The following is a 56,907-nucleotide window of genomic DNA, read 5'->3' as shown; positions in this document are numbered from 1 at the left end:
TGATCTGCCGGACCTCGATGTCGTTATCGCCTTTGCCGGAGTAACGCACGTGCCGGAACGGTGACTTTCGAACTTGTCCGACGCTGGCCGGATGGCGCTGCCGTTCACGGGTCAAAACCAAGGAGGTTTCATGATGCTTCTGGAAAGGGCTGGCGATAAGTTCCCTGTACGATCACTTGTGCCATGCGGGTTTTACCCCTGCAGCGGAGCCGGGCGCAGTGAGGAAGAAAAGGTCGCGCTCAAGGCTGCGCGAGGCAAGGTCACCCGTCTCGCGTAATATCACCTAGGGCGACCAGCAAATGGCATCGAGAACGCTTGGCTGGTGACCGACATATACTGGTTTCGAAAGCCTAGCGATCGATATCAATCTCGCGTGTCGCCGTTGCAGCGTGCGACACGGCTTTCGACGAGCGATCTATGCCGTCGGGAGCAGTCCGAAGCATCACTATTGCGTCCTGAATTTCCCCGATCCGGGCGTGGGGATTGCGGCCGCGGTCCTGGCCGGCTGCAGCGTAGGCTGCCTCTTGTCCGACGACTGACCAGACCCGTCCCGTACAGCACCATCCGCCGAGACGTCTCCGACCAGCGACGCAAGTTCGGTCTCGTCGAGCGTCTCGGTCTCGAGCAGCCTGCGTGCCGCCCTTTCCAGCACGTCGCGCCGCTCGGTGAGGAGGCCGACGGTTCGTTCGAACGCGGCCGCCACAATGTCGCGTACTTCCGTGTCGATGGCGTCGGCGGCGGCTTCGCCGTAATCGTGCTCGCGCGGTCCGCCGGCGAGCGGGTTAGGGCTCAGGAAGGAGCGCGGGTCCTTTTCCAGCGCCACGTGCCCGAGTTTTGCCGACATGCCGTAACGCGTCACCATGGCGCGCGCTATGTCGGTTACCTTGGCAAGGTCATCGGCGGCTCCGGTGGACAAATGGCCGAATACGATCCATTCGGCCGCCCTGCCGCCGAGCAGCACCGCCATCTTGTTGTCCAGCTCCTCACGCGTCATCAGGAAGCGGTCCTCGGTCGGACGCTGGATAGTATAGCCGAGCGCGCCGACGCCGCGTGGTATGATCGACACCTTGTGCACCGGGTCGACGCCAGGCAGCGCCATGGCTACCAGCGCATGACCCATTTCATGATAGGCGACGATCTCGCGCTCCTTCGGGTTCAGGAGCCGATTGCGTTTCTCCAGTCCCGCGACGATGCGTTCCACCGCATTGTTGAAATCGTCCATCGTTACCGCATCCGCCTTGCGGCGCGTGGCGAGCAACGTCGCCTCGTTCACAAGATTGGCCAGGTCAGCACCGGTGAACCCGGGCGTCAGCGCCGCCACTTTTTCCGCATCGACATCCCTCGCCAGCTTGGCCTTGCTCATGTGAACCTGCAGGATCTTTATGCGACCCTTCTTGTCGGGCCGGTCGACCAATACCTGGCGGTCGAAACGGCCGGCGCGCAGAAGTGCCGGGTCAAGGATTTCAGGACGGTTCGTCGCGGCCAGCAGCACGACGCCGATCTGCGGATCAAAACCGTCGAGTTCGACCAGAAGCTGGTTGAGCGTCTGCTCCTTTTCGTCGTGGCCGCCGACCGCGGTCCCGCGGGCGCGGCCAAGAGCGTCGAGCTCGTCGATGAATATGATGGCGGGAGCCTTGGATCGCGCCTGTTCGAAAAGATCGCGCACGCGCGCGGCCCCGACCCCTACGAACATCTCGACGAACTCCGAACCGGAGATCGAGAAGAACGGCACCTTGGCCTCGCCCGCGACGGCCTTGGCGAGGAGAGTCTTGCCGGTGCCTGGCGGTCCGACCAGCAGCACGCCTTTGGGCATGCGTCCTCCGAGGCGGCCGTATTCGCCCGGGTTCTTCAGAAAATCCACAATCTCTTGCAACTCGGCCTTGGCCTCGTCGACCCCCGCCACATCGTCGAACGTCACGCCGGTATTGGCTTCGACATAGATTCTGGCCTTGCTCCTGCCAATTTGCATCAAACCGCCGACGCCGCCGTCCATGCGTCTTAGAAGCAGCATCCACAGGCCAAAGAAGACGAGCACCGGCACAACCCAGGAAAGCAGGTCGCTCAGGAAGGTGCTTTCGACCTGGCCAGTCACAGTGACACCGTGTTCCTGCAGGTCACGGGCGAGGTCCGGCTCGACGCGTGTAGTGATAAACAGCGGCCTGCCGTTTTGCGGCTCCTTGAAGCGGCCCTGGATAAAGCGGTCCGAAACCTGCACCTCAGCGATCTTGCCGGCATTCAGAAGGGTCTCGAACTGGCTGTACGGTATCTGGGCGACGTGTTGCGTCGTGGCATAGATGTACTGGACGACCATCACGCCCACGAACGCCGCAATCCAGTACCAGATATTGAACTGCGTCTTTCTGTTGCTCATGTCCATGGCGGCCTCCACAGGGGAACGGATATAGGTCGCCCAGTCCGCGCGGCATCGGTGTAGGCCAGGTCCGGGGCAAAAAAGTGGGAGGCCCCAGACCGGCCGGCGACAATGGGTCTGTCACTGTCCTTTCCTATGCGGCATGCCCAGCGCACCTGTCATGCCGTTTTCCTCCGCCGGATAGACCCCCTTCAAAACGTCGTTGAAATGATGGCTGACGGCCGCATTGCACTCGCAGGCAAGCGAGCGCAGCCCTTCTGGACTGCGTACAGCAAGCCGGGAGCGCCGGGTTTCGATGACGCCGCGCTGCCTCAGGTCTCGAATGACCCGGCTCAGATAGGAGCGGCCGACCCCCAGCATTGTAGCAAGCTGTTCCTGCGTCACCGCAAGGTTTTCGGCTCCCGTCCGTTCTGTCACGGCCAACAGCCATCTTGCCGCGCGCTGTTCGATCGAATGCGCTGCGCTGCAGGCGACGGATTGGAATACCTGCGCCATCAGGCAATCAGCGTAGCGGGCAAACAGGTGACGCAATGTCAAGGAACGCAATTTGGCTTCTTCGAGATGTTGCAGGTCGATCCTGAAGAATGAATCGCCAAGTTGAACTTCGGCCCGCGCATACGCTGGAAGTCTGCCTTGGCTGACGATGCCGCCGACCGCTCCTTCACGTCCGATGAGCGCAGTCTCGATCGCTCGCCCGTCGCTCAACACGACGCGGTAGGAGACCAGGGCCGATCCGCAAGGGAAATAGGCGTAACGGACTGCATCGCCTGGCTCGTGCAGCAAAGTCCCGGCAGGCGCCGACCATTGTTCGAGCCTCGGTTGCAGGATCTCCCAGTCGTCGGCTCTGAGGGCCCGAAGCAGGTTGTTTCCGATCGGGTCTGATCGCTTTCGAGGGTTCTCCATCGCACTCCTCCGTTTCAAATGGCGGCGTTTACAACGACCGGCGCGAAGAAATGTTCACAAGTGCGCAGACGCGGCGGGCGCGGCTATCTACAAATTGCACGGGGGCGCTGATCCAGGCCTCACCGAGCGCAAGCCGTGGTGCATCGGCTTCCAGGCAGACCGACGGCTGCTGAGGGAAGAACGGCGGCTGGATTCCGCGGCGTGGCGCCTCGTGCACGTCGAAAACTGCAACTCCCTGCGGCAAGGCGTGAACATGAGCGTCAGTCATCGGTCCAATCCAGAGGCCAACGGCCTGCTTCGCCTGTATGTCGCCGGCGATGGGCCGGGCGCCCGTCGGGCGCTGGCAAGCCGTCTGAGGATAGTGGAGGAGTTGGCCGGCGGTATCGAAATCCAGGTCGTCGACGTCGTCGCGGATCCTGACGAGGCGGAAAGGGCCGGCATTCTAGCGACGCCGACGCTCTCGGATGAGTCAACCATCCCTCCACGACGGCTGATTGGCGACATCAGCAACATCGCTCAGGTTCTCGACTATTTCGGTTATCGCAAGAAGGACAGTGGCTATGACCACAGCTGAAGAGATCCTCATCGATCCCGCGCTCGAACGCGTCAGGACCGGTATCGAGGCTTTCGACGATCTTGTGATGGGCGGCCTGCCGCGCGGGCGCACCACCATCGTCGGAGGCACGCCCGGCAGTGGCAAGACTGTATTTGCGACGCAGTTTCTGGCCCACGGCATCACCGTGCTCGACGAGCCCGGCGTCTTCGTCACGTTCGAGGAATCGCCGGTCGAGATCGAGGTCAACATGGCTAGCTTCGGCTGGGACATCCGTCGCTGGCGCGAGATGAACAAGCTGGTCTTCGTCGACGCCAGCCCGCGTGACCACGACCAGATGGTTGTCGGCAATTTCGATCTGTCAGGCTTGCTGACGCGTGTCCTGCACGCTGCGCGAAACGCCGCGGCGAAGCGCATCGTGCTGGATTCCGTCACCCAGCTCTTCGACCACTTCGTCGCGGAGCAGACATCGGTCCGTCGGGAACTCCTTCGCATTGCGACAGCGCTAAAGAGGGATGGTTTGACGGTGCTAATGACCGCCGAACGCAACAGCGAGTATGGCGAGATCTCCCGCCACCGGATCGAGGAGTTTGTTGCCGACAACGTCGTAATCCTGCGCAACGCGCTCGACCGCGAGCGACGCAGGCGTACGATCGAAGTTCTCAAGATGCGGGGCAGCCGCCACGTGGAGGGCGAGGTGCCGATCACGCTTGTGGTGAAGCAAGGCATAGTGGCAGTGCCACTGTCTTCACTGCGGCTCGAGCAGCAATCCAGCACCAAGCGGGTGACGAGCGGCAATCCGGAACTCGACAGGATGTGTGGCGGTGGATTTTTCCGCGACAGCATCACCCTCGTCAGCGGTGCGACGGGCACCGGAAAGACCCTGCTGGTGACAAACTTTCTGGCAGGCGGCGCGGCGGCTGGCGAACGTGCCTTGCTGGTCGGCTACGAAGAGAGCCGCGGCCAGATGTTCCGCAATGCGCGCGGCTGGGGCGTCGACTTCGAGGCCATGGAGGCGGATGGCCGGCTGAAGGTCGTTTGCATTTACCCGGAAGCGCAGAACTTGCCGGACCACCTGTTGATGATCCGCGAGCTCATTGAAGAGTTCAAGCCTGACCGGATCGCTATCGACAGCCTGTCGGCATTGGAACGGATCGCACCAGAGACCGGTTTCCGGGAATTCCTAATCAGCCTCACTTCCTTCATCAAGAAACACGAGATCGCTGGCCTTTGCACGGCCACCAACAAATCGCTCGTCGGCGGCCAGAGTGCTAGCGAACAGCATATTTCAACCCTCACGGACTCGATCATCCTATTGCGGTACATCCAGGAAGGGGATTTCATGCATCGGGGGATCATGGTGCTGAAAATGCGCGGCAGCGAGCATGACAAGCAGATTCGGCGCTTCACAATCGACGGCACCGGCATGCATCTCGGTCAGCCCTTCGACGGCGCACCCGACGTGTTCGGCGACTCCGCCGCGTCTTGGCGTGAGGAGCGTTGAGATGGCGTGCGGCGCAGCCGAAATCTCCGACCAACACGGCGACGCAAATCTGACGGGCATCAGCCAACTCGACTTTCGACGGCTGATCGAAACCACGGCCGACGGGGTTCTGGTTGTCGATCTGTCGGGAACGGTGCTTTATGCAAATCCGGCGGCCGCCGCGATCTTCGGTTATCCGGCTGCCGATCTCGTCCACATCCCCCTCGGCCGGCCGGTCATATCGGGTGAAACCACGGAAATCACCGTCCACAGACCCAATCAAGCACCAGCCGAAGTGGAAATACGGACGGTTGAACTTAGCTGGGACGGTAGGCCGGCGCTGCTTGCCAGTCTTCGCGACGTCTCCGCGCAACGCGCGCAGCAGGAGCGTCGACGTCAATCGCAAAAGCTCGAAGCGATCGGCCGGCTCGCTGCCGGCATCGTTCACGACATCAACAATCTGCTCGCGGTGTTCGAATCGGGGCTGCGACTGCTTCAGAAGCAGCTGCGCGAGGATCCTGCGAATCCGAACGCGGCGATGCTGATTGAAGAGTTGCTCAAACGAACGCAAAACGGCAGTGCGCTGACGCAGCAATTGCTCGCGTTCTCTCGCGCACAGTCGCTGTATCCGGAGACAATCGACCTGAATGGACGTATCGAAGCCGTCACGATGCTGCTGGAGCGGACGCTGGGGAACGGGATCAGCATCAGGCTTGAGCTGGATCCGGCACTTGGCCCCGTCGTTGTCGATGCCAATCAGCTAGACGTCGCCATCCTGAACCTGGCTGTGAATGCCAAGGACGCGATGGCCGGCCGGGGCACGCTGGCGATCGAGACCAGCGGTACTCCCGGCAACATCGAAGACGTGCCCGCTCCGGCTGCCTCTTTTGTTCGGGTCACGGTCAGCGATACGGGTTGCGGGATGAGCAAGGAGGTCCTGGCCCACGTGTTTGAGCCGTTCTTTACGACCAAGGCCGATGGCCGGGGAACCGGACTTGGGCTTAGCCAGGTTTACGGCTTCATCAAGCAGTCCGGGGGGCATGTTAGGATCGAGAGTGCGGTCGGCGAGGGAACAAGCGTTCATCTCTTTCTTCCCCGCGCGCCAAGCACAGGAAATGAGGAACTGCAAATGCAGGGCGAGATCAGGCTCAACACACGTCGGTGAAAAAAGCGGCCTGTGTTTCGGCTGCCGATGTACCTGGCCGCAACGCCTACAACGGCAGACCGCACCCGTAGCGGTTGAAAAAAGCGGGCCCGGAGATCCGGGCCCGCCAGAGATGCTGGTCAGGCCGTTGAAAGCGGACGGTCGCCGAAGAACCAGAGGCTTCCGGCAGCCAAGGCCGCTACGATCACTCCCACGACCACATGTACCCACATGGCCGTTGTCAGGGCCGAGAAACCGAGGGCCCAGGGCGAGATCAGCGTCCACAGCCCAACCACCAGGTTTGCCCATTCCTCATAGGCATGGAACGCAACCAGCGCACCCACGGCGATCAGGGCAATCACCGCACCGGCGATCCAGGCGTTCCAGGCCGCATAGGTTTCAGCCGCAAATCCAAAATACCAAGGCGACAGTACCAGCGCTATGCCGGCGATCACATTGACGATATCGATCGCCGGACGACTTTCAGTTTTCAGCCATTTCTCCATTGCTCATCCTCCTTTCCTGACATGGTGAGTGCGCCGCCCTCTGAGCGACGGCGGGTGCGGCAGCCAGGGATTGACCTTTGCCACCGCGAAGCTTTCTTCGTCGGCCGGGCCGTCCCCGGCCATCGCGCGGAACCGAACCGGCCAGAACAAAGGACTTGATCTCGTCGGGCTGGAAGCGGTTGCCGGCGATCTCGCGCAGGGCGAGTTCGACGGGCGCCGTCGCTTCGTCGGTCAGGCGCTCAGCACCCCGGCTGAGCGCACGAGCGCGCCCCGCCACGGCGACGGCCAGTGCGAAACGGTTCGGCAGCGTATTTTCACAATCGAGCACAGTCAGCCGATCCATGACGACCCTCACATTGCCTTCTGCTTCTGTTCAGGAATAGAAACGGCCAGGTTCGCTGCCGTAACTGGCTCCAGCGCGAGCAGGGCCAATTCCACTTCGTCCAGCCGCGTCGGACGCGCGTTTTCCGGCATCCCCTCGGCCGTGGCGAGATCGACCAGATACTCGTTCCACGCCCAGTTTCGCAGGATTGCGCGTTTCTCGTCGGCTGTCAGAAGAGGATCGACGACCACGTCCATCGGCGATGCATAAAGCGCCTCCGGGTCCGTCAGCGCCGGTCCATAATGCGGCGCCTGCGAAACTGCGCCGTGGCTGCTTTGCAGCAAAGCCAACTGGAGGCGGTTCCAGACAACGTCTGCGCCGGCCTGCAGCGGGTTGTCCGCGTCAGACGATTCGACACTGGACTTTTCGGCCGCCGGGCTTCCTTGAACAGCGTAGGCAAGCCCCTGCCGTTCGGCATAGTCGATGGCCGCCTGAGCCGTTGGAAATTCGAGCTCCACCTGGGTCAGCGTGTCACCACTTGCGGTGTAGCCCATCAGCGGTTCAATGACCGGCGCAGTACGCCGCTCGAACAACAGCCGCCACCCTTTCGGCCGCGCACGGCTTGAGGTCATGACTGAGCGGCAAGGCTTGTAGATCCGCGCGACGGCATCACGCGGGAACTCGGATCGCCCGAGCGACGGCGCTCGCCCGCGTTTCTCGTTTGCCGGTCCGAGATTTTCTACGACTGGTGTGACTTTTCTTTCTTGCTTCTGCATCACTCATCCCTCCCATTTTTGGCGAAGGATGCGCCGGAGGCAGCGGGCTGCCGCCTCCGACTTGGTCCATGCGTCAGTGGGTGATCGGGATGCGCTTCACCTTCGACTGCGCGTTCGGGTTCTTCGGCAGCGTCAGGATCAGGACGCCATTGGCAAAGGACGCCTTGACCTTGTCGTCCTCGACCTCGTAGCCGAGGGGTATGCGCCGCTCGAAGCGACCGTAGAAGCGCTCGGAGTAATCCTTCTCCTCGGTTTCCGACCGCTTTTCGCCACGCAGGGTCAGCACATCTTCGTCGAGCAGGACTTCGATGTCCTTCTCTTCCATGCCGGGAACCTCGGCGGTGACGCGAAGCTCGTTGTCCGACTCCGAAATCTCCACCTTCGGCCAGCCCCCATCGAAGGGCGAAAGCTGTCCCACAGCAGGCAAGCGCGTCTCGAAGCTCCTCAACATATCATCAAAGAGCCTGTTTACCTCGCGGTGAAGCGACAGGAACGGGTCGCCACCGCTATAGATGCTGGGGGCCTGGTTGTTGCTGTTGCGGCCCCACGGAATAAGGTCACGCACGTTCATGGTTATTCACCTCCACGTTCAACCGCGCGGCACCGGGCGATTACCGGTGCCTGTCGCTTCTGATTCACTCTGACTTCAGGCAGCGTTCTTTTCGGCGTCGATCTGCCGCGGCGCTGCCTTTGCCGGACTGCCTGCGAAGGCGATCCGGCGCGGTTTCATCTCTTCGGGAAGCTCGCGCTTGAGATCGATGTTCAGCAGCCCCTTGTCCAAGCTGGCGCCGACGACTTTCACATGGTCGGCCAGTTCGAACCGACGCTCGAAGGCGCGCCCGGCAATGCCGCGATAGAGATACTGGCCGTCATCATCGCCAGATTGCGACCCGCTCACAACCAGCAGGTTAGGTTGATGAGTGATAGTCAGCTGTTCCTGCGAGAAGCCGGCAACCGCCATGGTGATGCGATAGGCGTCCTCACCAGCCTTGGCGATGTCATAGGGCGGCCAATTGTCTATCGCAGTGACACGGCTCGCATTTTCCAGCATGTTCAAAATCCGGTCGAAGCCGATGCTGGACCGGAACAGAGGGGTGAAATCGAGGTTTGTCCTCATAGCCACATCCTCCTTCGAGCAACATGGATACAAGGAGACGCCAAGAGCCTTGGCGCCTCCTGGACTTGTGCCGGCCCCATGTGGCGGCCGGCGATCAACATTTATAACAGTGATTTACACGTTCAAGGGGCCTATAGGAAAATTTTCAGCCAGAGAACACGTCTGCCCCGCCAGCGAATCCTCGCCGGCGGGCGGATGCCTCGGATGAAGAGCGTGGCTGCGCTCCACTCAAAGTCGATCGACGGATGCTGCAAGACCGGTGACCGCAATGCTGTCGATCTCACGACCGCGACCGGTGCCGGGAAGCTTCTCCAACTGATCCAATTGGCGCAACGCATCCATGATGGCATCGAAGCTGACCGGTTCGGTTGCTCCCGGCGGCATGCGCAGCGCCGGCACCGATTCCACTGCACATGCATCCGATGCCCATGACGAAAGGATTGCACGCTTCTCCTGGACGTCCAGCGTCACGTCGGTCAGCACGTCCTGGGGTCGCTCGAAATGCCGTGCCGGATGGAGTAACCGGTCAAGAAAAGCATCAGAGCCCACGGGCCCGATCGGGGGAAAACTCGTCGAAATGGCTCCTTCCATCGATAGTTCTCCGCTTTGAACAGTCTCCTCTGTTGACGTCATGTTTGGTGGCTCTCTCGCGATTTCCACCAGCTGAAATTTTGGAGAGTTTCGAGCAAATTTCAATGGCCCCGCAAGGCCACATCCCCGCCGTTCAGCCTACCATAAACATTTTTTCAAACCGGTGAAACAATCGGCGTGAATGTCAGTTCTTGGGTTCGCGCAGCAGCGCCAGGGCGGTCGGGCAGGAGAACCAATCATGTCTTACATTTCCGGGAAGCGACTTTGCATTGGCTTCGTCGCAGGAATTTTGATGCTCACGGCTGCCGGCTTTGCTCCAGTTTCAGCACAGGAAATTCCGAACGACTTCAGCGCAATCGTGCGTCAGAAACTGCCGGCCGTGGTCGCGATCACGACGAGGCAGATCATCCAGGACCAAACGATGCTCGACGACTTTCTCAACCCCTTCGACAGCCGCGGGCCTGCCCAGCCGCAGGTGCGAGAAGCTCTTGGCTCTGGCTTTGTGGTCAGTCCCGAGGGCTACATCGTCACCAACAATCATGTCGTGGCCGACTCCACCGAAATCCACGTCGTATTCTCCGATAGGGAGACTTCGCCCGCGCGACTTGTGGGCCGCGATCCAGCGACCGACATTGCGGTGCTGAAGGTCGATCCACGCCCCAACATGACGGCCACCGCCTGGGGTGACTCTGACGCAATGCAGCCGGGGGCCTGGACGATCGCGATTGGCAGTCCCTTCGGGCTCGGGGGAACCGTTACCGTCGGCGTTCTTTCCGCCCGCTCGCGCGACATCCAAGCCGGCCCTTACGACGATTTCCTTCAGACAGACGCCTCGATTAATAGAGGCAATTCCGGCGGCCCTCTGTTTAACGCGCGCGGCGAAGTGATCGGGGTCAACACGGCCATCGTCTCTCCGTCCGGCGGCAGCATAGGCATCGGGTTCGCCGTGCCCTCCCGAACTGCACGAAGCGTTGCTGATCAGCTGATCCGCACCGGCCGCATCGAGCGCGGGTTCATCGGAGTGCGCCTCCAGGAGGTGACGCCGCCGCTTGCCCAGTCACTTGGCATATCAAGCACCAAGGGAGCGCTGGTCGCCTCGGTCGAGCCCGGCAGTCCGGCGGAGAAGGCCGGCTTGCAATCGGGGGACGTGATCACCCGGTTCAACGGCAAAGATATCCAGGGCGTCCATGACTTGACATTGGCGGCAGCGAACGAAAAGCCAGGGTCGAAAGCGACGTTGACAAGGAACCGCGGCGGCTCCCAGCAGGAGGTGGAGCTCACTGTGGGTCAACGCAAGAACGAGGAGGTGCAGACCGGTGCAGTTCCGAGTCCGGAAGCGGCGGACCAACCGCTCGGATTGTCGCTCAGCCCCATTCCTGACGAAGCGCGTCAACAACTCGGTCTCCAGCCGGGTACGACCGGAGTCTTCATCCAGGAAGTGGCGCCAAATAGCCTCGCCGCGGAGAACGGCCTTCGGCCTGGGGACGTCATCATCTCGGCCAACAACCGCAACGTGACGCAGCCTTCTGATATCCAGCAAGAGTGGACCAAATCCCGCCAGCAGAAAAAGCCCATCTTGTTCCGCATCGAAAGGCAAGGACAATCGCTTTTCGTTGCAGTGGCCGTTTCCTGACGCGGCGCTGCGTCAGGCCAGCCACGGTGACGAAGAAGTGGCCTTGATGGCCGCCCTCACGGCTGCTCAAGGCAAGGTCGCGGTTAGAGGCTGACCAAATTCCGACAATCCCGGCTTAGTGAACGGCGAGAGAGGAGGTGTTCCGCTGCTCCCTTTGAGGTGAAACTGTAGAAGACGTCTTCGACACGTGACCAAGTCCCTACGACCTCGCCGTCCTTGTCAATTACGTCTTCGGGTCGCGGCTCCCCGTGCCCATCCAGCAAGACATTTCAAATGTTGAGGCATCGTCACGGCGTTCTTTCCAACGCTCGAATCGCGACGAAGAAAGTGAGGTCGAATCGAGCAAAGATAATGCCTCGGGAGGCGACCTCTGGGTCCCTGTCACGAAGTGCATGTACGCAAAGCGACAACCAACTCGTAAGATGTTGCGCAATTGCACCGTCACGACATCTTAGTACCGGTGGACCCTACAGCCGTCGTCAAGAACTTCCGCATGGCATCCTTGCGCGCACTGTGATCGAGCGCATAATTTGCGCGCTCGAACTTCGCTCCATCGAGCAGAGCCTGAATGTAGCTAGCGACTGTGTCACCTGCCATTACGAGCGCAGTGTCTACCGTGTGGATGTAGCGGCTTGTGATCGTTCCGCGAGAATGTCCCACCAATGCAGCTATGGTCGACTCGGTAAAGCCGAGATCGTTTGCCACGCTCGCGAAGCTGTGACGAAGCACGTGGGGTGTCACGCTTTCAAGCGGTGTGTCTTTGACGAGCTTTTGCCATAGCTTGGGGAAGCCGACCAATGGCTTCCCTTCCTCCGTGCCAGGAAAAACAAAATCAGCCTCATCGCCGGACAATAGTGGCTTGAGCAACTCGACCACAGGCAGGCCGATAGCCCGAGTCGACGCACCTTCCTTGGAGTCCTCAAGCCTGATGCAACTGCGCTGAACATCGATCTCGCCCATTCGAAGATTGATGATCTCGCCTCGTCGACATCCTGTCATAGCGAGGGCTCGAACCATTTTCGTGGCCGTTGAAAACTGCGGGTCGAGAGCGGCGTCCGCGAGAATCTTGCCTAACGCTCTATACTCACGCTCGGTCAGGCGACGGTCACGGACGCGATCTTTTGGCTTACGAAAGCCGTGAACCGGATTCTTTTCGATGATCCCTTCTCTAACTGCATAGGAGAAGATGCTGCCGAGAAGACCGACGCCGCGCGAGCCGGTGCCAATGCCTCCGCGAACGATCGCTCGGCCACGCTTCTTCGTTTTGATGTCGGTTCGGGTCTTGCCGTTGGCAACGTCGCGCAGAAATTTGGCAATGTCTGCCATGGTGATCTCGGTCACTCTCCGGTTCCCGAGGAGCGGAAGGATGTGGCGCTTTATACGGCTACGGTCGATCTCCATAGTCGACGGCTTCTTGGGGCGACCGCCTTTGCCAGGTACAAGTCCGGCTTCACAATCAGCCAAATATCGGGTGCAAAGCTCTCTGACGGTAATCGTTTTGGCGTCGAGAAGTTTCGTTTCCGCAGGATTGTCGCCTTGCGCGATCCGACCGATCAATATGCGGGCCTCCTTTCGGGCCGCATCTGGTGCCCAGACCCCGTGGGGACCGATGGTGAATCGGCGGGTCCGACCTTTAGCTCGATATTGCACGAGGTAGCTGCGCTTACCGGATGAAAACACGCGCAGCCCAAAGCCAGGCAACTCATCATCCCAAAGGAAGTAGTCCGACTTTCCCGGTCCCGCTTGATCCACGGTTCGTTTGTTCAGCTTAGCCATCGCACACCTCAGGGTTCTGTCGAAGTGATCCCGCGGAAGCACCACGGAAGCACCCGGACGGAAACTCCGGCCTGCGGTAGGATACTGGCTTCGGTTTTTGGGTCGACAAAAAGTCAGTCGTCGTAGTAGCTTAGCGAACGATATCGTAGAAACAGAAGCTATTGAAAAGACTGGCTAAATCGGCCTCCGAAGGCAGAGGTCACAAGTTCGAATCTTGTCGGGTGCGCCAATTTCTCATTGCATAACAGGTAGTTAGCACTAGGCTTGCTTAGCTGAAGTCGTTCGGGGTTGAGCGGCGTAAGCGCTGAGAACCGCGCTCGGCTGCGGCTTCGCCAGCCTCAATTCGGATTTGGCGGCGTCGCAACTTTGCCTCCCCGAGCGAAACGCCCGAAACGCCTGGCAACCTCGCACATCCCGCTATGAGTGCCTGGACCCGAAACTCGTGATCAGGACGAGGATATCCGGTCGCGCCGGGCAAAGCGGCCAAGGAACCCGCCGCCGATCAGATCGTTTCGCGATATCTGGCCAGATCAACGGACCGAGGAGAGCTCGAAATTCGGCATGCTCGCAGTCGCGCGGTGCCGAATACCGGCCAGTTCCGCCAGTTTTAGGACTTTGGCTCAATGTTGCATGACGTCGACTATGTCCTGCGAAAACTCGATTGGCTGCGCGCCGAAGGCATCTGGCCCAACGGCTTGCGGTATCTTTGGACCGATGCATTCGGCGTCGTGCTCTATGTCTCGCTCTACACAGAAACTGGCGAAGAGCGCTGGCTGGGCGCGGCCGACCGGCTGGTGGCCGATGTCGAGCGTGTGCTCGGCCGCAGGCGCGGATTGAGGATCGGCGAGGCAGCGGATCGCGATGGCCAGTATTTCCATTATCTGGCGATGTGGCTGTTCGCCTTGGCGCGTCTGGGCGATCTGAAGCCGGAATACCGCAAGCGGGGCATTGCGCTGGCGCGTGACATTCACCCAGCCTTTGTGATCCCCGGCCGCGGCGTGATCTGGAAGATGCAGGAGGATCTGAGCAGCCCATATCCTGGCTACGGTCTCGGCAGCATGGATGCCTATGACGGCTACGTCTCTTACCGGATGCTCGGTGAGGACGCGCTAGCGGTCGAGATCGCGCAAATGCGCGACCTGATGGAGCGGGATTGGCGCACCCTCGACATCGAGCAGGACCTCGGCCTGGGCATGATGCTGTGGCTCGCCCATTTCTTTCCCGACGAGCCGTGGGCAGAGGCGCAGACGAGGCGTTCGCTGCGAACCCTGGAAACGATGTGGGTCGACCCGCCCGGCTATTTCAGCCGCGCCCCATGGCTGGGCGATACCAAGTTCGCCTTCACCAATTACGGCGTTTCACTCGGCCTGCAGGCCGCCGGTATCTGGCCGGGGCGTATCGACAGGCTGAACGCCTTCTTCGAGGACTGGCGCTCGGGCGACGAATACGACCGCGAGGCGATCACTTGGGTGATGGCCTGCACCTCGCACCTTCCCGGTGCTTTTCTGGCCAGGGGTGGCGAGGGATCGACTGAAAGCGACGGACCCCGGGAACGTTCCTCCGCCGACCCGGTTGTCGATGGAAGCGCATCGAGACGCAAGGGACACGGTTGAAATGGCCATTCTCTTGGGAAAACCGGGAAGCTGTTGGGTTGCGGCAGCCACCGCCGCGAACTTTCCCCGTCTCGAAGGTTCGCTCCGTGCGGACGCCGTTGTCGTGGGAGCTGGAATTGTCGGCCTGACGACGGCGCTTCGCCTTTGCGAGGCGGGCCGATCGGTGGTCGTCCTCGAAGGCCTGCGGACAGGCGGCCAGGTCACCGGCCGCTCGACGGCCAAGATCACCACGCAGCATGCCCTGATCTATCGTCATCTCATCGACACTATCGGCCTGGAGTTGGCCCAGGACTACGCCGACGCGAATTCCGCTGGCGCGCAACAAATCCGCGATTGGGTCAACAACTACGCGATCGCCTGCGATCTCGAGAGCAAGGACGCCTATACCTACACGTGCAGTGAAAGCCGGCGCGCGGAGGTCGTGGCCGAGGCGGAGGCCGCGCGCCAGGTCGGACTGGAGGCCGATCTCCTCGATCGCGCGCCGCTGCCTTTCGAAACGGCCGCAGCATTACGGTTCCCCGACCAGGCGCAGTTCAATCCAACGATGTATCTGATTGGCTTGGCGGCAGCGGTAACAGCCCATGGTGGTCGTATCTTCGAAAACAGCCGCGCCACCTCGATCGACGAGGCAAGCCGCTGGCGCGTCGTCACCGATGGCGGCGCCGTTGATGCCGGGGATGTCATCGTGGCCACCAACATGACGGTGAAGAGTCCCGTCGGCATGGCGAACCGGACGCAACCGCGCTGCCACACCGCCATGGCCTTTCGGATCGGTGATCCCCTCCCTGTCGACGGCATGTTCATCGGCATCGACGATCCGACGCATTCCATCCGCACGGGCCGTGACGCCGAAGGTCCACTGCTGGTCGCGCTCGGCCCCAAATTCAACACCGGCTGGGATGGCGACGTGGCGAAGCGGTTCATCGAACTGGAAAAATGGGCGAGAAAGAACCTTCCCCTCGGTGACGTTGCGTGGCGCTGGTGCAATGAGGACTATGACACGGCCGACAGGATCCCATACGCCGGCGAACCCGATCCCACCAAGGCGGCCGGCTTCCACATTGCCACTGGTTTTAACGCCTGGGGCATCACCAACGGAACGGTCGCGGGCACGATGATCGCCGACCTGATCTGCGGCCGCCCAAGCCGATGGCAAAAACTCTACGATCCGGCGCGGCCCTATCCCGAGGACTTCCACAAGAATGGCCGCAGTCAATCGATCGTCTCGAGCACGCACGATATTGCGCCCGGCATGGGTGGCGTGATCGTCAGGGGAGACGAAAAGATTGCGGCGTGGAGAGACACCGAAGGAACACTCCGGGCGGTTTCGGCGACCTGCACCCATAAAGGCTGCACCGTATCCTGGAACAATGCCGACCGCACCTGGGATTGTCCCTGCCACGGCTCGATCTTTGCCGCCGACGGTTCGCTCATCCACGGCCCCGCCCGAAAACCGCTTGCCCAGATTGCATTGTGAAAGCGGCAGCTGTGAAGGCGGCGACCAATGCCGCCGGTCTCATGCTGGCCGTTCGTAGGTTCCGACCAACTCCGTCTCCTGCAATGCGTGTTTCTGGGCTTGCTTCCAGACCTGATGCACGCCCGCCTGTCCCGGTACGCCGAGGCTCGGCACGTCGAGCGCGGCCAGCCGAAAGTGGTAATGGTGGACACCATGCCCCGCAGGCGGCTGCGGACCATCGTAATTGGCATTGCCGAAATCGTTGGTGCCTTGCCTGAGTGCCGACGGACCGGGCTTGCCATCTTCGGCTTCGGCAAGTCCGCCGGCATCCGGCGGGATATTGAAGACCGCCCAGTGCCCGAACGTCCCGCTTGGCGCATCGGGATCCTGCACGACTAGAACAAGGCTCTTGGTCCCGTCAGGAACACCGGACCACTTCAGCGGCGGCGAGACGTTCTGGCCGTCGCGCGCGTACCTTTCGGGAATTTTTCCGCCTGCCGGGAACGCCGGGCTGATAAGGGTGAGTGGCATTGCTATTTCCCCAGGAAATTGCGACCGAGAAACCCGCGCCGGCGCCGTTCACGCCGCTTGCTGAGCTTCGGCGACCCGTCTGATCTCTCCTGGCAGGGAGTCCCAGACCTTGTGCATCTGTCCTTCTTCGACATGATGGGCAAGCACCTTGGACACGGCCCTGAATGCATCCTCGGAATCGAGCGGACGGATGAGCTCGAGCTCCGCCTTGATCTTGGCCAGAAACTCGTCGAGCGACCGCACCTTCTCGGGAGCTTTGGAGGGCTGATATTGGTCATAGAAGGCGCCACGAACCAGAATCGGCAATTGCGAGCCGAGGTGGTCTGCAAGATCCGGCTGGATACGGTCGCGCAGGGCGTGCAGCACCGCTCCGAGAACGTGCCAGGCGACCTGCCGATCCGGTCCAATCTCGTCCATGATCTCGTCGAGCCAGATGTTTGTGGTCTGCAGTGTCTTGTCGAATACGTCGAGTCCGGTGGCGTTCATCGAATCCTCCTTCCGTTCAAATCCGACTAGGTGGATTGGCCAAACAGCCGTGTCGGCCCGTTGTTCCGCGATGGCATGTCCCGAGGCGCATTCTTGTCGGCTGTCGAGCTTCCGAAGAATCCCGCTGCAAAGGACAAGACACGCCGCATAGACGTCAAAGCGCGATAGTAGCCAAACTGAAGGCTGCCTGAGCAGGAGACGTTCAGCCCCGACGGAGGAGAACGCATGGCCGCAACCGCTCAGGCGAGCGTCTAGAGCGGTTCAGTGTTTCACGGAATCGCCAAACCGCTCCAAGCTTTTGTTTTTACGCAATTCCGGACGGAAAACCGCTACGCACTTTTCCTGGAATTGCCCTAGCGCCGAGGATCGTCCGTCGCCTCCGAAATGCCTTCCAGGGCGATCTTGGCGGCTTCCTCATCGGTCCGCCCGAGGTCAGCCAGAGCAATGACGCCGACGAGACGCTTGTCGCGGTTGATCACCGGCAGACGACGCACCTGATGCTTGGCCATGATCTTCGCCGCATCGGTGACATCGGCGTCGTCGAAGCACCAATGGACATGCTCGGACATGACCTCGCGAACGGTCGTGTTGCCGGCTGAGCGCTCCTCGGCGACGCCGCGCATCACAATGTCGCGGTCTGTCACCATGCCGACCAGCCTGTCATTCTCGCCGACCGGAAGGGCGCCGAGATTGTCGGCCCGCATTTTCCGGGCGGCATCCCTGATCGTCGTGTTCGGGCCGACCAGTTCGGTCCGACGGCACATGATCTCCTGAACTTGCATGGGATGTTCCTCTCTCTGATTGCTGAGGCCCAACCCGCCTCCTGCTGCGCATCGCGAGATCGCCAGGCGTCCGGACACGGATCGCGGTCTGCTCGATCCGCGCGTCAACGCGCGTCCCTCGCGATCGAAACTATTCTTGGAACGTCGAGACAGCGAGCGAGTTCCAAAAACGATACCGGTGCCGCAGCCCATCCCACGAGAGTGGCCGCAGGCTGAAAGAATATACACCGGGAAAACAGAAGCACGCGGATCGAAGGTCATGGCTGCCATCTTTACAGATCGCCGCGAGGCCGGACGGCGACTGGCCAGGGAACTCGTTCGCTTTGTCGGGCGCGACGACGTCATCGTATTGGCGCTGCCTCCCGGCGCCCTGGACGAAGTCGCGGATCTCGCAGCTCAATGGTTCTTGCGCCATCTGATTTCGGACAGATCGGCGTCGAGCGTCTGACAGTCGGGGCTTGGATCACTGGTCCCGGGATCATTTGCATCGGCCTGTGAATGGCATCGGTCATTTGCCATGCATGGCCGCCGGATGCTGCAGATGCTGCCTTAAGTGCCAGTCGGGCACGGGCTGGGGAATGCGCTGCGTGCATTCGTTGTTCACGGCCGTAATCCGGATTCTACCTGGCTAGCACGAGTGATTTCGATCCCAGTGGAAATCTGATCAGGAGAAAAGCCATGGATTGGCAGTTGCCCGAGCGGTTCGACTTCAACGGTGATGAGATCGCCTGGGGCGTCATTGGCAAAGGGCCGCCCGCGGTCGTCATGCATGGCTCGCCATTCTCTTCGCTCGAATGGCGGCGGATCGTGCCATGGCTCGCGCGGCATCGACGGGTCTTCTACTACGACATGCTCGGCTATGGACGCTCGACCAAGCCCGAGGGCGACGTCCTGCACGGCACTCAGAACAGCCTGTTCGCGGCACTCGTAAACCATTGGGGTGCCGAGCAGCCCGATATCGTGGCGCATGACTTCGGTGGCTCGGTGGCGCTGCGTGCGCATTTGCTTGACGGTGTCGACTACCGCAGCCTCATATTGATCGACCCGGTCGCGATCAGCCCGCAGGGTTCAGCGCTGGTGCAAGCGGCGAAAGCGCATGGAGAGGTGTTCGCGAGACTGCCCGCCTATGTCCATGAGGCCATGCTGCGCGCGTATATCAGCGCGGCGGTCAAGCGCACTTTGGCTGAGGAGGAGGTGCGGCTCTATCTCGATCCCTGGCTTGAGGAAGAGGGGCAGAAGGCGTTCTGGCGCCAGATCGCTCAAATGGACGACAAATACAGCGAGGAGGTCGAATGGCGCTATGGCGAGATTCGCTGCCCAGTGACGATCCTGTGGGGTGCTGAAGACGAGTTCATCCCGCTGAAGGATGGGGAGGAACTCGCGAGGCGTATTCCAAACGCGTCATTCACGGTTATTTCCAACGCCAAGCACCTCGTCCAGGAAGACGCGCCCGAAGCAATCGTTGCCGCGGTGCTCGACGTCTGGCATCAGCACGCGTCGGGTTCGGGACTGTCGGCAGCAGCGCATAATAGCAATCGTTGAGCGGCACCCTCTTCGTCATCGTTCGAACGACGTGCCCGGCACTGATTCCATGCAAAGCAGTTCGCGGAGTCCGTTGACGACACATTCAAACGGGAACGCGATCAGATAGAAAGCGGCGCCAGCCGCCGAATGACGAGATGTCGGAAGCGCCCAGCAAGCCCACGGATTCCACCAGGAAGCCTTTGGCGCTGCTGCCGTCGTCAAGCTCTATGTTGCCAATGCCCAGCGGCGGCGGGATGGCGGCCACGAAGCGGCCGAAGGCCTCGGCAGGCAGCCGCCAGACTTCGACATCGATCGCAGTGCCGCCGTTCTCCACACGGACCAGTCCCGGTTTGGGGGTGGCCTGGCCGGCGAGCTGATAAAGCTTGTATGAGGAGGCCGTTCTCATCGCCCGGCAGAACCGGGCGCCGGCCTGCTTGAGCTGGCCATTGAGCGGCATTCCCGAGAGGTGAGCGCCGACCACCACCAATTCGATCGTGCCGTCTTCGGCCGACGCGCCGACAGGCTGCACGCTCGGCTGGCGCCAGCCGGTCGCGCCGAGGGTGAGACCGCTCGCGGCATGGAGATCGCGCGCGATGGACGCCACAAGGCCGTCCAGTCCGGCGGCCGCAAGCAGTGTCACGCTCATCGGCAGGCCGTCGTCGCGCGTGCCGGTCGGCACGGCGATGCCGCACATGTCGAGCAGATTGACGAAATTGGTGTAGGTGCCGAGCCGGCTGTTGGTCTCGACCGGATCGGCGAGCACGGCGGCAGTGGTGTAGTGCGTCGGCGCGGTCGGCACGCAGAACAGGTCGACCGAGGCGATGAGCGGGGCGAGCTTGGCCCGGTAGGCCTGCAAGGCATAGAGGCCGCGGAAAGCGTCCGCCGCCGACAGCTTCCTGGCGCCGCCGATGATCTTGCTCGTCACCGGATGCATGGCCGCTTCGTTGGCTTCCATGAAATCGCGGATCGCGGCATAGCGTTCGGCCACCCAGGCACCCTCATAGAGAAGGTTGGCGGTGGCGTAGAAATCGCCGAACGGGATTTCGACCAGCCGGCAGCCGAGCCGCGACAGCATGGCGAGCGAGGTCTCGAAGCCGGCCTGCATCGCCGCATCGCCGAAGAATTTCCGGTCGGCTCTTGCCGGGATGCCGATGCTCGGCACAGGCGGGCGCGCGGCGAGCGGCCGGACGGCGATGTCGCGCGAATAAGGATCGGCCGCATCGCGCGCTGCGGCGACGCAGAACACTGCATAGGCGTCGTCGACGGTCAGCGCGAACACCGACACGCAGTCGAGCGTGCGGCAGGCCGGAACGACGCCGCCCGTCGACAACGCACCGACGGTCGGCTTCAGCCCGACGATGTTGTTGAGGCCAGCCGGGATGCGGCCGGAGCCGGCGGTGTCGGTGCCAAGCGCGAAGGAGACGATGCCGCGCGCCGTCGCCACCGCCGAGCCCGAGGAGGAGCCGCCCGGCACCAGCTCCCCGTCGATGGCGTTGCGCGGGATCGGCCAGGGCGTGCGCACACCAACGAGGCCGGTTGCGAACTGGTCGAGATTGGTCTTGCCCACGACCAGCGCGCCGGCGGCCTTGAGCCGCGCCACCACGGTGGCGTCCTTGTCGGGCCAGTAGGTGTATTGCGCGCAGGCCGCCGTCGTCGGCATGCCGGCGACGTCGATGTTGTCCTTGACGGCGAAGGGAATGCCCCACAGCGGTTTTGCCACCGGGTCGAACGGGCCGAGCGCTTCGGCCGCGGCAAGCAGATCCGGCCTGGCGGCGAGATGGATGAAGATGCCCGGATCGTCGGCAGCCTCGATGCGGGCATAAATCGCCGCGATCACATCGCCAACGCCGACACCTCCACGATAGGCGGCGCGCAGGCTCGCTATGTCGAAGTGGACATCGCTCATTTCGTCTCCCCCAGAATGATCACCGGCAGGTCCCATTGGATCAGCACGACACAGCCGTCCTTCGTCCACACCGAATGCTCGGTTCCCACCGGATTGAGGATCACGCTGCCGGCAGGATAGTCGCCGTTCTCGTCGCTCTGGATGCCTTCCAGAACGACGATGGTCTCCAGGCCGGCATGGCGGTGGCGCGGCACGCCGGCGCCGGGCCGGTATTTCAGGATCGCGACGGACGGCTCGACCGGCCCGCCTTTCAGCAGCCAGTGCACGCCGATGCCGTCGCGGAAAGGCTCGAACGCCAGATCGCGCCAGCCGCCGTCGAGCAGGCCGGCAAAGGCAAGATCAGGCATTGGCAATTCCCTCGAGCACCTGGTCGGTCGTCGCCGTCCAGCCGACGATAGCGCCCTGCGCCCTGATCATGGCGATCGCCGCCGCCTTGAACTCGGGAAAGTAACTTTCCGTGGCGTCCTCGGCGAGCAGGCACTCATAGCCGCGATCGTTGGCCTCGCGCATCGTCGTCTGCACGCAGACTTCGGTGGTGACGCCGGCAAAGACGAGCTGCTCGGCGCCGAGCCTTTTCAGGTCATCGCCGAAGGAGGTCGCATAGAAGGCGCCCTTGCCCGGCTTCTCGATGACGATCTCGCCGGGCAGCGGCGCAAGCTCGTCGAGGATCGCGGTGCCCGGCTCGCCGGCGATCAGCACGCGGCCCATCGGCCCGGCATCGCCGATACGAACCGACGGATTGCCGCGATTGCGCTTGGCCGGCGGCAGGTCGGAAAGGTCGGGCCGGTGGCACTCCATCGTGTGGATCACCGGAAGGCCGGCGGCGCGAAAGCCGTCGATCAACCGCTTCACCGTCGGCACGATCGCGGTCACCCGGCTGACGTCATTGCCGAGGCTGGCGCCGAAGCCGCCGGGCTCGGCGAAGTCGCGTTGCATGTCGATGACGACCAGCGCCATGGTCCGCGGCTTGAAGGCGAACGGAAATGGCTGCGCTGCGATTTCCGCCATTAGTGATGTCCCGCCATGTGCTCGCCGATAGTCTGGACACTGGCCTGCGCGATCGGCGTCTCGTAGACCAGCGCGCCGTCCGACATGACGAAGATGCGATCCGAGAGCTCGAGCAGTTCGTCGAGATCCTCCGACATCAGAAGCACGGCGGCACCGGCATTGCGCGCCTTCATGATGCGGGCGCGGATTTCGGCCACGGCCGAGAAGTCGAGGCCGAAGCACGGGTTGGAGACGATCAGAAGGTCGACCTTGCCGGTGAGCTCGCGGGCAAGCACGGCGCGCTGCACATTGCCGCCCGACAGCGAGGCGATCGGCGAGGCAAGGGATGCGGTCTTGACCTTGAACTGCTCGACCAGCCTGGCGCTGAATGCCCTGATGGCGCCGGCACTGATCCAGCTCACCGGTTTGCCGTTGGCGTCGATATCGAAGGTGCGGAAAGAAATGTTTTCGGCCACCGTCATTTTCGGCGCGCAGGCATTCTTCAGCGGCTCCTCGGGAATGAGCCGCACATTGAGAGCGCGCGCCTCGGCCCGCGTTGCCGCATAGGCGGCGCCGCGCACCATGATTTCGCCGGCATCGCGAGGGCGCTGCCCGGCCAGCACTTCGAGGAATTCCTTCTGGCCGTTGCCGGAGATGCCGGCGATGCCGACAATCTCGCCGGCGCGCACGCCGAGATCCTCGATCCGGATCGACTTCAGCCCGGTGCGGTCCGGCGCCTTCAGCGCCTTGACCTCGAGCACGATCTCGGCGTCCGGCCTGGGCTCGGCGCGGCTGTCGAGGGCCGCGATCGGCTGGTCGCCGATCATCATCGCCGCCATGGCTTTGCGGTCGAGGTCGACGACGCGGCCAGTGCCGGTCAGCCTACCCTTGCGCAGCACGCTGACATCGTCGGCGAATGCCGTCACCTCATGGAATTTGTGCGAGATCATCAGCACGGTCAGGTCGCCAGCTCTGGTCATGGCGCGCACCAGGCCAAGCACTTCCTGCGCCTCGCCGGGAGTGAGCACGGAGGTCGGCTCGTCCAGCACGAGGAAGGAGCGGCCGAGATAAAGCTGCTTGATGATCTCCAGCTTCTGCTTCTCGCCGGCAGCGAGCTCGGCCACCTTGACGTCGAGCGGCAGCTTGAACGGCATTCGATCCATGAACGCGGCAAGCTCGCCGTGCTCCTTGCGCCAGTCGATCACGCCGGGAACCTTCTCACGCGAAATGACCAGATTCTCGGCGCCGGTGAGCGAGGGGACAAGCGTGAAATGCTGGTAGACCATGCCGAGGCCGAGCGCCGAGGCGTGCCTGGGGCTGGCGATCGCGACCTCGCGGCCGTCGACGAGGATGTCGCCGGCGGTCGGGTGATAAAAACCCATCATGCATTTGACCAGCGTCGACTTGCCGGCGCCGTTTTCGCCAAGCAGCGCGTGGAAAGATCCGGCCGGCACCTTGATGGAGACGTCGCCCAACGCCGTGAAGGCGCCGAAACGCATGGTCATGCCGATCGTCTCGACGCCGACGGCCTTGTTGCCGGTGATCGCGCTCATCCTGGTTTCCTTACGGCAGCTGGGCGACGAAGGGCGCCGAGCTCGACACCGCGCCAAAGACGCCGCCCTGCATCTTGATCATCTTGATCGCGGCAAGATGATTGCCGTAGTCGGTCGCCCCGCAGCAGTCCTCCAGCATCACGCATTCGAAGCCGCGGTCGTTGGCCTCGCGCATGGTGGTGTGCACGCAGACATCGGTGGTAATGCCGGTCAGCACAATGTTTTCGATGCCGCGCTGGTTGAGGATCAGCTCCAGGTCGGTGGCGCAGAAGGAGCCCTTGCCGGGCTTGTCGATGATCGGCTCGCCGTCGATCGGGTAGAGGTCGGGGATAATGTCCCAACCCGGCTCGCCGCGCACCAGGATGCGCCCGCAGGGGCCGGGGTCGCCAATGCCGGCATTGATGCGGCGCGAGCGCCAACGCTTGTTGGCGGGCAGGTCGGCGAGGTCGGGCCGGTGGCCCTCGCGGGTGTGGATAATGGTGTAGCCTTTCGCGCGCATGGCCGACAGCACGGACTTGATCGGCTCGATCGGCGCGCGCACCAGCGACAGGTCGTATCCCATATGATCGACATAGCCGCCCGGCCCGCAGAAATCGGTCTGCATGTCGATGACGATCAACGCCGTATTGTCGGGGCGAAGCTCGCCATTATAGGGCCATGGATACGGGTCGGCGTCGATATAGCGCTGGGTGATTTCGGCTCTGGCGTTCATGGCAAAAACTCCAGCTATCTGGTGATCGACAATTCGCCCGGCGCGCCCGCTAGCGAGCGTGTCGGCGACGAGGTGGCGATCATGATGATGAGGGTGAGGATGTAGGGGGCGGCGTAGAACAAATAGTAGCCTTGCGTGACGCCGACCGACTGCAGCGCCGGTCCGAGCGCTCCAGCGCCGCCGAACAGAAGCGCGGCGGCAAAGCAGCCGAGCGGATTCCAGCGCGCGAAGATGACCAGCGCCACCGCCATCAGCCCCTGACCGGACGAGATGCGCTCGGTCCAGCTGCCGGGATAGTAGAGCGACAGATAGGCGCCGCCGATGCCGGCCAAAGCGCCGCCGACGCCGGTGGCGATGAGGCGCACTGTGTTCGGGTTGAGGCCCATGGCGCGCGCGGCATCGGAACTGTCGCCGACGACGCGCACGATGAGGCCAGCGCGGGTATTGCGGAAGGCCCACCACAGGACCAGCGAAAGCACCGCACCGATCAGGAACAGGACGTTAACGTCGAGTGCCGCCTGCACCTGCGGAATGTCGGACCAGGCGCCGAAGGGAATGGCCGGAAGATTGGGCGCTTTCGGCTTGATGAACGGCTTGCCGAAGAAGAAGGCGAGCCCCGAGCCGAACAGCATCAGCGCGATGCCGATGGCAATGTCGTTGACTTTCGGGAACTTGCAGATCCAGCCATGGAACAGGCCGAAGCAAAGGCCGGCGGCCGCGGCGGCCAGCAGGCCGAGCCATGGCGAGCTGGTCATGACCGCGACCGCATATGCGGTCATGGCGCCGAAGACGAGCGTGCCTTCCAGCCCCAGATTGATGCGGCCGGAGCGCTCGGTGATGGCCTCGCCCAGCGAAACGAAGATAAAGGGCGTCGATACGCGGATCGCGCCGCCGAGGATGGCGAGCGGCACGCCGCAGAGGCCGATCCCGGTCGCATCCATCACGAGGCCCTCCGCCACAAATCGGGATTGAAGGCCTTGAAGCGGCCGTACAAGGTTTCGCTGAGCAGGATGACGATGAACAGCATGCCTTGCAGCACCAGCACGGTGGCGTCGGGCAGGTCCATGCGGCGCTGGATCAGACCGCCGGACGCGTCGATGCCGCCGAGCAGGATGGCAACCGGGATGATGGCCAGCGGGTTATGGCGGGCGAGGAAGGCGACAAGGATGCCGGTGTAGCCATAGCCGGCGGCGAGCGAACCGTTGGCGCTGCCTTGCACGGCTGCGACTTCCAGCATGCCGGCAAGACCGGCAAAGCCGCCCGCAAGCGCGGTAAAGCCGACGATGAGCGGTCCGACGGCCAGCCCCTGCACCTGCGCTGCCCTGACATTGCCGCCGGCAATGCGGGCGGCAAAGCCCCAGCGGGTCTTTTCGATCAGCACCCAGGAGAGCACGCAGGCGACGACGCCGACGGCAAGCCCCCAATGCACCTCCATGCCCGGAATGTTGCCGACGCGGTAGATGTCGGCGAGCGGCTGGGTCGAGGGCTTGTTGAGCGAGGCCGGGTCGCGCAGCGGCCCTTCCACCAGCTGGTTCATCAAGGCGATGGCGATGTAGGCCATCAGCAGGCTGGAAATGGTCTCGTTGACGGCCCGGTAGTGGCGGAGCGCGCCGACGGCACCGATCCAGATGCCGCCGGCGGCCAGGCCCGCCACGCCCATGGCAAGAATGACGATGAAGGAAGGCGCGCCGCTCAGCATCACGCCTATGGCAGCTGCGCTGACGCCACCGAGCACGATGGCGCCCTCGCCGCCGATGACGACGAGGCCGAGCCGCGCCGGCAGTGCCACGCACAGCGCCGCCAGCAGCAGCGGTGCGGCCCGCGACAGCGAATTCTGGATGGAGAACCACGAGCCGAAGCCGCCCCGCCACATGGTCTCGTAAAGCAGGACCGGGGACTTGCCGACCAGGGCGATGAACAGGCTGAACAGCACCATGCCGGCGACAAGTGCCGCGAGCGGAATGACGAAAGCCTCCGCCCGCCGCGCGATCCATTCCAGCGCCGCCGGATATCCCTTGGCGCCGAGCATGGCCGGCGCCTCCGCACTGCTGACCGTATCCGCCATCGTCCCCGTCTCCGCTCGGCTTCAGGCGGTCGAGCCGACGACGCCCTCGACGAGATAGTCCATGCTTTCGAGCTCGATGGCGGTCTCGACGAAGGCCTGGCCCTCCGTCGCCACGACGGCGCCCTTGTTGCTCTTCAGCGGGCCCTTGATGACGGAGAAGCCGCCCTTCATCATTTCGGCCAGGGTGGCGTCGAATTGCTTGCGGGCCGGCTCGCCGACGGCGGGACCGAGCGGGCTCATCTTGACGAAGCCGTCGGCCAGTCCACCGCGGGTGAAATTGGGTAGCGGCGTGCCGGCGATGAGATCGTCGACGAACATCTTGTAGACCTTGGCCCAGTTCCACTCGGCGCCGGTGAGGTATTTTTCCGGCGCCAGCGGGCTCTGGTTGGCGTGGTAGCCACAGACGAAGGCGCCGCGGCCCGCGGCCGTCTCGACCACCACTTTCGGGCTGTCGACATGGCAAGTGATGACGTCGGCGCCCTGGTCGACCAGCGCGTTGGTGGCTTCCGCTTCCTTCACCGCCAGCGACCATTCGCCGGTGAAGATGACCTGGCAGGTGATCGACGGATCGACCGAGCGCGCGCCGAGCAGGAAGGAGTTGATGTTGAGCAGCACCTGCGGAATGGGCTTGGCGGCGACGAATCCTAGCTTCTTCGACTTCGATGTGTGGCCGGCGACGACGCCGTTCAGGTACTGGCCCATGCCGATATAGCCGAAATAGGAGCCGGCATTCATCGGGTGCTTCGCCTTGTCCCACATGCCGCCGCAATGGCGAAACTGCACGTCGGGGAATTTCGCGCACATGGCCAGCATGTGCGGATCGAAATAGCCGAAGGAGGTCGGGAAGATCAGCGAGGCGCCGTCGAGGTTGATCATCGATTCCATCGTCTTCTGGACGTCGACCGTCTCGGGAACGTTTTCCTCCTCGACGACGGAGATGCCTTCGATGCCCTTCAGCGCGGCCGCCCCCTCAGCATGCGCCTGGTTGTAGCCGTAGTCGTCCTTTGGGCCGACATAGATGAAGCCGACAGTGGCGGCGGCGGCGAAGGCACGGCTGATCGGAAAGGATGCCGAGGCCAGGCCGAGCGCGGCTCCCGCGGCTGAGGTCTTGAGCAGTTGGCGGCGGTTAAGCATGAATCTGTCGGTCATAGTGAATGCTCCCCTTTGGGACCCTTTTCCGGGTCGGTTAACATGCCGTCCAAGAAAGTGCATGCAACCGCCGTGCCAGTTTATGTCTTGGAATTTATCCAATAAAATCAGTTATCAGATCGGAGGCTTATGCCTATGCCGGAGGCAATTGCATGCACTTTTTGCCTTGAAAGTAGCCAATTTGACAGACAGATTAAAATAGAGGCATAGAGGGCATGCCTGAGTCGAAAGGCCAACGAGTCGGCCGACTCCACGAGAAGACGCGACGGAGGAAAATTGTCGGGGAAGCGCAGCTTGATCAGGTCGGGCACGACCGTGGATCAGATGGTTCGGGCGATCGGCGACCGGATCGTCACCGGCTACCTGCGTCCGGGCGAAAAGCTGGACGAGACCGCGCTCGCCGCTCGCTTCGACGTATCACGCACCCCTGTCAGGGAGGCGCTCGGCCAGCTCAGCGCCATGGGCCTGGTCGAGAGGCGGCCCAACAGAGGCGCTATCGTTGCCGTCGTGACGCAGGAACATCTCGCCTCGATGTTCGAGAGCATGGCCGAGCTGGAAGCGATCTGCGCGCGCTTCTCGGCCGAGCGCATGACCAGCAGCGAGCGTCGCGGGCTCGAGATCGAGCACCAGGCTTCGGCGCGGATGGTGCAGCTGGGCGCCGAGGAGGACTATGAGTATTTCAACACCGAGTTTCATAGCCGGCTTTATCGTGGCGCCCACAATGCGCATATCCACGAACTCACCGTGATGACCCGCAGCCGGTTGGCACCCTTCCGCCGCGCCCAGTTCATGCTGCCCGGACGGCTGGCCAAATCCTGGCAGGAACACGACCTGATCGTCACCGCAATCATGCGCGGAGACAGCATGGCTGCGGGCAAGGCCGCCAGGGACCATGTCTCGATCGTCAGCGAGGCGAGCGCGGTGTTCGCGGCTGACGATCGCAAGCCAAATCGGCGGGATGTGGCCTGAAAATTTCCGCACGGTCCGAAGAAGCGGTGCTGCTTCATTGACCAAGAATGCCCGCGACGGCCTTCAGCCGCGGGCATCGAGAGCGTTTTCGAGAAACCTGCAGTCAAATGTTGGCGAGCAATTCGTTGACGCGGCTTTCCATGTCGGCAAGCGCGGCATCGACGTCCTTCTGGCCGGTGATTGCAGCGCTCATCTCTTCGCCCACGATGTCCTGGATCGCGAACTGGCGCTGTACCGCAGACGGCAGCGGCCTGCCGAGATCGGCGACCGCGGCGATGGTATTGCGATGCGGCAGCGCCTTGAAAGCGTCCGAGGCGATGATGGCTTTGTAGGCCGGCAGGTGGCCGGTGCGCGACCAATCGAAGTCATGGTCGGCGAAGAACTTCAGGAACTTGCCGATAGCCGCGGTCTGTTCGGGTGTGCGGTCCTTCTGCGAGACTGCCCAGGTGTGGCCATCGGCATATTGCGCATGGGCGCCGGCAAATAGCTGCGGATACGGGTAGACTGCATAGCCGCCCTTGTTGAGGGCCGTGCCCTTGGTTTCGGACTGGGCGTTGTTGTCGCCGACGACCCACGTGCCATTGAGCTGCACGCCACCTCCACCGGCAAGGAAGGCGTTGATGGCGCCGCCATAGTCGAGGTCCTTGGTAGTGTAGTCCTTGTCGAAGATCGCCTTGTACATCTCGACGACCTTCTTGGCTTCCGGCGTGTTCAGCTTCACATGCTTTGGATCGGCGAAGAAATCGGAATTCTGCTGGAAGAGATAGGTGTAGAGATTGCGCGTGTAGAGCGCGGTCTCATTGGCCAGGTTCTGAACGAAGTAGGGCTTGCCGGTCTTCTGCTTGAACTGTTCGGCCTGGGCGAGCAGCTCCTCGGGCGACGTCGGAAGGATCGGCGTGCCGTCGGCAGTGACGAGGCCAGCCTGTTTGAAGAGATCCATGTTGATGTGATAGAGCATCGTCCAGCTGTCGATCGGCAGGCCATAGATCTTGCCGTCCTTAGTGGCGCCGTTGCGCGCCGCGTCCGTGAAGGAATCGGGTGTGACGCCGACGGACTTCAACAGATCGTCAAGCGGCATCAACAGCCCCTTGGACTGGTAATCCGAAAGCGCGGATTCATGAATCGTGACGATGTCGGGAGCCTCGCCCGAAGCGAACTGCGCGGTCAGCTGGTCATAGCCCGGCCATTCCACAGTGCTGACGCTGACGTGGACATCGGGGTTGTCGGCGTTGAACTTGTTGATCAGCGAGGTGATGATGCCGCATTCGCCTACTGCCTTGGCGACATCGGTGTTGGTGCCGAAATCGGCATCGCAGGCACCGAAAAAGCGCTGCACGGTCAATTCCGTCGCTGCAAGGCTCGGGCTTGCGAGCATCAGCACGCCTGCCGAGACCGCTGCAAACAGGACTTTCTTCATTTTCATATCAGTTCCTCCTACTGAGTCTGCGCCACTCCACGCTGGACTGGCTTCATGCTTCGATCGCTACGACGCCCGCCGTCAGGCAATCTCGTCATCGCACCGCGGCGCCCGAGACGGCCGTGACGATGTATTTCTGGAAAAACAGGTAGACGATCAGGATCGGCGCGCCGGCGAACACCGCCTGCGCCATCAAGAAGCCGATGCCTTCGGACTGGGCGAAATTGGTCTGTGTCGAGGCCATGCCGACCGTCAGCGTGTACATATCCTTCTTGGTTGCCGAGATCAGCGGCCACAAGTAGTCGTTCCACGCGCCGAGGAAGGTGAAGATGCCCAGTGTTGCCTGGGCGGGCACCGTGAGCGGCAAAAGAACCTTCCAGAACGTCCTGAACCGGCTGGCATTGTCCAGCATGGCGGCTTCGTCCAGCTCCTTCGGGATGGCCTTGAAATACTGGGTCATCAGGAAGACGCCGAAAGAAGCCGACAGGCCCGGGAGAATGAGCCCGTGATAAGTGTTGTGGAAGTTCAGCATGCTGAAGATCTGATGGCGGGCGACAAGCACGGCCTGTTCCGGAACCGCCAGGCCGAAGAGGACGATCACGAACAGGGCGTTTCGGCCGGGGAAATTCAGCCGTGCAAAGCCATAGCCGGCAAGCGATGACAGGATCAGCGTTCCGAGCGTCAATCCTCCGGAGACGATGATGCTGTTGAGCACCCAGACGAACACCGACGAGGTGCCGATGGTGTTGATGTAGTTCTTGAGCGTATAGGGCGCCTGAAACACCGAATTCGGATTTGCCATCAGCTCGGCATTTTCCTTGAGCGACAGGCCGATAACCCACAGGACCGGCGCGACCATGACCAGGGAAAGCAGGATGACCAGAGCCAGCAACACGCGGTCGCCGAATGTGCGTCCCTTGATGGAAATGGCTGGAGCCCTCATGTCTGACCTGCCTTGTTGCGCGTGACCAGGTACTGGGCCATGGCCGCCATCAGGATGAGGATGAACAGGACCTCCGAAGCCGCGGCGCCCATGCCGAGATCCCAGCGGCGGAACGCGGTGTCATAGATGTAGAGCACGATCGGCTTAGTCAGGTTGTTCGGACCGCCGCGTGTCATCAGCCAGGCCTGGCCGAACAGCTGGAACTGCAGCACGATCTGGACGATGACCACCAGGACGAAGGTGCGTTTGATCGACGGCAGCGTAATCGAGCGTAACGTCTGCCAGCGATTGGCATTGTCCAGGGCTGCCGCTTCGTAAATATCCTGCGGAATCTGCTGGAGGGCGGAGAGAAAGAGCATCATCGGCAGGCCGATGCACCACCAGACGGTGGCAATGGCGATGCCGATCATCGCCAGGCTAGGATCGGAAATGAAAGCCGGGGCGGTTGCGCCGAACCATCCGTAGATCGTCGACAGAAGGCCGACATTCGGAATGAACACGATGCGCCAGATCAGCGTGACGATCGTGACCGACAGCACGGAGGAAGAAAAGAACAGGGTCCGCAGCACCGCGGCGGTGCGCGTGCGCCGGTTGAGGCAAAGCGCGAGAAAAAGACCGATCAGCGCCAGGGTCGGCACCGTCAGAAGCACGAAGTAGAAGGTATTCCAGACCGATTGCAGGAACACCTTGTCGTGAAACAGCCTGATATAGTTGCCGAAACCGACGAAGTTTCCGGATGAGAACGTGTCGGCCTTGTGGAAGCTCAGCCACATTCCCCAGAACAGCGGGACCAGCAGGAGCGTCGTGAAGAAGAACAGGAATGGCGCCACGAAAATGAAGTTTCGCCATTGCGGCGCGTAGATATCGATGCTTGCAGCTCTGGCGCCGGCGGCCGGAGGCGCGTTGCGCGGCGTCGCCCGTCGGTCGTCCATGTCAGACCTCCCTCGCGTGCCAGGCGCGACCGGTCTCGCCGAACAGATGCGATTTCCGGCCGTCGAATGCGAGCCCGACCTTGTCGCCGACCGCGACGCGGCTGTTGCCGACATCCGAGCCGACGATCTGCTGGCCGTCGCCAAGCCGGGCGTAGACCAAGGTGCGTTCGCCGAGCCGCTCAAGCACATCGACCACGCCATCGGCATTGCCCTGCCCGGCGGGAACGATGCGCACGTCTTCCGAACGGATGCCGAAAGTGTATTTGCCATCGATCATCTGGTCGGAGGCGATCTCGGTCTGAACCGATATGCCGTCCGCAAACCTGGCCGTGGCGTTCCGGCTCGATCTGTCGAGCGTCGCCTCGACAAAATTCATTGCCGGCGCGCCGACGAAGCCTGCGACGAATTTGGTCGCGGGGCGGTCGTAGATTTCCATGGGAGAGCCGATCTGCTCGATCTTGCGATTGTTCATGACGACAATACGGTCGGCGAGCGTCATCGCCTCAACCTGGTCGTGGGTGACGAAGATCATCGTCGATTGCAGGCGCTGGTGCAGTTGGGCAAGCTCGATGCGGGTACGGGTCCGCAATGCCGCATCGAGATTGGAGAGCGGCTCGTCGAACAGGAAGGCCTTCGGCTCCTTGACGATCGCACGGCCGATGGCGACGCGCTGCCGCTGGCCGCCGGAGAGCTGGCCCGGCTTGCGCTCGAGCAGGTGCTCCATCTCGAGGATGCGGGCGCTCTCCTTTATGCGCGCATCGATGACGTCGCGCGGCATGCCGATATTTTCGAGTCCGAATGCCATGTTGTCGCGCACGCTCATATGCGGATAAAGCGCATAGGACTGGAACACCATGGCAATGCCGCGCTTGCCCGGCGGCAGATGATCGATACGTTCGTTGTTGATGGCTATCTCGCCGGTATCGACAGTTTCGAGGCCCGCGATCATGCGCAGAAGCGTCGATTTCCCGCAGCCGGAGGGTCCGAGAAAGACGATGAATTCGCGTGCCTTGATGGACAGAGACAGATCATCCAGCACCGTCATGGCGCCGAAATGCTTGCTCACATTCCTGATCTCGATATCGGCCGTCACGTCGAGGCTCCTCCTCCTCAGCCCATGCACGACGATGCGCCTGAAGTCAGAGCTTCAGGCGGACCATCTGGTAGGAATAGGGCGGCAGCGGCAGGCTCAGTTTGCCGCCCACCACCGACGCGCCGGTCCCCTTCCTGGGGCCGACATTGCTTGGGTTCTGCGCCGAATTGACGGCTTTCAGATCAGCATGCGTCATCAGCTGATGGTCGACGATCTCAGCCGCGCCGAAGCCCGCTATGTCGATCGCGGTTTCGATTTCCTGGCTCGAATGGCGGTTGACGGCAAAGAAGGTGACATGCCCGGTTTCCGTGTCATGCACGCCGGCGACGTCGACATATGAAACATCGCCGGCGACGGTGGAGCTGTAGGTCGGGCTTTCCACCTTGAGATCCAGCGCATTGCCGCGGCCGTAGATCGAGGCATAGAGATAAGGATAGAAGATCGTCTGACGCCATGCCGGGCCGTTGGGAACGGTCATGATCGGCGCGATGACGTTGACCAGTTGCGCCAGGCACGCGATCTTGACCACGTCGGAACGACGGATGAAGGTGTTGAGGATCAGGCCGACCTGCAGCACGTCCTCGAAATTGTAAATGTCTTCGAGCAATGGCGGGGCGAAGGGCCAACCCTCATTGCCGCCAAGGATCTTCTTGTCCTGCTCCTTGGAATGGTACCAGACGTTCCATTCGTCGAACGAGATGTAGACCTGCTTCTTGGAGCGCTTCTTGGCCTTGATATAATCGATGACGCCGGCGACCGAGACGATGTAGGCGTCGAGCTTCTCGCTCATGGCTAGATAGTTCGGCGCGTCGTTGGCTTCATTGTCGAAATACATGTGCAGCGAGATGTAATCCACCTCGTTGTAAGTATGATCGAGAACGGTCGCTTCCCATTCCGGATATGTCGGCATCTTGGCATTTGACGAGCCGCAGACCACGAGCTCGAGCGACTTGGAGAAGGCACGCATCGCCTTGGCGGTCTCGTGGGCCAGGCGGCCATACTCGTCGGCGGTCTTGTGGCCGATCTGCCAGGGGCCGTCCATCTCGTTGCCAAGACACCAGAGCTTGACGTCAAAGGGCTCCTTGCGGCCATTGGCGATGCGCTTGTCGCTCCACTCGCTGCCGCCGGGATGATTGGTGTATTCCAGAAGGTTGCGGGCTTCATCGAGCCCACGCGAGCCGAGATTGACGGCAAGCATCATCTCGGTGTTCGCCGAGGCGCACCAGTCGGCAAATTCATGCAGGCCGACTTCATTGCTTTCCGACGTGTGCCAGGCAAGGTCGAGGCGCACCGGGCGCCCTTCCTTGGGGCCGACGCCATCTTCCCAATTGTAAGCGGATACGAAATTGCCGCCGGGATAGCGGACGATCGGAACCTTGAGCTCCCGGACAAGATCGATGACGTCGCGACGCATGCCGTTGTCATCCGCCGTCGCATGGCCGGGCTCATAGATGCCGGTATAGACCGCCCGCCCAAGATGCTCGATGAAGGACCCATAGAGCCTGGGATCGATCTTCGAGACGATATAACGCGGATGCGCCGTAACGGCCGCCTTCATGCATTTCCTCCGAAAATATCATAAATGATGATTTAAATCACCTTATTAGATATCAAAGGGGAAACAGCATCCGTTCGTCAAGCGAAAAACCGCCAAAAGTCTGACAATTGACCGGCAGCCTCAGTCGAAAATGAAGTCAAATATCTGAAATCACTGCACTATTTTTGAGACCCGATTTCATGATATCAACCGGTTTTGATCCTCAGCAGAATGTCCTGATCGTAATTTCCAAATCCCTTGCCGAAAATATTGATTCCGCCGGGACGCTCGGCGTCGTCCTTGACGCCAATACGAACCCGGATTGAGTGATGGCCCTTGAGATCGAGGGCGGCGAGGCTGGTCTCAGAAATCCTGACACCGTCGACATAGGTGCCGTCAGCGGAAACCCGCCAGTTCTTCAGCTTGCCATATTGCGAGCCCTTGAGCTTCCACCAGGAGGGCGTGAAAACGCCGCGCTTGTCGCCGAAATCGCCCGGTGACGTCCAGGTGCCGACGTCGACGCCATTGATCGTCAGCGTGATGTCGGAGGGCCAGTCGGCGCTGGTGCCCGGCACTTCCGAGGACAGTTCCACCACCAGCTCGAGCTCGGTAATCTCGGTATTGGCGAGCTTGGCATTGTTGGGGAACTGATATTCGACAAAGCCGCGCGTGAACCACAACAAACCGGCCTTCATACGGTCCGGATCCAGGAAAGTGTTGGGCACATCGAGCAGGCCGATGATCCCGTCCGGCGAACAGAGACCGCAGGGCGCGGTGACCTCGAATCCGGTGTAAAGCCCGATCGGCATCGACACTTCGATCGCGTCGTTCTTGAGCGCACGGTACTCGCTCTTGAAGACCACGAGCACTTCCTCGGCGGTCGGATAGCAGATCTTCTGGCTGCCTTTCTTCGCCTTCTGGTTCTCGGTGCGGATCAGGCCCGCATCCTCAAGCACCTGGATATTGGTCGAGACCGTCGACTGCGGCAGCGACAGCACGGAGGCGATTTCGTTGACATTCATCGGCCCCTTCTCATGCAGCAGCCTCAGCATGGAAATGCGCGCCGAAGAGGCAAGGCCCTTAAGGACGGCCATGCCCTCCTCAGGGTCGATCACCAGAAAATTGCGACTCAAAGGATTGCCCAGCCTATGCGATTTGCACCCGAAATCAGCTTGTATATCGGGATAATTGATTCAATCAATGCGGCGGCGGCACTCCATGCACCTTTTTGGTTGAGCGGCCGCGAAGAGGCCATTTGTTCCCCGGCAGGCTTGCCGCCCCGTGCGACCTAGCCAAGCAGGACGTCGGGTGCGCCATTTACCGGCGCCGCGAAACCTCACACCAGCGTCTCGCGGATCGCCTGCGCCAGCCGCTCCACCCCGTCCCGCGTCTGCGCGGCATCACACGCCGCATAGCCCAGCACCAGGCCTTGCGTCGGGGCCGTGTTCTGGAAATATTTCGACAGCGGCGAGACGTTGATCGCCCTTTTCGCCGCCGCCTGGCTGACCTTGATGTCGTCGATGCCATCCTTGAGATAGCCCACCACCTGGATGCCGGCTTCGGCGGGGGACAGTGTGATCTCGTCGCGCAGGCGCTCGGTCACGATGTCGCGAAAAAGCTGGCGGCGCTGGGCGTAGATGCGGCGCATGCGCTTCAGATGCCGGCTCATATGGCCTTCGGTGATGAAGTCGGCCAAGGCGGCCTGCAGCAGCAGCGGCGCGAACTGGCCGGTGGTGGAGAGCGCGTTGACGATGCGGCCGGCAAGCTCCGGCGGAAGCACCATGAAGCCGAGGCGCAGCGCCGGGAACAGCAGCTTGGCGAAGGTGCCGACATAGATGACGCGGCCGGAGCGGTCCATGCTCTGGATCGCCGGCACGGGCCTCCCTTGAAAGCGGTATTCGCCGTCGAAATCGTCCTCGATCACCCAGGCGTTAGCGGTCCCGGCGATGTCGAGCAGGCGCAGCCGCTCCTCCATGCGCATGGTGATGCCGAGCGGATGCTGGCAGGCCGGCGTCACATAGATGAGACGGGGCGAAAAATCCGGGGCATCGAGCCGCCAGCCGCGCTCCTGGTCGACCGCAATCGGCAGGATTCTTGCACCGGCCACGGTGAAGGCGGCCTTGGCGCCGTAATAGCCTGGCTCCTCCATCCACACCGTGTCGCCGGGATCAAGCAGCAGGCGGGCCAAAAGATCGAAGGCGGCCTGCGCGCCGGTGGTGATGACGATCTGCTCGGGACGACAGCGCACGCCGCGCGCGGAATAGAGATAGCCGGCGATTGCGTCCTTCAGCGCCGGGTGGCCGGTGACGTCATAGGTGCCGAACAGCGTCTCGCCGCCATGGCTGGCGCGGCGCGCGACCAGCCGGCCCCAGACGCCGAAGGGAAAGCTCTGCGCATCCGGCATGCCGGGGTGGAAGGCGACATGCCCCGGCCTGCCGTGATGATAGGGCTGGCTGAGCAGCTGCTGGCCGCGCAGCGAGGGCTGGCGCAGCGGCACGGGCGGCTCCTCGGCCACTGTCTCGCGCGGGCCTTCGGGCAGGTCGACGATGACCGGGCGGGCGCCCTGGCGATTGGCGAGATAGCCTTCGGTGACGAGCTGGTCGTAGGCGGCGACGATGGTGTTGCGGCCAAGGCCGAGCTCGGCGGCCAAGGCGCGGGTGGACGGGAGCTCCGAGCCGGGGGGAAGCGCGCGGCTGCGGATGATGGCGACGAGGCCGTGATAGAGCTGACGCGAAAGGTGCTCGGGGCTCGAGCGGTTGACGGCCAGCATGTCGAGCGGGAACGCCTGGGGTTTGGGGTGGGAGCGCATCGTTTATCCCCACCCATGGATGCAATGGCAATGGCGTGCCGCGACACGCTTGTGCTGCAAGGTCGAGTTCCTTCGCCCCCCTCTCTGTCCTGCCGGACATCTCCCCCTCAAGGGGGGAGATTGGCAGTTCAGGCGTCTCGCTTTTCTTTGCGACGTCGGCGATTGGCGAAAGCCGGCGCGACATCCGATCTCCCCCCTTGAGGGGGAGATGGCCGGCAGGCCAGAGAGGGGGGCCTCGCGCCGACGATCAATGATTTCGAGGTTGCCCATCTATCCATCCTGCCACACCCGCCTCTCCGCACAAACTGGTTCCTTCATTTTCCGGAAAACTGGCCCTCGCGATGGAGACAGAGCGGCGTAGACTTCGCCCAATGACGTTGGGGTAAGACGCCGACAAAACATAGGCGCGGCGCTGGGAGGGCGTCGTGCCGAACGAAACGGCAGGGTTTTCGCCCCCGCCAGCAACCGCAGCCATCTCCTCCCGAGACAGGACACCCCGCAGCCATCATGGCTGCGGGGCGGAAAGCGAGCAATGACGACAGTTCGACTTGGCATCAACCCGATCACCTGGACCAATGACGACGTGCCGGAACTGGGCGGCGACACGCCGCTCGAGACCTGCCTCAGCGAGACAGCGGAAGCCGGCTATGCCGGCACCGAGCTTGGCGGCAAGTTCCCGCGCGAGAGCCGTGCGCTGAGGCCCATCCTCGACCATTACGGGCTGGCGCTGGTCTCCGGCTGGTATGACGGGCGCATCTGCGAGAAGGAGGTGGACGAGGAATTCGAGGCGATCCGGCCGCATCTGACGCTGCTTCGCGACCTCGGCGCCAGGCGCGTCGTCTATGCCGATACCTCGCTCGGCCGGCACGGCGCCATCCACGACCCGATCTCGCAGCGGCCGAAGCTGATGGACGGGGAATGGAAGGCCTATGGCGCCAAGATCACCCGGCTCGCCGAGCGCTTTTCCGATTTCGGCGTCGGCATGGCTTTCCACCATCACATGGGCACGATCGTCGAGACCGACGCGGAAATCGACAGGCTGATGCATACAACCGGCGAGGCGGTCGGCCTGCTCTACGATACCGGGCACTGCGCCTTTTCGGGCGGCGACCCGGAGCAATTGCTGCGCCGGCATGTCGAGCGCGTCGTGCATGTCCATTGCAAGGATGTGCGGCCGGCCATCTTAAAGAAAGCGCGCGAGGCCGACATGAGCTTCATGGGCGCGGTGATGGAAGGCATCTTCACCGTGCCGGGCGACGGCGCGATCGACTATCCGACGCTCTTAAAGATCCTGGCCGACCAGGGCTATTCCGGCTGGCTGGTGGTGGAGGCCGAGCAGGACCCGGCCAAGGCGCATCCCTTGACCTACGCGACGATGGGGTATCGGAATCTGAAGAGGCTGGCCGAAGGCGCGGGCTTCTACGTCCACGAGCGCAAGGCCTGAAGAAAGCATGGGGCGCCGGGGAGGCAGATGAGTTCGGTTCTGTACCAGAAGGTGGTCAAGAGCTTCGGCGCGCTCAACGTGCTGCGATCGCTTGACCTTGCGGTGCCGGACCACAAATTCCTCGCCCTGCTCGGCCCGTCGGGCTGCGGCAAGACGACGGCGCTGCGCATTCTGGCTGGGCTCGACATGCCGACCGCCGGCAAGGTCTTTATCGGCGAACGCGACGTCACCCGGCTGCAGCCGCGCGACCGCGACATCGCCATGGTCTTCCAGAGCTACGCGCTTTATCCGCAGATGACGGTCGCCGAAAATATCGGCTATCCGCTGTGGATACGCGGCACGCCCGAAGCCGGGCGAAAGGCCAAGATCGGCGAGGTCGCCGCCGTGCTCGAGATCGGCCATCTGCTCGACCGCCGTCCGCGCCAGCTCTCGGGCGGACAACGCCAGCGCGTCGCGCTGGCCCGCGCCATCGTGCGCGACCCGGCGGCCTTCCTGATGGACGAGCCGCTGTCCAATCTCGACGCAAGACTGCGGCTCACCATGCGCGGCGAGATCAAGCGGCTCTGCCAGCGCCTCGGCGCCACCACCATCTACGTCACCCACGACCAGGTCGAAGCCCTGACGATGGCCGACTTCGTCGCCGTCATGCATGGCGGCGAGCTCCAGCAGATGGCGCCGCCCATCGAGATATACGACCGCCCGGCAAACCGCTTCGTCGCCACCTTCGTCGGCAACCCGCCGATGAACATCCTGCCGGCAACGCTTTGCGAGCAAGGCGTCATCGTGGCCGGCAAGGTCGTCCCACTGGACGCCGCGCGGCTTGCTGCCTGCCGCGCCGCCTCCGTCGCCGAAATCGGCCTCCGGCCGGAGGACTGCAGCGCTGCCGGCGTCGGCACACCCGATGCCCTGCCCGGCGAAATCTACGTCGTCGAACCGATGGGCAACGAGACGCTGGTCAATGTCCGCCTCGAAGGCGGCAACGTCTCGGTCCGGGCCGGCCGCGATTTCAGGGGCGTAGTGGGTGAAAGCATCGGCGTCGCCTTCGACCCGGCGAACGCCTGTTTCTTCAATTCGGACGGCCTGACAGCCGTCCACAGGGTCAACAACAATGGGAGAGTGACATGATGCATTCCAGCAGACTTACTCGCCGCTCCGTCATCAAGGGTGGGCTTGGCCTGGCTTTGGCGACCACCGCCCTCACCACGCTTGGCCTGCCGATGCCTGCTCGCGCCGCCGGAAAGAAGGTGATCATCGGCGCCTTCGCCGATGGCGGCCTGACGCCGTTCAAGGAAAAGATCATCCCGCTGGCCAAGGAGCAGGGCTTCGACATCCAGTTCCTCGAGGACGAATACGGGGTGACACTCGAGAAGTGGTTCGCCGACGCCCAAAGCGGCGCGGGCCAGTATGACCTCTACCTGCTCGACGACCCATGGGTGCCGCAGTTCGGCGCCGCCAACGTGCTCGAGGATCTTGGCGCCGGAGGCATCGATGGGTCGGACAAGGACTGGATCGGCGCGATGATCGACATGGGCTATTGGCCGCCGCAGAAGGGGCCGCGCGTCAAGGGCTTCGAGAACGCCAAGCCGACGTTGATCTGCGTGCCCTTCGTCGGCGACCTGCAGACGCTGACCTATCGCAACGACGTCTTCACCGGCGGTGCGCCCAAGACCTGGGACGAGGTGATCGCCAAGGGCAAGGAAGGCGTCGCGGCCGGCAAGATCAAATACCCGGTCGTCTTCCGCGGCGTTTCCGGCAACCCGATCGTCACCAGCTGGTATCCGGTCTTCCTGTCGTTCGGCGGCTCCTTCTTCGACGACAAGTGGAACCCGATCTTCAATTCGGCCGAAGGCAAGGCCTCGGCCGATTTCTTCGTCGGCACGATGAAGCAGAACGCGCCGAGCGGCGTGGTCGAGTTCGACTCCGACCAGGAGGGCGCGGCAATCCTCGGCGGGGAGGCAGGGGCGATCATCCAATATTCGGGCAACGCATTGAAGGCGGACGACCCCGCCCAGACCAAGGTGGCCGGCAAGCTCGATTTCGGCGTTGTGCCCAAGCAGGAAAAGGCGATCGCCCAGATGGGCATCTTCATCGCCGGCGTGCCGAAATCAGCGCCCAACAAGGCGAATTCGATCGAGTTCCTGAAGTGGTACGTCAGCGCCGAAACTCAGGCCAAGCTCTCGGAGGCGGGCTCGATCCCGGTCAAGCGCAGCGCCTTCGGCATCGCCAAGCCCGGCAATCGACTGATACCGGTCGCCCTGCAGCAGCTCGACGCCGGCGCGCTGCCGCGGCCGCGCACCCCCGACTGGGCGAAGGTCGAGGAACTGCTCGGCATCGAGCTCAACAAGGCTTTGCAGGCCGGCTCCGGCGGCGGTGCGGCCCTGGACACGGCGGCCAAGCAGGTCAAGGACTATCTGACCACGGCCGGGTACTACTGATGCAAACCGGCATGCAGGCACGCAAATATCGCCTGCAGGGGGCGGGGCTCGACCTCGCCCTCCCCTATCTCATGCTGGCGCCGGGCCTGACGATCGTGCTCGGCGTGCTCGTCTACCCGCTCTGGGACGGGCTGCGCGCCAGCACCAGGGCTTACCGCTACGGCTCGCCGGTCGCCCATGTCGGCTTCCGGAACTATGTGCAGCTTTGGAGCGACGCACAGTTCCTGAATTCGCTGTGGGTCACGGTCAAGTTCGTGGCGCTGTCGGTTTCGATCGAGGCAGTGCTGGGCTTCGCGCTTGCCTTGTTCTGCCTGCACGAATTCCGCGGCATTCGGCTGCTCAGGACGGTGCTGATCATTCCCATGGTGATCACGCCGGTCGTCGTCGCCATCCTGTTCAGGCTGATCTACGCCAGCGATGCCGGCATGCTGACGGCGCTCTCAGAGGCCACGGGCGGCGGTGGGGTCCAGATCCTCGGAAACCCGCTCAATGCCTTCATCGGCCTTGTCGTGCTCGACGTCTGGGAGTGGACGCCGCTGATGTTCCTGATCCTGCTCGCCGGCCTGCAGTCGCTGCCGCACGAGCCGTTCGAGGCGGCGCGCGTCGACGGCGCCGGGTCCTGGCGCGTCTTCGCCGATCTCACCTTCCCGATGATGCGGCCGGTGCTGGCGGTCGCCATCGTGCTCCGCACCATCGATGCCTTCGGCACCTTCGACCAGGTTTTCGTGCTGACCCGTGGCGGGCCGGGCGAAGCGACGAGGCTGATCTCGATCTATGGCTACGACACCGCTTTCAAATTCCAGCAGACCGGATACGCGGCGGCGTTGTTCGTGACGATCGGCCTCGTCGTGCTCGCGCTCGCCTTCAGCGCCATCAGGCTCCTGCGCAGGGTGGACGCATCATGAGCACCCGCCTGGCGCGCATCCTCACCACCATTTTCGTGCTGGCAGTGGTGCTGCTGCCGATCTACTGGCTGGTGTCCACCTCGCTCAAGTCCAACCGCGAGATCACGCAGGAAGGCACGCTCTATCCGCATGTGCCGACGCTCGACAATTACGTCAGGCTGTTCACCGAAAAGCAGTTCGGCTCCTACCTGACGAACTCGGTGGTGGTCACCTTCTTCTCGGTCGCGATAGCGCTGGTCTTCGGCGCGATGGGCGCCTACGCGATCGCGAGGTTCCGCCTGCCATTCGCCGCGGAGCGCAAGATCGGGCTCTTCCTCCTGACACTGCGCATCATCCCGCCGGTGGTGATCCTGATACCCATCTATCTCTTGATGCTGAGCCTCGGGCTGCTCGACAGCTGGCTCGGACTGATCGCCACCTACACCGCCTTCAACGTCACCTTCTGCGTCTGGATGATGGAGAGCTTCTTCCGCGAGATCCCCGTCGATCTCGAGGAGGCTGCGATGGTGGACGGCGATTCACGCTTCGGCGCCTTCCGCCGCATCACGCTGCCATTGGCGGCACCGGGGCTCGCGGCCACCGCGATCTTCGCCGTGCTGGTCACCTTCAACGAATTCCTTTTCGCGCTGGCGCTGACCGCGACGCCGCGGGCGATGACCATGCCGCGCGGCACCGCCACACTCATCGGGCGCATCGATACCGACTGGGCCTCGATGGCGGCCGCCGGCGTCATCGGCGCGTTGCCGATCGTCTTCTTCGCACTCCTGGTGCAGCGGCATCTGGTGCGCGGGCTGACCATGGGCGCGGTGAAATGATTGCCGCTCGGATACACGAACCGGCGGGCAGCGCTGGAGCGGCCTGATGAGAAAGTCGAACGCATGATGGATGTTTGTCTGTTCGGGGTGGGGCTGATCGGCCGCGTGCATGCGAGCAATCTCGCGCGCCACCCGAAGGTGCGGCTGCGCTACGTCGTCGATCCCAATCGCGAGGCGGCCGAGAAGGTCGCCGCCGTAACCGGCGCCGAGATCGTGGACACCGAGACCGTTATGAACGATCCGGCAGTGAAAATGGTGTTCATCGCCTCGGCCACGCGCACGCACGCGGAGCTTGCCATGGCCGCGGCGGCGCAAGGCAAGGCGATCTTCTGCGAGAAACCGATCGACCTCGACCTCAAGCGCACGGATGAATGCCTGGCCGCTGTCGCGAAAGCCGGCGTGCCGTTCCAGATCGGCTTCAACCGCCGCTTCGATCCGAGCTTCCGGGCGCTGAAGGAGCGCCTCGATGGAGGCGAGATCGGCGCCGTCGAGCAGGTCATCATCACCAGCCGCGATCCCGAACCGGAGACCGAGGAAGCGCTGGCCGGAGGCGGCGGCGTCTTTCGCGAGATGACCATCCACGATTTCGACATGGCGCGGAACATGCTTGGCGAAGAGCCTGTGGAGCTCTTCGCGACCGGCTCCTCGCTGGTGGCGCCGCAATACAGGAAGCTCGGCGATTACGACACGGCGATGTTCATCCTGCGAACGGCGTCCGGCCGGCAATGTCACATCAACAACAGCGTCAGGGCCGCCTACGGCTACGACCAGCGCATCGAGGTGCACGGCGCCGACGGCATGCTGCAGGCCGGCAACCGGCTGCCGACCTCTGTGGAAAGGTACGGCAGCAAAGGTATATCGCGCGACAAGCCCTACTACTTCTTCGTCGAACGCTATGCGGAATCCTACGCCGCCGAGATCGATCACTTCATCACCTGTGTCGAGACGGGCAGGAGTCCGGCGGTCACGGCCAGCGATGGGCGCAAGGCCATGATCCTCTGCGAGGCAGCGCTAGCGTCGGCCCGGTCCGGCAGGTTCGAACCCGTAGAGCTGTGAGCGGATGGTCCGAAATAAGCGGGAGTTTCCGAAATGAAGATTGGCATGATCACCGACAGCCTCGGCAACCTGTCCTTCGACGAGATGCTGCGCGCCTCGGCCGATCTCGGACTGGAGACGCTGGAGTTCGCCTGCGGCAACTGGTCGTCGGCGCCGCACATCGATCTGGCCGCCATGCTGGACAGCAAGACGACCCGAACCGAATTCGTCGCCAAGGTTCGCGACCACAGGCTGACGATCGCGGCGCTTAACTGCTCCGGCAACCCGCTGCATCCGGGACCGCAGGGCAAGCAGCATCGCCAAGTGACCGAGGACACAATCCGGCTGGCGAGCCTGATGGGCATCGACCGGGTGGTGATGATGTCCGGGCTGCCGGGCGGACCCGGCGACACCAATCCCAACTGGATCATCACCGACTGGCCGCCCGAATGCGCCGACATCCAGCGCTACCAGTGGGACGATTGCATCGTCCCGTATTGGCGCGATCTCGTCGGATTTGCGAACAATCTGGGCATCAGGAAGCTTTGCCTGGAACTGCATGGACATCAGGCCGTATACAATGTCCAGACGCTGTTCCGGCTGCGCGATGCGGTCGGCGAGACGGTCGGCGCCAACTACGATCCGAGCCATCCGATGTGGATGGGCGCCGATCCCATTGCCGCCGTGCGCAAGCTTGGCTCGGCCATCTACTATGTCCACGCCAAGGACACACGCATCGAACCGATACCGGCGGCCGTCGACGGCACGCTCGATGCGCGCCCGCCAAATCAGTTTGCCGAAAGGGCCTGGAATTACATCACGCTGGGCTACGGCCACGGCGAGACCTGGTGGCGGCAGTTCTGCACCGCGCTGAAGCAGGCCGGCTATGACGACGTGCTGTCGATCGAGCATGAGGACATGATGCTGTCGCCGATGGAAGGCATGCGCAAATCCGTGGCGCTGCTGCGCAATGTCGCCATCAACCTGGCCTGAATGCTCAGATCCGGTCCTGCATTGGTAGGTGATCACCGCCCGTTGCGGCGGCCTCGATGGCCGGCAGGCCTATCTCACATTAACCCAGCGCTGCTCCTGGAACGAACGGGCCATGGCATGCACGGTGCGCTCGATCTCCAGCCCCTCGTCGAAGTCGATGATGCGGGCCGGCTTACCAGCGATGCGCATCAGGAGCTCGCGGCATTCGATCATCTTGAGGTCGTTGAAGCCGAGGCCGTGGCCAGGCGCCGGCAGGAAGGAATCGTAGGGCTTGTGGTGCGGCGCCACCAGGATAGTGCGGTAGCCCTGCTCGGTCGGCCGGTCGGCGGTGAGGTAGAGCTGGAACTCGTTCATCCGCTCCTGGTCGTAGAGGATCGAGCCCTTCGAGCCGAAGATCTGAATGGCGATGCGGCCCTTGCGGCCCCAGGCCGAGCGGTTGACCAAAAGCGTGCCGGCGACGCCGTTCTCGAGACGCATCAAGACGCTGGCGATGTCATAGGTCTCGACCGCGCGGCGGGCGCCGGAAGCGGTCCTGCGATCGGCATAGGGTTTGACCATGTCGCACATGACGCGCGAGACGCGGCCGAACAGCGCCTTGATCAGCGACAGCGGATGCACGGCGAAATCATCGAGCGCGCCATAGCCGGACGAAGCCTCGTGTTTCCAGAAGAACAGCGCCTCCGGGTCGGCCATGAAATCCTCGTCCATCTCGATGCGCACGAGATTGACGTCGCCGATGATCTTTTCCTCGAGCAGCGCGCCGATATGGCGGATGGCGGGGTTCTGGATGTAGTTGTAGCCGAGCACGGCGACCTTGCCGGATGTCCTCGCGGCCTTCGCCATCGCCTCGGCCTCGGCGAAACTCGGCGCCATCGGCTTCTCGCACCACAGATGCTTGCCGGCTTCGAGGACGGCGATCGCCATTTCCGGGTGGAACTGGTTCGGCGTGGTCAGCGAGACGATCTCGACGTCCGGATCCTCGACCACGGCGCGCCAGTCGCCGGAGCCTTTTGCGAAGCCGAACTCGGCAGCTTTGCGTTTGGCAAGCTCGTCATTCACCTCGCCCAGATGCACCAGTTTCGGCTTGTCGACATCGGGAAAGACGGCGCCCACCGCGTTCCAGGCGATGGCGTGGCACTTGCCCATGAAGCCAGTGCCGATGAGGCCCACTCCGACCATGTCGATTGTCTCCAGGATAAAGGAAAGTATGCGTGGATGAATTAGTCTATTTTGATAAAGAATGGAATATCTAAATCATTTTTTATGGTGTTCTTGCGCGAACTCGCTATGATGAGGCAGGAGAGAGACAAACCTTATGAGCGTGGGCGGAGCGACGATGGACGAACGGGTGCCTCGCGATTTCGAAACGCTGCGCGCGACGATCCTGGACAGACGCGCGAGCCTGCCCAAGCGCATCGCGCAGATCGCCGCCTATGCGCTCGACAATCCCGACGACATCGCCTTCGGCACGGCGGCGAGCATCGCCGCCTCGGCCGGCGTGCAGCCCTCGACGCTGATCCGTTTTGCCCAGCAGCTCGGCTTCGACGGCTTCACCAGCCTGCAGCAGGTTTTCCGCGAGCGTCTGCGCGAGCGCAACTCCTCTTATGACGAGCGGCTGGCGGCGTTGCGCGCCAAGGCCGAGGAAGGCCGCGGGCATCGGGCGATCTTCGACGGCTTCGTCGCCGCCGCCAGCACCTCGCTGGGCGACATTTCGCGCTCGCTCAACGATGCCCATTTCGAGGAGGCGGTGGCGCTCCTGGCTAAGGCCGAGACGATCTATGTGCTGGCCAAGCGCCGCTCCTATCCGGTGGCGTCCTACATCGCCTATGCGCTGGGCAAGCTCAAGATCCGCAACCAACTGGTGGAATCGGCCGCGGGGCTGAACGCCGAGATGATCGGCTTCGCCACGCCGCGCGACGCCGTCATCGCCATCAGCTTCTCGCCTTACGCGCCGGCGACCATCGAGGAGACGCGCTCGATCGCCGAGCAGGGCGTGCCGATCGTGGCGATCACCGACTCGTCCTTCTCGCCGCTGGCGCAATTCGCCAAGGTCTGGTTCGAGGTCGCCGAGGCCGATTTCGGCGGCTTCCGCTCGATCTCGGCGACGATGGCGCTGGCCATGGCGCTGACTGTCGCCGTGGGCGAGAAACGCCGCGAGACCGGGCGCCGACGCAAGGGCTGAGCCTCCCAGATGAGCGCTTTTCGGCTCGGGAATGCTCATTCCATATTGACTGTAGATTGGAATTAATATTTCATATTGACGACACCACGCCGTCGCCGGCGCGCGCTGTCCAAAACGACGCTGCTCTGCAAAACAAGGCCGATGGGAGGTTCGAATGGGCGAAGCCGTGGAAGGGAAATACCCGCCGCTCGACGTCATCACCATCGGCCGCGCCTCGGTCGATCTCTATGGCCAGCAGATCGGCTCGCGGCTGGAGGACATCACCTCTTTCGCCAAATCCGTCGGCGGCTGCCCGGCCAATATTTCCGTCGGCACGGCAAGGCTCGGCCTGCGCTCGGCGCTGCTGACGCGCGTCGGCGACGAGCAGATGGGCCGCTTCATCCGTGAGCAGCTCAAGCGCGAGGGCGTCTCGGTCGACGGGCTGAAGACCGACAAGGAGAGGCTGACGGCGCTGGTGCTGCTTTCGGTCGAGAGCGAAGGCGTCTCGCCGATGATCTTTTACCGTTCCGACTGCGCCGACATGGCGCTGGCCGAGGAGGATATCGACGAGGCCTTCATCGCCTCGGCGCGCTCGGTGGTCGTCACCGGCACGCATTTCTCGCGGCCCAATTCCGATGCAGCCCAGCGCAAGGCGATCCGCCTGATGAAGGCCCGTGGTGGCAAGGTGGTGTTCGACATCGACTACCGCCCGAACCTTTGGGGCCTTGCCGGCCATGCCGAGGGCTTCGAGCGCTATGTCAAGTCGGACCGCGTCTCGGCGCAGCTGAAGACCGTGCTGCCGGATTGCGATCTCATCGTCGGCACCGAGGAAGAGATCATGATCGCTTCCGGCGCCGACGATTGCCTGAGCGCGCTGAAGACGATCCGCGCGCTGTCCTCGGCCACCATCGTGCTCAAGCGCGGCGCCAAGGGCTGCATCGTCTATGACGGCCCGATCAGCGAGGACCTCGAGGACGGCATCGTCGGCAAGGGTTTTCCGATCGAGATCTACAATGTGCTCGGAGCCGGCGACGCCTTCATGTCGGGCTTCCTGCGCGGCTGGCTCGGCGGCGAGAGCTTTGCCACCGCCGCGACCTGGGCCAATGCCTGCGGCGCCTTCGCCGTGTCGCGCCTGCTCTGCGCGCCGGAATACCCGACCTTCGAGGAGCTGCAGTTCTTTTTAAAGAACGGCAGCAAACACCTGGCGCTGCGCAAGGACGAGGCGATCAACCACGTCCACTGGGCAACGACGCGGCGGCGCGACATCCCCTCGCTGATGGCTTTGGCCTGCGATCATCGCGTCCAGTTGGAAGACGTGGCGGCCAGGGTTGGCGCCGACGTTGCGCGCATCCCCGATTTCAAGGTGCTCACCGTCAAGGCGGCGGCAAAGGTCGCCGCGGGCCGCGACGGTTATGGCATGCTGATCGACGAGAAATATGGCCGCGACGCCATGTTCGAATTCGCCCGCCATCCCTTCGCCTGGCTCGGCCGCCCGGTTGAGCTTCCGGGATCGCGGCCGCTGCGTTTCGAGTTTTCGCAGGATATCGGCTCGCAGCTCACCGAATGGCCTGTCGACCATTGCATCAAATGCCTATGCTTCTATCACCCGGACGACCCGGAAGCGCTGAAGAGCGAGCAGCAGCAGAAGCTGCGCGCGCTGTTCGAGGCGGCGCGGAAGGTCGGCCGCGAACTGCTGGTCGAGATCATCGCCGGCAAGCATGGCAAGCTCGACGACACCACCATTCCGCGCGCGCTTGAAGAGCTCTATGCGCTGGGCATCAAGCCGGACTGGTGGAAGCTCGAGCCGCAGGCTTCCGCAGGCGCCTGGGCGAAGATCGAACAGGTGATCGTCAGGAACGATCCTTGGTGCCGTGGCGTGGTGCTGCTCGGGCTGGAAGCGCCGCAGGACGAGCTGGTCGCGGCGTTTGCCGCCACCGCCAATGCGCCGATCGTCAAGGGCTTTGCCGTCGGCCGCACCATCTTCGTCAACGCCGCCGAACGATGGCTGGCCGGCAGGATGTCGGATGACGAGGCGATCGCCGACATGGCCGCGCGTTTCGAGCAGTTGACCGAGGCATGGCTTGCCGCGCGCGGCCGCAAGGCCGCATAACAAGACCGCTGAAGGACTGCGGAGGAGACACCATGAGCAAGACAATCCGCCTGACGATGGCGCAGGCGCTGACCCGCTTCCTCAGCGGGCAAATGACCGAGATCGACGGGAAGAAGGTGCCGATCTTCGGCGGCGTCTGGGCCATCTTCGGCCATGGCAATGTCGCGGGCATCGGCGAGGCGCTCTACCAGGTCCGCGACGAGCTGCCGACTTTCCGCGCCCATAACGAGCAGGCGATGGCGCATGCCGCGATTGCCTACGGCAAGGCGAACTTCCGCCGCCGCTTCATGGCCGCGACCTCTTCGATCGGCCCCGGCGCGCTGAACATGGTGACGGCGGCCGCGCTCGCGCATGTGAACCGGTTGCCCGTCCTGTTTTTGCCCGGCGATGTCTTCGCCAACCGCCTGCCCGACCCCGTGCTGCAGCAGGCCGAGGATTTCTCCGACGGCACGGCGAGCGTTAATGACTGCTTCCGGCCCGTATCGCGCTATTTCGACCGCATCACCCGGCCGGAGCAGATCATCCCGGCACTGAGTCGCGCCATGCAGGTGCTGACCGATCCGGCCGAATGCGGCCCGGTGACGCTGTCGCTCTGCCAGGACGTGCAGGCGGAGGCCTATGATTATCCCGAAAGCCTGTTCGCCGAGCGTGTCTGGACACCGCGCCGGCTGCGCCCGGACCGCAACGAGCTGGCGGCAGCCGTCGCGGCGCTGAAGGGCGCCAAGAAGCCGCTGGTGATCGCGGGCGGCGGGGTGCTGTATTCGCAGGCTTCGGACGAGCTCGCCAAGCTGGCGCAGGGCGCTGGCATTCCGGTCTGCGAGACACAGGGCGGCAAATCCTCGTTGCCCGACAACCATCCGCTCAACATGGCCGCCGTTGGCGTCACCGGCACGTCGGCCGCCAACCGGCTGGCGGAAGAGGCCGATGTCGTGCTTGCGGTCGGCACCAGGCTGCAGGATTTCACCACCGGCTCCTGGGCGCTGTTCAAGAATGCCGGCCGCACCATCATCGGCCTGAACACGCAAGGTTTCGACGCCGGCAAGCATTGGGCGCTGCCGCTGGTCGCCGACGCGGCCGAGGGCCTTGCCGAGCTGTCCGCCGCGCTGAAGGGCTGGAAGGCGCCGGCCGCGTGGACCGACAATGCATTGAAGGGCAAGACGGAGTGGCAGGCCGCCGCCGCCAAGGTGACGGCCTCGACCAACGCCGCCTATCCGTCCGATGCGCAAGTGATCGGCGCCGTGCAGCGCGCCATGGGCTCGGGCGTCACGATGCTGCATGCCGCGGGCGGTCTGCCCGGCGAATTGCACAAGCTCTGGCAGGCCGGCGCGCCGGGCTCCTACCATGCCGAATACGGCTTCTCGACCATGGGCTACGAGATCGCCGGCGGGCTCGGCGTCAAGATGGCGAAGCCCGACCAGGAGGTCGTCGTCATGGTCGGCGACGGCTCCTATCTGATGCTCAATTCCGAGATCGCCACTTCGGTGATGCTTGGCCTGAAGCTCACCATCGTTTTGCTCGACAATCGCGGCTATGGCTGCATCAACCGGCTGCAGATGGCGACCGGCGGCGCCAACTTCAACAACCTCTTGAAGGACGCCCGCCACGAGGTGATGCCTGACGTCGACTTCGCCGCGCACGCGGCAAGCTTAGGTGCCGTGGCCGAGAAGGTAGCGTCGATCGCCGAGCTGGAGACGGCACTGGCCAAGGCGAAGAAGAATGACAGGACGACGGTGCTGGTGATCGACACCGATCCGCTGGTGTCGACCGAGGCCGGCGGCCATTGGTGGGACGTCGCCGTGCCGGAAGTCTCGTCGCGACGCGAAGTCAACGCCGCGCGCAAGAAATATGAGGAAGCTGTGGGCAGCCGTAAGGGCTGAACCGGCTCGCAACGAACCGACATTGGAGTGACGACTTGAAAGCCAAACTGGGCATGTCCCCCATCGCATGGTGGAATGACGATCTCGTGGAATTGAGCGATGACGTGTCGCTGGAAGAATGCCTGCGCCAGTCGCGCTCGGCCGGCTTCACCGGTATGGAGATGGGCCGCCGCTTCCCCAATGATCCGAAGGTGATGCTGCCGATCCTGAAGGAGGCCGACGTCACGCTTTGCGGCGGCTGGTTCTCAGGCACGCTTGTCAACGAGGACATCTCCCGGAACAAGGACCGCATCCAGCCGATGATCGACCTGTTCAAGGCGGTCGATGCGCCCTGCATCGTCTATGGCGAGGTCGGCCGGTCCATCCAGGGCGACCGCTCCAAGCCTCTGGCCACCAAGCCGAAACTTTCCGCCGACGAGATGAAGGCTTATGGCCGGCGCGTCACCGAGTTCGGCGAGTGGTGCGCTGAGCAAGGCATGCCGCTCTCCTACCATCACCACATGGCGGCGGTGGTCGAGACCGAACCGGAGCTCGACGCCTTCATGCGCAACTCCGGCGAAGGCATTCCGCTGCTGCTCGATGCCGGCCATCTCGCCTTTGCCGGCGGCGACGTGCTGCGCGCCATTGACAATCACCACAAGCGCATCAACCACGTCCATGTGAAGGATGTTCGCATGGGCGTGATCGACAGGCTCGACCGCACGAAACAGTCCTTCCTCGACGCCGTGGCGCTCGGCGCCTTCACCGTGCCGGGCGACGGCTCACTCGACTTCGGGGCGATTGTCCAGCGTTTCGCCGATCATGGCTATGAAGGCTGGTTCGTGGTCGAGGCCGAGCAGGATCCGAAGAAGAACCCGCCGCTCAAGATGGCCCAGGTCGGCCACAAGGAACTTATGCGGGTGATGACGGCCGCCGGCTATACGGTCGAGACGCAGGGTTTTCCGGCCTGAGCAGTGGATTAGTCGGGGCGCCCGGTTTATCCGTTGTGCTTTGGGCAAATCCTGGATTGGCGCGATGAAAGACTATGAGCATCCCTTCTTCCGGCCGCTGTGGCGCCGTATCGCGGTCGTCGCGGTCTGCCTGGTCTGGTCGGTGATCGAATTCGCGTCCGGCACGCCGTTCTGGGGCGTCATCGCGCTGGGCTTCGCCGGCTATGCGGTGTGGCAGTTTTTCTATCTCTATAAGCCGATTGAGGAGAACAAGGCCGAACCCGGACCGAAGGAGTGACTAATTCATGGCTCAGAAGCGTCTACGGATCGGATACTGCGTGCATGGCGGATCGCATGCGTTGGCGATTAGCCGAAACGCCCCTCGCTTCGTCATCCTAGGGCGCAGCAAGGAGCGCAGCGACGTAGCGCAGACCCTAGGATCCATTCCGTGACTTCGAAGCAGCCGCTGCGGTACAGAATTCTGCTCCGCAGCGCCCTTCGATTGAGGTAACGGCATGGATTCTAGGGTCTCCGCTACGTCGCTGCGCTCCTGCTTCGCCCTAGAATGACGAAGTTTGGAGGCCTCGGCCAATCTCGAAGGTTGTGCTGGTTCTGTCAGCCGGCAAGATCTTTGATCCGCAACCAACGAAGGCCAACGGAATAGGAGAGACAAAAATGTCGAAACTGCTCGTCAAGGCCGACAAGGGCCACGGCCATGTCGCTCATGTCACGCCGCAAAGCGCCGGCTGGACCTATGTCGGTTTCGACCTGCATCGGCTTCGTCCGGGCGAGACGGTGTCCGGCAAAACCGGCGAGCGCGAGGTCTGCCTGGTGTTCGTCACCGGAAAGGGCAAGGCATCGGCCGGCGGCAAGGATCTCGGCCTGCTCGGCGAGCGCATGTCGCCCTTCGAAGGCAAGCCGTGGTCGGTCTATGTGCCGCAAGGCGCCGACTGGTCGGTGACCGCCGATACCGAGCTGGAACTCGCCGTCTGCTCGGCGCCTGGCCTCGGTGGCCGTCTGCCGGTGCGCGTCATCGGACCTGACGATCTCGGCCAGGAGGTGCGCGGCAAGGGCACCAACACGCGCTACGTCACCAACATCCTGCCCGAGGGCAAGCCGGCTGATTCGCTGCTGGTGGTCGAGGTGATCACGCCCGGCGGCCACACGTCGAGCTATCCGCCGCACAAGCACGACCAGGACAATCTGCCGGCCGAATCCTATCTCGAGGAGACCTATTATCACCGCCTCAACCCGCCGCAGGGCTTTGCCTTCCAACGCGTCTACACCGATGCCGACCGCAACGGCGTGCGCGAGCTGGACGAGGCGATGGCGATCGAGGACGGCGACGTCGTGCTGGTGCCCAAGGGCTATCATCCCTGCGCCGCCTGCCACGGCTACGATCTTTATTACCTCAACGTCATGGCCGGACCGAAGCGGACGTGGAAATTCCACAACGCGCCCGAGCATGAATGGCTGATGAAGGCCTGATCGACACGCCGGCAAAGCCGTTGGTCCAGCCCGGAAAAATCGTCGGCTAACGAGCTCCGTGCTGGACTTGCCTTCGAAAACCCACGAAAGCTTCGTCAATCCGTCATGGAAATCACCTATGGCAGCGGTTCCGGTGCATGTCGCCGCAAGCGCTCCGGCGTTTGGGCCACGACTTGCCAAGACAATGACTTGAAGCGCGTCGCATATTCCTTTGGGGCGCGCAGCGCGCTTGACGAGGAACGCCCATGCGCTACGCGATCTACTACACCCCGGGGCAGGACGAGAAGCTGGCGCGCATTGCCGCCAACTGGCTGGGCCGCGACCCGTTTGGCGCGGCGACGCGGCCGGTCGAGGCCGTAGGCGATCTGTCGGCCGCGGAAGTCGCTTTCCATACTGCCTCTGCCCGGCGCTACGGATTCCACGCGACCCTGAAAGCGCCGTTCCGGCTGGCGCCGGACGAGACGGAAGCCTCGCTGCGCGCCGCGCTCGACGCTTTCGCCGAGGCGACGCCGCCTGTGATCATCCCGCGTCTGGTCGTCGGCCAAATCGACGGCTTTTTCGCGCTGGTGCCGGAAGCGCAGTTCGCGCCGCTCAACGATTTCGCCGGCGAGGTGGTGCGCGCCTTCGATCCGTTCCGCGCGCCGCTGACCGAGGCCGAGATCGAGCGCCGCAGCCCCGATGCGCTGAAGCCGGACGAGTTTCGCAACCTTTGCCAATGGGGCTATCCTTACGTCTTTGACACGTTCCGCTTCCACATGACGCTGTCGGGGCGGGTCGGGCCACAGGAAAGCCCACGTCTTCGTGCAGCGATCGACGGCCTGTTCGCCGACGTGCTGCGGCAGCCCGTGCCGGTGGATGCGCTGACATTGTTCGTCGAAAGCGAGCCCGGCGCCCCGTTCATGGTGCTTTCCCATCATGCGCTTGGCCGCAGCCCCGCCCGCAAGACCGCATAGGACGGATCCGCGGAAACGCTGAACCGCCCTATCTTTTTGTTTACGCAATTCCGGACGGAAAACCGCAAAGCACTTTTCCTGGAATTGCTCTGAAACGACTGCTTGAGATAGGACCGCCCGAGATGACCGCCGAAACCGTTCTCACCAATGCCCGCATCGTGTTGCCCGACGAAATCGTCAAGGGCTCGCTGTTGTTGCGCGACGGCCTGATTGCCGCCGTCGAGCCCGGTGCCGTCCGCGCCGGCGAGGACATGGGCGGCGATTACATCATCCCGGGTCTCGTCGAGCTGCACACCGATCACCTCGAAGGTCATTACGCGCCGCGCCCGAAAGTGCGCTGGAACCCGATCGCCGCCGTGCTTGCCCATGACGCCCAGGTCGCGACCGCCGGCATCACCACGGTGCTCGACGCCCTGCGCGTCGGCATGGACGAGGATGCCGACCTGAAATCCGACGACGTTCGCAAGCTGGCCGACGCCATCGAGGACAGCGTGCGCCAGGATCGGCTCAGGGCCGACCATTTCATCCACCTGCGTTGCGAGGTCTCGGCGCCGGACTGCCTCGAGGCTTTCGCCAATTTCGAGACCGACGAGCGGGTTAAGCTCGCCTCGCTGATGGACCATGCGCCCGGACAGCGCCAGTTCGTCAACCTCGAGACCTATGCCTATTACTACCAGCGCAAGCTGAAGCTGACGGACCGCGACTTCCAGAAATTCTGCGAGAAGCGGATGGCCGAATCGGCCCGCAATTCCGGTCCGAACCGCGTCTTCATCTCGGCCGCCTGCCAGGAGCGCGGCATCGTGCTGGCGAGCCATGACGACGCGACCGCCGGCCATGTCGACGAGGCGATCGAGCAGGGCGTGCGCGTCGCCGAGTTCCCGACGACAGAAGAGGCGGCCAAGGCCTCGAAAGCCGCGGGCCTCGGGGTGCTGATGGGCGCGCCGAACGTCATGCGCGGCGCCTCGCATTCCGGCAATGTCTCGGCGCGCACGCTTGCCGCCGACGGCCTGCTGGACATCCTTTCATCCGACTACATCCCCTTCAGCCTGATCCAGTCGGCCTTCTTCCTCGGCGATGTCGTCGAGGGCATCTCGCTACCGCAGGCGGTCGCGATGGTCTCGAAGAACCCGGCCGAAGCGATCGGCCTCGCCGACCGCGGCGTCATCGAGCCCGGCCGCCGTGCCGACCTGGTGCGGGTGCGCGTGGACGACCATGTGCCGGTCGTTCGCACCGTGTGGCGTCAGGGCAGCCGGGTCGCATGATGGTCTCGGCCCTCATCGAGCGCGAGCTGGCCGACAGCCTGCCGATCCGCAACGGCGTCTTCGTCGCGGTGGTGGGGCCGAGCGGCGCCGGCAAGGACACGCTGATCGGCTACGCCAAGGCGCGCTTTGCCGGGGAGACGCGGCTGGAATTCGTGCGCCGTGTCATCACCAGGCCGAGCGACACGGCAAGCGAGGACCACGACACGCTGGCCGATGCCGCCTTTGCCGAGGCGGAGGCCGACGGCGCCTTCTCGCTGTGCTGGGACGCGCACGGCCTGCGCTATGGCCTGCCGGCCGATGTCGACTGGGCGGTCGCCAATGGTCATGTAGCCGTGGCGAATGTCTCCCGCGCGGTCATACCGGCGCTGCGCGAACGCTACGCCAACCTGGCCGTGGTCGAGATCACCGCCACGCCGGAGATCCTCGCCGAACGGCTCGCCGCGCGCGGCCGCGAATCGCGCGGCGAGGTGCTTGCCCGCCTGGCGCGCAGCACCAGCGTCAAGCTGACGGGACCGGACGTGACCTCGATCGACAACAGCGGCGACAAGGAAATCGCCGGCGAACGCTTCGCCGAGGTGCTGCGCAAGGCGATGGCGTTCTCGGATCTGTCGGACATGATCTAGCGCTTTCCCTTCTCCCCCTGTGGGAGAAGGTGGATCGGCGCGAAGCGCCGAGACGGATGAGGGGTGCTCCAGCTTGGCGGTGGCTTTCGCCTGGCAGCACCGTTGTGCCCAAACGCCAGCGCCTCGCTCCGTCCAGCACCCCTCATCCGGCCGCTTCGCGGCCACCTTCTCCCACAAGAAGGGCTTTGCACAGAATCGGATCGGTGATTCCATGCGGATATCCGGCGAGGAGGGATTC

At 63.1% G+C, this 56,907-nt stretch carries 54 protein-coding genes (1 of these 54 only partly in view); 26 read left to right on the top strand and 28 right to left on the bottom strand.

What is annotated here, in order from left to right; translation table 11 throughout:
• Positions 1-44, top strand: the final stretch of a protein-coding gene (locus LB526_RS21060; RefSeq protein ID WP_224546553.1) for an rRNA adenine N-6-methyltransferase family protein. The gene continues 232 nt to the left of window position 1, outside the view; only the last 44 of its 276 coding nucleotides appear in the window; its start codon lies off the left edge, out of view; it ends in the stop codon at positions 42-44.
• Between the two features lie 401 nt (positions 45-445).
• Here LB526_RS21060 and ftsH read toward each other — a convergent pair whose 3' ends face one another.
• Positions 446-2,377 carry an ATP-dependent zinc metalloprotease FtsH gene (gene ftsH, locus LB526_RS21055; protein ID WP_224546551.1) on the bottom strand — a complete coding sequence of 644 codons (1,932 nt, stop codon included), beginning with the start codon at positions 2,375-2,377 and terminating at the stop codon, positions 446-448.
• A gap of 114 nt (positions 2,378-2,491) precedes the next feature.
• Complete coding sequence (locus tag LB526_RS21050) at positions 2,492-3,274, bottom strand: Crp/Fnr family transcriptional regulator (RefSeq protein WP_140715342.1); 783 nt, start codon at positions 3,272-3,274, stop codon at positions 2,492-2,494.
• Between the two features lie 94 nt (positions 3,275-3,368).
• Here LB526_RS21050 and LB526_RS21045 point away from each other — a divergent pair, with 94 nt between their 5' ends.
• Genes LB526_RS21045 through LB526_RS21035 form a run of 3 tightly spaced genes read left to right on the top strand, consistent with a single transcriptional unit; the run spans position 3,369 to position 6,475 of the window.
• The gene (locus LB526_RS21045) at positions 3,369-3,848 is read left to right on the top strand and encodes a circadian clock KaiB family protein (RefSeq protein WP_224525806.1); all 480 of its coding nucleotides are present in this window, start codon (positions 3,369-3,371) and stop codon (positions 3,846-3,848) included.
• Positions 3,835-5,331: a circadian clock protein KaiC gene (kaiC, locus tag LB526_RS21040; RefSeq protein ID WP_224546549.1), complete on the top strand. Its 1,497-nt coding sequence runs from the start codon at positions 3,835-3,837 to the stop codon at positions 5,329-5,331. The genes LB526_RS21045 and kaiC overlap by 14 nt, the downstream gene beginning before the upstream one ends.
• 1 nt (position 5,332) lies before the next feature.
• On the top strand, positions 5,333-6,475 hold the full coding sequence (locus LB526_RS21035) for a two-component system sensor histidine kinase NtrB (RefSeq protein ID WP_224585950.1): 1,143 nt from the start codon (positions 5,333-5,335) through the stop codon (positions 6,473-6,475).
• 119 nt (positions 6,476-6,594) lie between these two features.
• On the opposite strand, the gene LB526_RS21030 is transcribed toward LB526_RS21035, so the two are convergent.
• From LB526_RS21030 to LB526_RS21005, 6 genes are all read right to left on the bottom strand, one after another.
• On the bottom strand, positions 6,595-6,960 hold the full coding sequence (locus tag LB526_RS21030) for an SPW repeat protein (protein ID WP_140715336.1): 366 nt from the start codon (positions 6,958-6,960) through the stop codon (positions 6,595-6,597).
• Entirely contained in the window at positions 6,938-7,303 is a 366-nt protein-coding gene (locus LB526_RS21025; RefSeq protein ID WP_224585948.1) for a DNA-directed RNA polymerase subunit omega, read from the bottom strand. Before LB526_RS21025 ends, LB526_RS21030 begins: the two co-directional genes overlap by 23 nt.
• Positions 7,304-7,311: 8 nt before the next feature.
• Positions 7,312-8,058, bottom strand: a complete 747-nt coding sequence (locus LB526_RS21020; protein WP_224585946.1) for an NADH dehydrogenase ubiquinone Fe-S protein 4 — start codon at positions 8,056-8,058, stop codon at positions 7,312-7,314.
• A gap of 73 nt (positions 8,059-8,131) precedes the next feature.
• Complete coding sequence (locus LB526_RS21015) at positions 8,132-8,629, bottom strand: Hsp20/alpha crystallin family protein (protein ID WP_140715330.1); 498 nt, start codon at positions 8,627-8,629, stop codon at positions 8,132-8,134.
• A gap of 75 nt (positions 8,630-8,704) precedes the next feature.
• Entirely contained in the window at positions 8,705-9,175 is a 471-nt protein-coding gene (locus tag LB526_RS21010; RefSeq protein ID WP_224585944.1) for an Hsp20 family protein, read from the bottom strand.
• Between the two features lie 228 nt (positions 9,176-9,403).
• Positions 9,404-9,766: a hypothetical protein gene (locus LB526_RS21005; protein ID WP_224585942.1), complete on the bottom strand. Its 363-nt coding sequence runs from the start codon at positions 9,764-9,766 to the stop codon at positions 9,404-9,406.
• Positions 9,767-10,004: 238 nt separating this feature from the next.
• On the opposite strand from LB526_RS21005, the gene LB526_RS21000 reads away from it, so the two are divergent.
• Positions 10,005-11,399 carry a Do family serine endopeptidase gene (locus tag LB526_RS21000; protein ID WP_224525820.1) on the top strand — a complete coding sequence of 465 codons (1,395 nt, stop codon included), beginning with the start codon at positions 10,005-10,007 and terminating at the stop codon, positions 11,397-11,399.
• Positions 11,400-11,840: 441 nt separating this feature from the next.
• On the opposite strand, the gene LB526_RS20995 is transcribed toward LB526_RS21000, so the two are convergent.
• Positions 11,841-13,175, bottom strand: coding sequence for a tyrosine-type recombinase/integrase (locus LB526_RS20995; RefSeq protein WP_224525824.1), 1,335 nt, complete (start codon positions 13,173-13,175; stop codon positions 11,841-11,843).
• Between the two features lie 623 nt (positions 13,176-13,798).
• Here LB526_RS20995 and LB526_RS20990 point away from each other — a divergent pair.
• Together LB526_RS20990 and LB526_RS20985 are read left to right on the top strand one after the other, a co-directional pair.
• A complete protein-coding gene (locus LB526_RS20990) occupies positions 13,799-14,788 on the top strand; it encodes a hypothetical protein (protein WP_224546544.1) in 990 nt (329 codons plus the stop codon).
• A gap of 1 nt (position 14,789) precedes the next feature.
• Positions 14,790-16,265, top strand: coding sequence for an FAD-dependent oxidoreductase (locus tag LB526_RS20985; protein ID WP_224629604.1), 1,476 nt, complete (start codon positions 14,790-14,792; stop codon positions 16,263-16,265).
• Positions 16,266-16,304: 39 nt separating this feature from the next.
• Here the strand turns inward: LB526_RS20985 and LB526_RS20980 are convergent, their stop codons facing one another.
• The 3 genes from LB526_RS20980 to LB526_RS20970 form a co-directional block, all read right to left on the bottom strand.
• On the bottom strand, positions 16,305-16,775 hold the full coding sequence (locus LB526_RS20980) for a YbhB/YbcL family Raf kinase inhibitor-like protein (RefSeq protein WP_224629603.1): 471 nt from the start codon (positions 16,773-16,775) through the stop codon (positions 16,305-16,307).
• 48 nt (positions 16,776-16,823) lie between these two features.
• Positions 16,824-17,261 (bottom strand): DUF2267 domain-containing protein, encoded by a 438-nt coding sequence (locus tag LB526_RS20975; protein WP_224629602.1) that lies wholly within the window; start codon positions 17,259-17,261, stop codon positions 16,824-16,826.
• A 353-nt stretch (positions 17,262-17,614) separates the two neighbouring features.
• Positions 17,615-18,025 (bottom strand): CBS domain-containing protein, encoded by a 411-nt coding sequence (locus LB526_RS20970; RefSeq protein ID WP_224629600.1) that lies wholly within the window; start codon positions 18,023-18,025, stop codon positions 17,615-17,617.
• Positions 18,026-18,302: 277 nt separating this feature from the next.
• Between LB526_RS20970 and LB526_RS20965 the strand changes: the two genes are divergently transcribed.
• Positions 18,303-18,491: a hypothetical protein gene (locus LB526_RS20965; RefSeq protein WP_141245374.1), complete on the top strand. Its 189-nt coding sequence runs from the start codon at positions 18,303-18,305 to the stop codon at positions 18,489-18,491.
• Positions 18,492-18,721: 230 nt separating this feature from the next.
• Entirely contained in the window at positions 18,722-19,585 is an 864-nt protein-coding gene (locus LB526_RS20960; protein ID WP_224629599.1) for an alpha/beta fold hydrolase, read from the top strand.
• Positions 19,586-19,670: 85 nt separating this feature from the next.
• Here LB526_RS20960 and atzF read toward each other — a convergent pair whose 3' ends face one another.
• From atzF to LB526_RS20920, 8 genes are read right to left on the bottom strand one after another with little or no spacing between them, the layout of a single operon-like run.
• Positions 19,671-21,473 carry an allophanate hydrolase gene (gene atzF, locus LB526_RS20955; RefSeq protein ID WP_224629598.1) on the bottom strand — a complete coding sequence of 601 codons (1,803 nt, stop codon included), beginning with the start codon at positions 21,471-21,473 and terminating at the stop codon, positions 19,671-19,673.
• The gene (locus tag LB526_RS20950) at positions 21,470-21,820 is read right to left on the bottom strand and encodes a cupin domain-containing protein (RefSeq protein WP_224629595.1); all 351 of its coding nucleotides are present in this window, start codon (positions 21,818-21,820) and stop codon (positions 21,470-21,472) included. The genes atzF and LB526_RS20950 overlap by 4 nt, the downstream gene beginning before the upstream one ends.
• Entirely contained in the window at positions 21,813-22,481 is a 669-nt protein-coding gene (locus LB526_RS20945) for a cysteine hydrolase family protein (protein ID WP_140655605.1), read from the bottom strand. The genes LB526_RS20950 and LB526_RS20945 overlap by 8 nt, the downstream gene beginning before the upstream one ends.
• Entirely contained in the window at positions 22,481-24,013 is a 1,533-nt protein-coding gene (locus tag LB526_RS20940; protein ID WP_224629593.1) for an ABC transporter ATP-binding protein, read from the bottom strand. Before LB526_RS20940 ends, LB526_RS20945 begins: the two co-directional genes overlap by 1 nt.
• A gap of 10 nt (positions 24,014-24,023) precedes the next feature.
• A complete protein-coding gene (locus LB526_RS20935) occupies positions 24,024-24,725 on the bottom strand; it encodes a cysteine hydrolase family protein (RefSeq protein ID WP_224629592.1) in 702 nt (233 codons plus the stop codon).
• 14 nt (positions 24,726-24,739) lie between these two features.
• On the bottom strand, positions 24,740-25,666 hold the full coding sequence (locus LB526_RS20930; RefSeq protein WP_224525841.1) for an ABC transporter permease: 927 nt from the start codon (positions 25,664-25,666) through the stop codon (positions 24,740-24,742).
• On the bottom strand, positions 25,666-26,754 hold the full coding sequence (locus tag LB526_RS20925; protein ID WP_224526218.1) for an ABC transporter permease: 1,089 nt from the start codon (positions 26,752-26,754) through the stop codon (positions 25,666-25,668). Before LB526_RS20925 ends, LB526_RS20930 begins: the two co-directional genes overlap by 1 nt.
• Positions 26,755-26,811: 57 nt before the next feature.
• Positions 26,812-27,939 carry a BMP family ABC transporter substrate-binding protein gene (locus tag LB526_RS20920; protein WP_095768062.1) on the bottom strand — a complete coding sequence of 376 codons (1,128 nt, stop codon included), beginning with the start codon at positions 27,937-27,939 and terminating at the stop codon, positions 26,812-26,814.
• Positions 27,940-28,263: 324 nt separating this feature from the next.
• Here LB526_RS20920 and LB526_RS20915 point away from each other — a divergent pair, with 324 nt between their 5' ends.
• Entirely contained in the window at positions 28,264-28,908 is a 645-nt protein-coding gene (locus LB526_RS20915) for a GntR family transcriptional regulator (RefSeq protein WP_224526221.1), read from the top strand.
• 103 nt (positions 28,909-29,011) lie between these two features.
• On the opposite strand, the gene LB526_RS20910 is transcribed toward LB526_RS20915, so the two are convergent.
• The 7 genes from LB526_RS20910 to LB526_RS20880 form a co-directional block, all read right to left on the bottom strand.
• Positions 29,012-30,325: an ABC transporter substrate-binding protein gene (locus LB526_RS20910; RefSeq protein ID WP_411909037.1), complete on the bottom strand. Its 1,314-nt coding sequence runs from the start codon at positions 30,323-30,325 to the stop codon at positions 29,012-29,014.
• Positions 30,326-30,419: 94 nt separating this feature from the next.
• Positions 30,420-31,268, bottom strand: a complete 849-nt coding sequence (locus LB526_RS20905; protein ID WP_224525849.1) for a carbohydrate ABC transporter permease — start codon at positions 31,266-31,268, stop codon at positions 30,420-30,422.
• Positions 31,265-32,200, bottom strand: coding sequence for a carbohydrate ABC transporter permease (locus LB526_RS20900; RefSeq protein ID WP_224525851.1), 936 nt, complete (start codon positions 32,198-32,200; stop codon positions 31,265-31,267). The genes LB526_RS20905 and LB526_RS20900 overlap by 4 nt, the downstream gene beginning before the upstream one ends.
• Before the next feature lies 1 nt (position 32,201).
• Positions 32,202-33,293, bottom strand: a complete 1,092-nt coding sequence (locus LB526_RS20895) for an ABC transporter ATP-binding protein (RefSeq protein WP_224525855.1) — start codon at positions 33,291-33,293, stop codon at positions 32,202-32,204.
• 46 nt (positions 33,294-33,339) lie between these two features.
• On the bottom strand, positions 33,340-34,851 hold the full coding sequence (locus LB526_RS20890; RefSeq protein WP_224525858.1) for an alpha-N-arabinofuranosidase: 1,512 nt from the start codon (positions 34,849-34,851) through the stop codon (positions 33,340-33,342).
• Between the two features lie 185 nt (positions 34,852-35,036).
• Positions 35,037-35,963, bottom strand: coding sequence for an ArsR/SmtB family transcription factor (locus tag LB526_RS20885; protein WP_224609683.1), 927 nt, complete (start codon positions 35,961-35,963; stop codon positions 35,037-35,039).
• A gap of 203 nt (positions 35,964-36,166) precedes the next feature.
• Complete coding sequence (locus LB526_RS20880; RefSeq protein ID WP_224629590.1) at positions 36,167-37,639, bottom strand: PLP-dependent aminotransferase family protein; 1,473 nt, start codon at positions 37,637-37,639, stop codon at positions 36,167-36,169.
• A 532-nt stretch (positions 37,640-38,171) separates the two neighbouring features.
• On the opposite strand from LB526_RS20880, the gene iolE (LB526_RS20875) reads away from it, so the two are divergent.
• From iolE (LB526_RS20875) to LB526_RS20845, 7 genes are all read left to right on the top strand, one after another.
• A complete protein-coding gene (gene iolE / locus LB526_RS20875; RefSeq protein ID WP_224629584.1) occupies positions 38,172-39,083 on the top strand; it encodes a myo-inosose-2 dehydratase in 912 nt (303 codons plus the stop codon).
• 27 nt (positions 39,084-39,110) lie between these two features.
• A complete protein-coding gene (locus LB526_RS20870; protein ID WP_224629583.1) occupies positions 39,111-40,208 on the top strand; it encodes an ABC transporter ATP-binding protein in 1,098 nt (365 codons plus the stop codon).
• Positions 40,205-41,518, top strand: a complete 1,314-nt coding sequence (locus tag LB526_RS20865; RefSeq protein WP_224551448.1) for an extracellular solute-binding protein — start codon at positions 40,205-40,207, stop codon at positions 41,516-41,518. Before LB526_RS20870 ends, LB526_RS20865 begins: the two co-directional genes overlap by 4 nt.
• Before the next feature lie 11 nt (positions 41,519-41,529).
• A complete protein-coding gene (locus LB526_RS20860; protein WP_224629582.1) occupies positions 41,530-42,423 on the top strand; it encodes a carbohydrate ABC transporter permease in 894 nt (297 codons plus the stop codon).
• A complete protein-coding gene (locus tag LB526_RS20855) occupies positions 42,420-43,238 on the top strand; it encodes a carbohydrate ABC transporter permease (RefSeq protein WP_224629580.1) in 819 nt (272 codons plus the stop codon). Before LB526_RS20860 ends, LB526_RS20855 begins: the two co-directional genes overlap by 4 nt.
• Positions 43,239-43,301: 63 nt before the next feature.
• Positions 43,302-44,294, top strand: coding sequence for an inositol 2-dehydrogenase (gene iolG, locus LB526_RS20850; RefSeq protein ID WP_224629579.1), 993 nt, complete (start codon positions 43,302-43,304; stop codon positions 44,292-44,294).
• Between the two features lie 33 nt (positions 44,295-44,327).
• Positions 44,328-45,266 carry a sugar phosphate isomerase/epimerase family protein gene (locus LB526_RS20845; RefSeq protein ID WP_224629576.1) on the top strand — a complete coding sequence of 313 codons (939 nt, stop codon included), beginning with the start codon at positions 44,328-44,330 and terminating at the stop codon, positions 45,264-45,266.
• A gap of 69 nt (positions 45,267-45,335) precedes the next feature.
• On the opposite strand, the gene LB526_RS20840 is transcribed toward LB526_RS20845, so the two are convergent.
• Entirely contained in the window at positions 45,336-46,445 is a 1,110-nt protein-coding gene (locus LB526_RS20840) for a Gfo/Idh/MocA family protein (RefSeq protein WP_224629575.1), read from the bottom strand.
• A 157-nt stretch (positions 46,446-46,602) separates the two neighbouring features.
• On the opposite strand from LB526_RS20840, the gene LB526_RS20835 reads away from it, so the two are divergent.
• The 9 genes from LB526_RS20835 to phnN all read left to right on the top strand — a co-directional run bounded on the left by LB526_RS20835 (position 46,603) and on the right by phnN (position 56,669).
• The gene (locus LB526_RS20835; RefSeq protein ID WP_181174827.1) at positions 46,603-47,448 is read left to right on the top strand and encodes a MurR/RpiR family transcriptional regulator; all 846 of its coding nucleotides are present in this window, start codon (positions 46,603-46,605) and stop codon (positions 47,446-47,448) included.
• Positions 47,449-47,602: 154 nt separating this feature from the next.
• Positions 47,603-49,537, top strand: coding sequence for a bifunctional 5-dehydro-2-deoxygluconokinase/5-dehydro-2-deoxyphosphogluconate aldolase (locus LB526_RS20830; RefSeq protein WP_224629574.1), 1,935 nt, complete (start codon positions 47,603-47,605; stop codon positions 49,535-49,537).
• Between the two features lie 32 nt (positions 49,538-49,569).
• Positions 49,570-51,414, top strand: a complete 1,845-nt coding sequence (gene iolD / locus LB526_RS20825) for a 3D-(3,5/4)-trihydroxycyclohexane-1,2-dione acylhydrolase (decyclizing) (RefSeq protein WP_224629573.1) — start codon at positions 49,570-49,572, stop codon at positions 51,412-51,414.
• 35 nt (positions 51,415-51,449) lie between these two features.
• Positions 51,450-52,364: a myo-inosose-2 dehydratase gene (iolE, locus tag LB526_RS20820; RefSeq protein WP_224525906.1), complete on the top strand. Its 915-nt coding sequence runs from the start codon at positions 51,450-51,452 to the stop codon at positions 52,362-52,364.
• 64 nt (positions 52,365-52,428) lie between these two features.
• Positions 52,429-52,641 carry a DUF3329 domain-containing protein gene (locus LB526_RS20815; RefSeq protein WP_095768043.1) on the top strand — a complete coding sequence of 71 codons (213 nt, stop codon included), beginning with the start codon at positions 52,429-52,431 and terminating at the stop codon, positions 52,639-52,641.
• A gap of 377 nt (positions 52,642-53,018) precedes the next feature.
• A complete protein-coding gene (iolB, locus tag LB526_RS20810; protein ID WP_224629570.1) occupies positions 53,019-53,831 on the top strand; it encodes a 5-deoxy-glucuronate isomerase in 813 nt (270 codons plus the stop codon).
• 245 nt (positions 53,832-54,076) lie between these two features.
• Positions 54,077-54,784, top strand: a complete 708-nt coding sequence (locus LB526_RS20805) for a DUF1045 domain-containing protein (protein ID WP_224525910.1) — start codon at positions 54,077-54,079, stop codon at positions 54,782-54,784.
• A 122-nt stretch (positions 54,785-54,906) separates the two neighbouring features.
• The gene (locus LB526_RS20800; protein ID WP_224525913.1) at positions 54,907-56,046 is read left to right on the top strand and encodes an alpha-D-ribose 1-methylphosphonate 5-triphosphate diphosphatase; all 1,140 of its coding nucleotides are present in this window, start codon (positions 54,907-54,909) and stop codon (positions 56,044-56,046) included.
• Positions 56,043-56,669 carry a phosphonate metabolism protein/1,5-bisphosphokinase (PRPP-forming) PhnN gene (gene phnN, locus LB526_RS20795; protein WP_224525917.1) on the top strand — a complete coding sequence of 209 codons (627 nt, stop codon included), beginning with the start codon at positions 56,043-56,045 and terminating at the stop codon, positions 56,667-56,669. Before LB526_RS20800 ends, phnN begins: the two co-directional genes overlap by 4 nt.
• The last annotated feature ends 238 nt before the right edge of the window (positions 56,670-56,907 follow it).

The sequence above is a fragment of the Mesorhizobium sp. CA6 genome, from assembly GCF_020165035.1.
GTDB lineage: Bacteria > Pseudomonadota > Alphaproteobacteria > Rhizobiales > Rhizobiaceae > Mesorhizobium.
Note: the sequence above shows the minus strand (reverse complement) of the source record. Positions and strands in the feature narration are given on the sequence as shown.

Coding starts and splice junctions, on each gene's coding strand:
- ftsH (WP_224546551.1), bottom strand. CDS start 2,377: ATGGACATGAGCAACAGAAAGACGCAGTTCAATATCTGGTACTGGATT.
- LB526_RS21050 (WP_140715342.1), bottom strand. CDS start 3,274: ATGGAGAACCCTCGAAAGCGATCAGACCCGATCGGAAACAACCTGCTT.
- kaiC (WP_224546549.1), top strand. CDS start 3,835: ATGACCACAGCTGAAGAGATCCTCATCGATCCCGCGCTCGAACGCGTC.
- LB526_RS21035 (WP_224585950.1), top strand. CDS start 5,333: ATGGCGTGCGGCGCAGCCGAAATCTCCGACCAACACGGCGACGCAAAT.
- LB526_RS21030 (WP_140715336.1), bottom strand. CDS start 6,960: ATGGAGAAATGGCTGAAAACTGAAAGTCGTCCGGCGATCGATATCGTC.
- LB526_RS21025 (WP_224585948.1), bottom strand. CDS start 7,303: ATGGATCGGCTGACTGTGCTCGATTGTGAAAATACGCTGCCGAACCGT.
- LB526_RS21020 (WP_224585946.1), bottom strand. CDS start 8,058: ATGCAGAAGCAAGAAAGAAAAGTCACACCAGTCGTAGAAAATCTCGGA.
- LB526_RS21015 (WP_140715330.1), bottom strand. CDS start 8,629: ATGAACGTGCGTGACCTTATTCCGTGGGGCCGCAACAGCAACAACCAG.
- LB526_RS21010 (WP_224585944.1), bottom strand. CDS start 9,175: ATGAGGACAAACCTCGATTTCACCCCTCTGTTCCGGTCCAGCATCGGC.
- LB526_RS21005 (WP_224585942.1), bottom strand. CDS start 9,766: ATGGAAGGAGCCATTTCGACGAGTTTTCCCCCGATCGGGCCCGTGGGC.
- LB526_RS21000 (WP_224525820.1), top strand. CDS start 10,005: ATGTCTTACATTTCCGGGAAGCGACTTTGCATTGGCTTCGTCGCAGGA.
- LB526_RS20995 (WP_224525824.1), bottom strand. CDS start 13,175: ATGGCTAAGCTGAACAAACGAACCGTGGATCAAGCGGGACCGGGAAAG.
- LB526_RS20990 (WP_224546544.1), top strand. CDS start 13,799: ATGTTGCATGACGTCGACTATGTCCTGCGAAAACTCGATTGGCTGCGC.
- LB526_RS20985 (WP_224629604.1), top strand. CDS start 14,790: ATGGCCATTCTCTTGGGAAAACCGGGAAGCTGTTGGGTTGCGGCAGCC.
- LB526_RS20980 (WP_224629603.1), bottom strand. CDS start 16,775: ATGCCACTCACCCTTATCAGCCCGGCGTTCCCGGCAGGCGGAAAAATT.
- LB526_RS20975 (WP_224629602.1), bottom strand. CDS start 17,261: ATGAACGCCACCGGACTCGACGTATTCGACAAGACACTGCAGACCACA.
- LB526_RS20970 (WP_224629600.1), bottom strand. CDS start 18,025: ATGTGCCGTCGGACCGAACTGGTCGGCCCGAACACGACGATCAGGGAT.
- LB526_RS20965 (WP_141245374.1), top strand. CDS start 18,303: ATGGCTGCCATCTTTACAGATCGCCGCGAGGCCGGACGGCGACTGGCC.
- LB526_RS20960 (WP_224629599.1), top strand. CDS start 18,722: ATGGATTGGCAGTTGCCCGAGCGGTTCGACTTCAACGGTGATGAGATC.
- atzF (WP_224629598.1), bottom strand. CDS start 21,473: ATGAGCGATGTCCACTTCGACATAGCGAGCCTGCGCGCCGCCTATCGT.
- LB526_RS20950 (WP_224629595.1), bottom strand. CDS start 21,820: ATGCCTGATCTTGCCTTTGCCGGCCTGCTCGACGGCGGCTGGCGCGAT.
- LB526_RS20945 (WP_140655605.1), bottom strand. CDS start 22,481: ATGGCGGAAATCGCAGCGCAGCCATTTCCGTTCGCCTTCAAGCCGCGG.
- LB526_RS20940 (WP_224629593.1), bottom strand. CDS start 24,013: ATGAGCGCGATCACCGGCAACAAGGCCGTCGGCGTCGAGACGATCGGC.
- LB526_RS20935 (WP_224629592.1), bottom strand. CDS start 24,725: ATGAACGCCAGAGCCGAAATCACCCAGCGCTATATCGACGCCGACCCG.
- LB526_RS20930 (WP_224525841.1), bottom strand. CDS start 25,666: ATGGATGCGACCGGGATCGGCCTCTGCGGCGTGCCGCTCGCCATCCTC.
- LB526_RS20925 (WP_224526218.1), bottom strand. CDS start 26,754: ATGCTCGGCGCCAAGGGATATCCGGCGGCGCTGGAATGGATCGCGCGG.
- LB526_RS20920 (WP_095768062.1), bottom strand. CDS start 27,939: ATGACCGACAGATTCATGCTTAACCGCCGCCAACTGCTCAAGACCTCA.
- LB526_RS20915 (WP_224526221.1), top strand. CDS start 28,264: ATGGTTCGGGCGATCGGCGACCGGATCGTCACCGGCTACCTGCGTCCG.
- LB526_RS20910 (WP_411909037.1), bottom strand. CDS start 30,325: ATGAAGAAAGTCCTGTTTGCAGCGGTCTCGGCAGGCGTGCTGATGCTC.
- LB526_RS20905 (WP_224525849.1), bottom strand. CDS start 31,268: ATGAGGGCTCCAGCCATTTCCATCAAGGGACGCACATTCGGCGACCGC.
- LB526_RS20900 (WP_224525851.1), bottom strand. CDS start 32,200: ATGGACGACCGACGGGCGACGCCGCGCAACGCGCCTCCGGCCGCCGGC.
- LB526_RS20890 (WP_224525858.1), bottom strand. CDS start 34,851: ATGAAGGCGGCCGTTACGGCGCATCCGCGTTATATCGTCTCGAAGATC.
- LB526_RS20880 (WP_224629590.1), bottom strand. CDS start 37,639: ATGCGCTCCCACCCCAAACCCCAGGCGTTCCCGCTCGACATGCTGGCC.
- iolE (WP_224629584.1), top strand. CDS start 38,172: ATGACGACAGTTCGACTTGGCATCAACCCGATCACCTGGACCAATGAC.
- LB526_RS20870 (WP_224629583.1), top strand. CDS start 39,111: ATGAGTTCGGTTCTGTACCAGAAGGTGGTCAAGAGCTTCGGCGCGCTC.
- LB526_RS20865 (WP_224551448.1), top strand. CDS start 40,205: ATGATGCATTCCAGCAGACTTACTCGCCGCTCCGTCATCAAGGGTGGG.
- LB526_RS20860 (WP_224629582.1), top strand. CDS start 41,530: ATGCAGGCACGCAAATATCGCCTGCAGGGGGCGGGGCTCGACCTCGCC.
- LB526_RS20855 (WP_224629580.1), top strand. CDS start 42,420: ATGAGCACCCGCCTGGCGCGCATCCTCACCACCATTTTCGTGCTGGCA.
- iolG (WP_224629579.1), top strand. CDS start 43,302: ATGATGGATGTTTGTCTGTTCGGGGTGGGGCTGATCGGCCGCGTGCAT.
- LB526_RS20845 (WP_224629576.1), top strand. CDS start 44,328: ATGAAGATTGGCATGATCACCGACAGCCTCGGCAACCTGTCCTTCGAC.
- LB526_RS20840 (WP_224629575.1), bottom strand. CDS start 46,445: ATGGTCGGAGTGGGCCTCATCGGCACTGGCTTCATGGGCAAGTGCCAC.
- LB526_RS20835 (WP_181174827.1), top strand. CDS start 46,603: ATGGACGAACGGGTGCCTCGCGATTTCGAAACGCTGCGCGCGACGATC.
- LB526_RS20830 (WP_224629574.1), top strand. CDS start 47,603: ATGGGCGAAGCCGTGGAAGGGAAATACCCGCCGCTCGACGTCATCACC.
- iolD (WP_224629573.1), top strand. CDS start 49,570: ATGAGCAAGACAATCCGCCTGACGATGGCGCAGGCGCTGACCCGCTTC.
- LB526_RS20815 (WP_095768043.1), top strand. CDS start 52,429: ATGAAAGACTATGAGCATCCCTTCTTCCGGCCGCTGTGGCGCCGTATC.
- iolB (WP_224629570.1), top strand. CDS start 53,019: ATGTCGAAACTGCTCGTCAAGGCCGACAAGGGCCACGGCCATGTCGCT.
- LB526_RS20805 (WP_224525910.1), top strand. CDS start 54,077: ATGCGCTACGCGATCTACTACACCCCGGGGCAGGACGAGAAGCTGGCG.
- LB526_RS20800 (WP_224525913.1), top strand. CDS start 54,907: ATGACCGCCGAAACCGTTCTCACCAATGCCCGCATCGTGTTGCCCGAC.
- phnN (WP_224525917.1), top strand. CDS start 56,043: ATGATGGTCTCGGCCCTCATCGAGCGCGAGCTGGCCGACAGCCTGCCG.